63 protein-coding genes (1 of these 63 running past the window's edge) are annotated in these 56,528 nt (G+C 40.4%); 29 read left to right on the forward strand and 34 right to left on the reverse strand.

Features of this window, described 5'->3' with window-relative positions:
* The first annotated feature begins 344 nt into the window (after nt 1-344).
* Nucleotides 345-1,739 carry a signal recognition particle protein gene (gene ffh / locus HMPREF1128_RS01210; protein ID WP_007523426.1) on the forward strand — a complete coding sequence of 465 codons (1,395 nt, stop codon included), beginning with the start codon at nt 345-347 and terminating at the stop codon, nt 1,737-1,739.
* A 58-nt stretch (nt 1,740-1,797) separates the two neighbouring features.
* On the opposite strand, the gene HMPREF1128_RS01215 is transcribed toward ffh, so the two are convergent.
* A complete protein-coding gene (locus HMPREF1128_RS01215; RefSeq protein ID WP_035529948.1) occupies nt 1,798-2,733 on the reverse strand; it encodes a KpsF/GutQ family sugar-phosphate isomerase in 936 nt (311 codons plus the stop codon).
* A gap of 158 nt (nt 2,734-2,891) precedes the next feature.
* Between HMPREF1128_RS01215 and HMPREF1128_RS01220 the strand changes: the two genes are divergently transcribed.
* On the forward strand, nt 2,892-3,281 hold the full coding sequence (locus tag HMPREF1128_RS01220) for a pyrimidine dimer DNA glycosylase/endonuclease V (RefSeq protein WP_007523467.1): 390 nt from the start codon (nt 2,892-2,894) through the stop codon (nt 3,279-3,281).
* A 49-nt stretch (nt 3,282-3,330) separates the two neighbouring features.
* Here the strand turns inward: HMPREF1128_RS01220 and HMPREF1128_RS01225 are convergent, their stop codons facing one another.
* The 5 genes from HMPREF1128_RS01225 to ulaG form a co-directional block, all read right to left on the reverse strand.
* Nucleotides 3,331-3,891, reverse strand: coding sequence for a DUF5358 domain-containing protein (locus tag HMPREF1128_RS01225; protein WP_007523434.1), 561 nt, complete (start codon nt 3,889-3,891; stop codon nt 3,331-3,333).
* Nucleotides 3,892-4,014: 123 nt separating this feature from the next.
* The gene (gene araD / locus HMPREF1128_RS01230; RefSeq protein WP_007523432.1) at nt 4,015-4,734 is read right to left on the reverse strand and encodes an L-ribulose-5-phosphate 4-epimerase; all 720 of its coding nucleotides are present in this window, start codon (nt 4,732-4,734) and stop codon (nt 4,015-4,017) included.
* The gene (locus HMPREF1128_RS01235; RefSeq protein WP_007523523.1) at nt 4,731-5,591 is read right to left on the reverse strand and encodes an L-ribulose-5-phosphate 3-epimerase; all 861 of its coding nucleotides are present in this window, start codon (nt 5,589-5,591) and stop codon (nt 4,731-4,733) included. The genes araD and HMPREF1128_RS01235 overlap by 4 nt, the downstream gene beginning before the upstream one ends.
* 60 nt (nt 5,592-5,651) lie before the next feature.
* On the reverse strand, nt 5,652-6,398 hold the full coding sequence (gene ulaR / locus HMPREF1128_RS01240) for an HTH-type transcriptional regulator UlaR (protein ID WP_007523565.1): 747 nt from the start codon (nt 6,396-6,398) through the stop codon (nt 5,652-5,654).
* A 110-nt stretch (nt 6,399-6,508) separates the two neighbouring features.
* Complete coding sequence (ulaG, locus tag HMPREF1128_RS01245) at nt 6,509-7,600, reverse strand: L-ascorbate 6-phosphate lactonase (RefSeq protein WP_007523462.1); 1,092 nt, start codon at nt 7,598-7,600, stop codon at nt 6,509-6,511.
* 388 nt (nt 7,601-7,988) lie between these two features.
* On the opposite strand from ulaG, the gene HMPREF1128_RS01250 reads away from it, so the two are divergent.
* The 3 genes from HMPREF1128_RS01250 (at nt 7,989) to HMPREF1128_RS01260 (ending at nt 11,048) form a co-directional block, all read left to right on the forward strand.
* On the forward strand, nt 7,989-9,782 hold the full coding sequence (locus HMPREF1128_RS01250; RefSeq protein ID WP_007523470.1) for a PTS ascorbate-specific subunit IIBC: 1,794 nt from the start codon (nt 7,989-7,991) through the stop codon (nt 9,780-9,782).
* Between the two features lie 83 nt (nt 9,783-9,865).
* Nucleotides 9,866-10,333, forward strand: a complete 468-nt coding sequence (locus tag HMPREF1128_RS01255) for a PTS sugar transporter subunit IIA (RefSeq protein ID WP_007523443.1) — start codon at nt 9,866-9,868, stop codon at nt 10,331-10,333.
* Nucleotides 10,334-10,367: 34 nt separating this feature from the next.
* Nucleotides 10,368-11,048: a 3-keto-L-gulonate-6-phosphate decarboxylase UlaD gene (locus HMPREF1128_RS01260; RefSeq protein WP_007523499.1), complete on the forward strand. Its 681-nt coding sequence runs from the start codon at nt 10,368-10,370 to the stop codon at nt 11,046-11,048.
* A 97-nt stretch (nt 11,049-11,145) separates the two neighbouring features.
* Here the strand turns inward: HMPREF1128_RS01260 and glmS are convergent, their stop codons facing one another.
* The 7 genes from glmS to HMPREF1128_RS01295 all read right to left on the reverse strand — a co-directional run bounded on the left by glmS (nt 11,146) and on the right by HMPREF1128_RS01295 (nt 18,784).
* Nucleotides 11,146-12,966: a glutamine--fructose-6-phosphate transaminase (isomerizing) gene (glmS, locus tag HMPREF1128_RS01265; protein ID WP_007523571.1), complete on the reverse strand. Its 1,821-nt coding sequence runs from the start codon at nt 12,964-12,966 to the stop codon at nt 11,146-11,148.
* Between the two features lie 57 nt (nt 12,967-13,023).
* The gene (locus HMPREF1128_RS01270) at nt 13,024-13,785 is read right to left on the reverse strand and encodes a DeoR/GlpR family DNA-binding transcription regulator (protein ID WP_007523528.1); all 762 of its coding nucleotides are present in this window, start codon (nt 13,783-13,785) and stop codon (nt 13,024-13,026) included.
* Between the two features lie 123 nt (nt 13,786-13,908).
* Nucleotides 13,909-14,109, reverse strand: a complete 201-nt coding sequence (locus tag HMPREF1128_RS01275) for a glycine zipper 2TM domain-containing protein (protein ID WP_007523472.1) — start codon at nt 14,107-14,109, stop codon at nt 13,909-13,911.
* Nucleotides 14,110-14,270: 161 nt separating this feature from the next.
* Nucleotides 14,271-16,346, reverse strand: coding sequence for a UDP-glucose:protein N-beta-glucosyltransferase (locus HMPREF1128_RS01280; RefSeq protein WP_007523566.1), 2,076 nt, complete (start codon nt 16,344-16,346; stop codon nt 14,271-14,273).
* 27 nt (nt 16,347-16,373) lie between these two features.
* Nucleotides 16,374-17,708 (reverse strand): 30S ribosomal protein S12 methylthiotransferase RimO, encoded by a 1,335-nt coding sequence (gene rimO, locus HMPREF1128_RS01285; RefSeq protein WP_007523491.1) that lies wholly within the window; start codon nt 17,706-17,708, stop codon nt 16,374-16,376.
* 139 nt (nt 17,709-17,847) lie between these two features.
* Nucleotides 17,848-18,540 carry a 5'-methylthioadenosine/S-adenosylhomocysteine nucleosidase gene (gene mtnN, locus HMPREF1128_RS01290; RefSeq protein WP_007523511.1) on the reverse strand — a complete coding sequence of 231 codons (693 nt, stop codon included), beginning with the start codon at nt 18,538-18,540 and terminating at the stop codon, nt 17,848-17,850.
* A 31-nt stretch (nt 18,541-18,571) separates the two neighbouring features.
* Nucleotides 18,572-18,784 carry a SlyX family protein gene (locus tag HMPREF1128_RS01295; protein ID WP_007523453.1) on the reverse strand — a complete coding sequence of 71 codons (213 nt, stop codon included), beginning with the start codon at nt 18,782-18,784 and terminating at the stop codon, nt 18,572-18,574.
* A gap of 83 nt (nt 18,785-18,867) precedes the next feature.
* Between HMPREF1128_RS01295 and fkpA the strand changes: the two genes are divergently transcribed.
* The 9 genes from fkpA (at nt 18,868) to HMPREF1128_RS01340 (ending at nt 23,992) form a co-directional block, all read left to right on the forward strand.
* Complete coding sequence (fkpA, locus tag HMPREF1128_RS01300; RefSeq protein WP_007523518.1) at nt 18,868-19,587, forward strand: FKBP-type peptidyl-prolyl cis-trans isomerase; 720 nt, start codon at nt 18,868-18,870, stop codon at nt 19,585-19,587.
* Between the two features lie 73 nt (nt 19,588-19,660).
* A complete protein-coding gene (locus tag HMPREF1128_RS01305; protein ID WP_007523495.1) occupies nt 19,661-20,320 on the forward strand; it encodes a helix-turn-helix transcriptional regulator in 660 nt (219 codons plus the stop codon).
* Nucleotides 20,320-20,694 (forward strand): sulfurtransferase complex subunit TusD, encoded by a 375-nt coding sequence (gene tusD, locus HMPREF1128_RS01310; RefSeq protein ID WP_007523563.1) that lies wholly within the window; start codon nt 20,320-20,322, stop codon nt 20,692-20,694. The genes HMPREF1128_RS01305 and tusD overlap by 1 nt, the downstream gene beginning before the upstream one ends.
* A 1-nt stretch (nt 20,695) precedes the next feature.
* On the forward strand, nt 20,696-21,064 hold the full coding sequence (tusC, locus tag HMPREF1128_RS01315; protein WP_007523489.1) for a sulfurtransferase complex subunit TusC: 369 nt from the start codon (nt 20,696-20,698) through the stop codon (nt 21,062-21,064).
* 12 nt (nt 21,065-21,076) lie between these two features.
* Nucleotides 21,077-21,346: a DsrH/TusB family sulfur relay protein gene (locus HMPREF1128_RS01320; RefSeq protein ID WP_007523539.1), complete on the forward strand. Its 270-nt coding sequence runs from the start codon at nt 21,077-21,079 to the stop codon at nt 21,344-21,346.
* A 169-nt stretch (nt 21,347-21,515) separates the two neighbouring features.
* Nucleotides 21,516-22,226 (forward strand): hypothetical protein, encoded by a 711-nt coding sequence (locus tag HMPREF1128_RS01325; protein ID WP_007523456.1) that lies wholly within the window; start codon nt 21,516-21,518, stop codon nt 22,224-22,226.
* A gap of 250 nt (nt 22,227-22,476) precedes the next feature.
* Nucleotides 22,477-23,139 carry a hypothetical protein gene (locus HMPREF1128_RS01330; RefSeq protein WP_231287860.1) on the forward strand — a complete coding sequence of 221 codons (663 nt, stop codon included), beginning with the start codon at nt 22,477-22,479 and terminating at the stop codon, nt 23,137-23,139.
* Between the two features lie 37 nt (nt 23,140-23,176).
* On the forward strand, nt 23,177-23,512 hold the full coding sequence (locus tag HMPREF1128_RS01335) for a hypothetical protein (RefSeq protein ID WP_007523537.1): 336 nt from the start codon (nt 23,177-23,179) through the stop codon (nt 23,510-23,512).
* A gap of 75 nt (nt 23,513-23,587) precedes the next feature.
* Entirely contained in the window at nt 23,588-23,992 is a 405-nt protein-coding gene (locus HMPREF1128_RS01340; RefSeq protein WP_007523569.1) for a hypothetical protein, read from the forward strand.
* A gap of 114 nt (nt 23,993-24,106) precedes the next feature.
* Here HMPREF1128_RS01340 and lipA read toward each other — a convergent pair whose 3' ends face one another.
* The 17 genes from lipA to fmt all read right to left on the reverse strand — a co-directional run bounded on the left by lipA (nt 24,107) and on the right by fmt (nt 41,543).
* Nucleotides 24,107-25,081, reverse strand: coding sequence for a lipoyl synthase (lipA, locus tag HMPREF1128_RS01345; RefSeq protein WP_007523428.1), 975 nt, complete (start codon nt 25,079-25,081; stop codon nt 24,107-24,109).
* A 13-nt stretch (nt 25,082-25,094) separates the two neighbouring features.
* Nucleotides 25,095-25,763 (reverse strand): lipoyl(octanoyl) transferase LipB, encoded by a 669-nt coding sequence (lipB, locus tag HMPREF1128_RS01350; RefSeq protein ID WP_007523438.1) that lies wholly within the window; start codon nt 25,761-25,763, stop codon nt 25,095-25,097.
* Between the two features lie 104 nt (nt 25,764-25,867).
* On the reverse strand, nt 25,868-26,161 hold the full coding sequence (gene ybeD, locus HMPREF1128_RS01355) for a DUF493 family protein YbeD (protein ID WP_007523549.1): 294 nt from the start codon (nt 26,159-26,161) through the stop codon (nt 25,868-25,870).
* A 111-nt stretch (nt 26,162-26,272) separates the two neighbouring features.
* The gene (locus HMPREF1128_RS01360; protein WP_007523487.1) at nt 26,273-27,451 is read right to left on the reverse strand and encodes a D-alanyl-D-alanine carboxypeptidase family protein; all 1,179 of its coding nucleotides are present in this window, start codon (nt 27,449-27,451) and stop codon (nt 26,273-26,275) included.
* Between the two features lie 113 nt (nt 27,452-27,564).
* Entirely contained in the window at nt 27,565-28,104 is a 540-nt protein-coding gene (locus HMPREF1128_RS01365; protein WP_007523417.1) for a septal ring lytic transglycosylase RlpA family protein, read from the reverse strand.
* 147 nt (nt 28,105-28,251) lie between these two features.
* A complete protein-coding gene (gene rodA / locus HMPREF1128_RS01370) occupies nt 28,252-29,373 on the reverse strand; it encodes a rod shape-determining protein RodA (protein WP_007523531.1) in 1,122 nt (373 codons plus the stop codon).
* A 73-nt stretch (nt 29,374-29,446) separates the two neighbouring features.
* Nucleotides 29,447-31,333, reverse strand: coding sequence for a penicillin-binding protein 2 (mrdA, locus tag HMPREF1128_RS01375; RefSeq protein WP_007523501.1), 1,887 nt, complete (start codon nt 31,331-31,333; stop codon nt 29,447-29,449).
* Between the two features lie 82 nt (nt 31,334-31,415).
* Nucleotides 31,416-31,883, reverse strand: coding sequence for a 23S rRNA (pseudouridine(1915)-N(3))-methyltransferase RlmH (rlmH, locus tag HMPREF1128_RS10285; protein WP_007523450.1), 468 nt, complete (start codon nt 31,881-31,883; stop codon nt 31,416-31,418).
* 3 nt (nt 31,884-31,886) lie between these two features.
* On the reverse strand, nt 31,887-32,201 hold the full coding sequence (gene rsfS / locus HMPREF1128_RS10290) for a ribosome silencing factor (protein ID WP_007523568.1): 315 nt from the start codon (nt 32,199-32,201) through the stop codon (nt 31,887-31,889).
* A 191-nt stretch (nt 32,202-32,392) separates the two neighbouring features.
* Entirely contained in the window at nt 32,393-32,953 is a 561-nt protein-coding gene (locus HMPREF1128_RS01390; protein ID WP_007523447.1) for a DUF1287 domain-containing protein, read from the reverse strand.
* Nucleotides 32,950-35,568, reverse strand: a complete 2,619-nt coding sequence (gene mutS / locus HMPREF1128_RS01395; protein ID WP_007523509.1) for a DNA mismatch repair protein MutS — start codon at nt 35,566-35,568, stop codon at nt 32,950-32,952. Before mutS ends, HMPREF1128_RS01390 begins: the two co-directional genes overlap by 4 nt.
* Nucleotides 35,569-35,724: 156 nt before the next feature.
* Complete coding sequence (gene mscL, locus HMPREF1128_RS01400; RefSeq protein WP_007523482.1) at nt 35,725-36,117, reverse strand: large-conductance mechanosensitive channel protein MscL; 393 nt, start codon at nt 36,115-36,117, stop codon at nt 35,725-35,727.
* Between the two features lie 89 nt (nt 36,118-36,206).
* The gene (hemG, locus tag HMPREF1128_RS01405; protein WP_007523559.1) at nt 36,207-36,734 is read right to left on the reverse strand and encodes a menaquinone-dependent protoporphyrinogen IX dehydrogenase; all 528 of its coding nucleotides are present in this window, start codon (nt 36,732-36,734) and stop codon (nt 36,207-36,209) included.
* A 3-nt stretch (nt 36,735-36,737) separates the two neighbouring features.
* Nucleotides 36,738-38,216 carry a TrkH family potassium uptake protein gene (locus HMPREF1128_RS01410; protein WP_010676264.1) on the reverse strand — a complete coding sequence of 493 codons (1,479 nt, stop codon included), beginning with the start codon at nt 38,214-38,216 and terminating at the stop codon, nt 36,738-36,740.
* 80 nt (nt 38,217-38,296) lie between these two features.
* On the reverse strand, nt 38,297-39,112 hold the full coding sequence (locus HMPREF1128_RS01415) for an urease accessory protein UreD (protein ID WP_007523525.1): 816 nt from the start codon (nt 39,110-39,112) through the stop codon (nt 38,297-38,299).
* Entirely contained in the window at nt 39,105-40,574 is a 1,470-nt protein-coding gene (gene modF, locus HMPREF1128_RS01420) for a molybdate ABC transporter ATP-binding protein ModF (RefSeq protein WP_007523460.1), read from the reverse strand. The genes HMPREF1128_RS01415 and modF overlap by 8 nt, the downstream gene beginning before the upstream one ends.
* Nucleotides 40,575-40,589: 15 nt before the next feature.
* Entirely contained in the window at nt 40,590-41,543 is a 954-nt protein-coding gene (gene fmt / locus HMPREF1128_RS01425; RefSeq protein ID WP_007523420.1) for a methionyl-tRNA formyltransferase, read from the reverse strand.
* Between the two features lie 142 nt (nt 41,544-41,685).
* On the opposite strand from fmt, the gene HMPREF1128_RS01430 reads away from it, so the two are divergent.
* Nucleotides 41,686-42,294 carry a YigZ family protein gene (locus HMPREF1128_RS01430; protein ID WP_007523477.1) on the forward strand — a complete coding sequence of 203 codons (609 nt, stop codon included), beginning with the start codon at nt 41,686-41,688 and terminating at the stop codon, nt 42,292-42,294.
* A gap of 81 nt (nt 42,295-42,375) precedes the next feature.
* Here the strand turns inward: HMPREF1128_RS01430 and rsmG are convergent, their stop codons facing one another.
* Nucleotides 42,376-42,990 carry a 16S rRNA (guanine(527)-N(7))-methyltransferase RsmG gene (gene rsmG / locus HMPREF1128_RS01435; RefSeq protein WP_007523436.1) on the reverse strand — a complete coding sequence of 205 codons (615 nt, stop codon included), beginning with the start codon at nt 42,988-42,990 and terminating at the stop codon, nt 42,376-42,378.
* A 10-nt stretch (nt 42,991-43,000) separates the two neighbouring features.
* A complete protein-coding gene (mnmG, locus tag HMPREF1128_RS01440) occupies nt 43,001-44,893 on the reverse strand; it encodes a tRNA uridine-5-carboxymethylaminomethyl(34) synthesis enzyme MnmG (protein WP_007523424.1) in 1,893 nt (630 codons plus the stop codon).
* Nucleotides 44,894-45,320: 427 nt separating this feature from the next.
* On the opposite strand from mnmG, the gene HMPREF1128_RS01445 reads away from it, so the two are divergent.
* The 14 genes from HMPREF1128_RS01445 (at nt 45,321) to ureG (ending at nt 55,380) form a co-directional block, all read left to right on the forward strand.
* On the forward strand, nt 45,321-45,794 hold the full coding sequence (locus HMPREF1128_RS01445; protein ID WP_035529933.1) for a YchJ family protein: 474 nt from the start codon (nt 45,321-45,323) through the stop codon (nt 45,792-45,794).
* A 113-nt stretch (nt 45,795-45,907) separates the two neighbouring features.
* Nucleotides 45,908-46,687, forward strand: coding sequence for a transporter substrate-binding domain-containing protein (locus HMPREF1128_RS01450; RefSeq protein WP_007523454.1), 780 nt, complete (start codon nt 45,908-45,910; stop codon nt 46,685-46,687).
* A gap of 181 nt (nt 46,688-46,868) precedes the next feature.
* A complete protein-coding gene (locus HMPREF1128_RS01455) occupies nt 46,869-47,567 on the forward strand; it encodes a DUF4198 domain-containing protein (protein WP_007523557.1) in 699 nt (232 codons plus the stop codon).
* Between the two features lie 11 nt (nt 47,568-47,578).
* Nucleotides 47,579-48,073: a peptidase associated/transthyretin-like domain-containing protein gene (locus HMPREF1128_RS01460; RefSeq protein ID WP_007523522.1), complete on the forward strand. Its 495-nt coding sequence runs from the start codon at nt 47,579-47,581 to the stop codon at nt 48,071-48,073.
* Nucleotides 48,073-48,684, forward strand: a complete 612-nt coding sequence (gene cbiM, locus HMPREF1128_RS01465) for a cobalt transporter CbiM (RefSeq protein ID WP_007523441.1) — start codon at nt 48,073-48,075, stop codon at nt 48,682-48,684. The genes HMPREF1128_RS01460 and cbiM overlap by 1 nt, the downstream gene beginning before the upstream one ends.
* On the forward strand, nt 48,681-49,280 hold the full coding sequence (locus tag HMPREF1128_RS01470; RefSeq protein ID WP_007523481.1) for an energy-coupling factor transporter transmembrane component T family protein: 600 nt from the start codon (nt 48,681-48,683) through the stop codon (nt 49,278-49,280). The genes cbiM and HMPREF1128_RS01470 overlap by 4 nt, the downstream gene beginning before the upstream one ends.
* 1 nt (nt 49,281) lies before the next feature.
* A complete protein-coding gene (locus tag HMPREF1128_RS01475; RefSeq protein WP_007523561.1) occupies nt 49,282-49,905 on the forward strand; it encodes an energy-coupling factor ABC transporter ATP-binding protein in 624 nt (207 codons plus the stop codon).
* Between the two features lie 95 nt (nt 49,906-50,000).
* A complete protein-coding gene (gene ureA, locus HMPREF1128_RS01480; RefSeq protein ID WP_007523545.1) occupies nt 50,001-50,303 on the forward strand; it encodes an urease subunit gamma in 303 nt (100 codons plus the stop codon).
* Nucleotides 50,304-50,464: 161 nt separating this feature from the next.
* Nucleotides 50,465-50,770 carry an urease subunit beta gene (ureB, locus tag HMPREF1128_RS01485; protein ID WP_005629499.1) on the forward strand — a complete coding sequence of 102 codons (306 nt, stop codon included), beginning with the start codon at nt 50,465-50,467 and terminating at the stop codon, nt 50,768-50,770.
* A gap of 11 nt (nt 50,771-50,781) precedes the next feature.
* Nucleotides 50,782-52,500: an urease subunit alpha gene (gene ureC, locus HMPREF1128_RS01490; RefSeq protein ID WP_007523468.1), complete on the forward strand. Its 1,719-nt coding sequence runs from the start codon at nt 50,782-50,784 to the stop codon at nt 52,498-52,500.
* 37 nt (nt 52,501-52,537) lie between these two features.
* On the forward strand, nt 52,538-53,158 hold the full coding sequence (locus tag HMPREF1128_RS01495) for a glutathione S-transferase (protein WP_007523414.1): 621 nt from the start codon (nt 52,538-52,540) through the stop codon (nt 53,156-53,158).
* A gap of 253 nt (nt 53,159-53,411) precedes the next feature.
* Nucleotides 53,412-53,969, forward strand: a complete 558-nt coding sequence (ureE, locus tag HMPREF1128_RS01500; RefSeq protein ID WP_007523516.1) for an urease accessory protein UreE — start codon at nt 53,412-53,414, stop codon at nt 53,967-53,969.
* Nucleotides 53,954-54,661, forward strand: coding sequence for an urease accessory protein UreF (locus HMPREF1128_RS01505; RefSeq protein ID WP_007523578.1), 708 nt, complete (start codon nt 53,954-53,956; stop codon nt 54,659-54,661). The genes ureE and HMPREF1128_RS01505 overlap by 16 nt, the downstream gene beginning before the upstream one ends.
* 83 nt (nt 54,662-54,744) lie before the next feature.
* Entirely contained in the window at nt 54,745-55,380 is a 636-nt protein-coding gene (ureG, locus tag HMPREF1128_RS01510; RefSeq protein WP_007523484.1) for an urease accessory protein UreG, read from the forward strand.
* A gap of 42 nt (nt 55,381-55,422) precedes the next feature.
* Here ureG and HMPREF1128_RS01515 read toward each other — a convergent pair whose 3' ends face one another.
* Together HMPREF1128_RS01515 and HMPREF1128_RS01520 are read right to left on the reverse strand one after the other, a co-directional pair.
* Nucleotides 55,423-56,043, reverse strand: a complete 621-nt coding sequence (locus HMPREF1128_RS01515; protein WP_007523573.1) for a tellurite resistance TerB family protein — start codon at nt 56,041-56,043, stop codon at nt 55,423-55,425.
* A gap of 127 nt (nt 56,044-56,170) precedes the next feature.
* Nucleotides 56,171-56,528: the 3' portion of an amino acid ABC transporter ATP-binding protein gene (locus tag HMPREF1128_RS01520; RefSeq protein WP_007523440.1), read on the reverse strand. It continues 389 nt past the right edge of the window; only the last 358 of its 747 coding nucleotides appear in the window; the start codon falls outside the window, past its right edge; it ends in the stop codon at nt 56,171-56,173.

Raw genomic sequence — 56,528 nt, forward strand, 5'->3', positions numbered from 1 at the left:
CATATGTCGCAGGTTCGAGTCCCGCAGGAGGAGCCATATTGATAGCCCTGATGAAATTTTTCATCAGGGTTTTTCTTTTTATAAAATAAAAATTCTTATTCTTAAGCTTTTTTAAATAAATACTTTTATTCTTATGAGGAAAAGGAGTATTATTAAGCAAAATAATAACAACAATGATTCCTCAAATATCGTCAATTCTTTTGCGACATCGCGCCCACCGTGATGTCGCTTTTTTATCTGCTTGAAGAATTCCGCCAAAGCCCCCTGTTTTTCTGTATAATAACCGCATTCGACCGTCCTACAAGCGGTCATTATTTCCTTATTTTTTGCAAAAAGAGTGCACTATGTTTGAAAATCTCTCCGATAGACTATCTAAAACCTTACGAAACATTACCGGTAAAGGTCGTTTAACCGAAGATAATATTAAAGATACTTTGCGCGAAGTGCGGATGGCACTTTTAGAAGCTGATGTTGCTTTACCTGTGGTTCGTGAGTTCATCGCACAAGTAAAAGAGCGTGCGCTAGGCGAAGAAGTCAATAAAAGCCTAACGCCAGGTCAAGAGTTCTTACGTATTGTGCGCACCGAGCTTGAAAAAGCGATGGGTGAAGCAAATGAAGAATTAAACCTTGCAGCCCAACCGCCAGCAGTGATCTTAATGGCAGGTTTACAAGGTGCGGGTAAAACCACCTCTGTGGGTAAATTGGCAAAATTCTTAAAAGAACGTCATAAAAAGAAAGTATTAGTCGTTTCGGCTGACGTTTACCGCCCTGCTGCGATTAAACAGCTTCAAACCCTAGCGGAAGCATTAAAAGTTGATTTTTTTCCAACTGAAACTAGCCAAAAGCCCGTTGATATTGCAGAAGCTGCGCTTAAACACGCCAAACTTAACTTCTTTGATGTGTTAATTGTCGATACCGCAGGTCGTTTACATGTTGACGGCGAAATGATGGAAGAAATTCAGAACATTCATGCGGTTCTAAATCCAGTCGAAACGCTTTTCACTGTCGATGCAATGACAGGTCAAGATGCCGCCAATACTGCAAAAGCCTTTAACGAAGCATTACCATTAACTGGGGTAATTTTAACCAAAGTTGATGGGGATGCACGAGGTGGTGCAGCATTATCTATTCGTCAAATTACAGGGAAACCGATTAAATTCCTCGGGGTAGGTGAAAAAACTGATGCCTTAGAGCCATTCCATCCAGACCGTATTGCCTCTCGCATTTTAGGCATGGGCGATGTCATGTCATTGATTGAAGACTTACAGCGATCCGTTGACCAAGAAAAAGCGGAAAAGATGGCGCAGAAATTTAAAAAAGGTGATGAATTTACCTTAGAAGATTTCCGCGATCAGCTCATTGAAATGAAAAAAATGGGTGGCATGATGTCGATGTTAGATAAATTGCCTGGTGCGAAAAATTTACCAGAGCATGTAAAAAATCAAGTTGACGATAAAATGTTCATTAAAATGGAAGCCATCATCAATTCCATGACATTAAAAGAACGTGCAAACCCAGAAATTATCAAAGGTTCTCGCCGTCGTCGTATTGCTCAAGGCTCAGGCACACAAGTACAAGATGTCAATAAACTCCTCAAGCAATTCGATGAAATGCAACGTATGATGAAAAAAATGCGCAAAGGTGGCATGGCAAAAATGATGCGAGGTATGAAAGGCTTAATGGGCGGTGGTATGAATGCCCTTGGTGGGCTTGGTGGTATGTTCGGTGGACGCCGCTAATAACAACTGCTCTATCCATGAAAAACAGGACGCTTAGCGTCCTGTTTGTTTTTAAGTATTAGCTTGAAAATTCTAATAGCCCGGTTGGCTTACCTTGCTCATCAACAGCAATCAATGAGTGAATATGTTTTTCTTTCATTAAATCTTCTGCTTTTGCAAGGAACATGGTTTCACTCACCGTTTTCGGATTGCGGGTCATGATTTGTTCAGCTGTTTTGCTTAAACTATCACTACCAAACTGGGCTAATGCTCGGCGAATATCGCCATCTGTGATAATGCCAACTAATTGCTCATCTTGCATAATGACTGCCACGCCCATTCTGCCTTCATTCATTACCGATAAACAATCGCTAAAACTACTTTGTGGTTGCGCAATCGGTAATTTGCGATTCATCACATCTTGTACACGATTCAGTAATTTTCTACCTAAACTGCCACCTGGATGGAAACGAGCAAAATCCTCTGGTTTGAACTGTCTTGCCTCAATCAATGCGATAGCTAACGCATCGCCTAATGCCATCGTCACTAAAGTGGAAGTGGTTGGAGCTAAATTATTAGGGCAAGCTTCTCGATCTACTTCAATATTTAAAATGAGATCCGCATGACGACCTAGTGTAGAAAACGGATTTCCCGTCATCGCAATAATTTTGTTTCCAAAACTTTTCAAACTTGGAATCAGCTTATTCACATCATCCGTTTCACCACTATTAGAGATAAGAATAACCACATCAATCGGCTTGAGCATACCTAAATCGCCATGAAAGGCTTCGGTTGGATGCAAGAAAAAACTTGGCGTACCGGTAGAGGCAAGTGTCGCAACCATTTTTTTCCCAACCAAACCTGACTTACCAATCCCTGCAATGACGACACGTCCCTCACACTCGAGAATCATCTTCACCGCTTCATTAAATTCATCTGATAACCGTTGATTTAGCAAGTTAATCGCCTGTGCATAACGTGTTAAGGTAGCCTTCGCGCTGGTTAAATAATTCATAATCGTCACATAAAAAAGAAAGATTGGCTCCATTATCGCATTATCCTCAAGCATTATGCAAAATAATCGCTCGATGCTTTTGGTAAAAAATTGCAAAAATTTGACCGCTTGTATGATTGCTGTTACTTTTAACGCCCTTATTTTCTATTGGAATTATCATGACTCGAATCAATCTTGTCCCGCCGGCAGAACTTTGCGATCAGCACCTGCTTGCCGAACACCGCGAACTGACCCGTATTCCTAACGCAGTTGCTAAAGGAAAATTTAGTCTTAAAGGGCAACCTAGTGATTACAAGTTAGGCGAAGGGCATGTCCGTTTCTTTTTTAATAAACTCATGTTTTTAAAAAAGCGTTACGATCTTCTGCACGAAGAGTGCTTGGCTCGCGGTTTTCAAGTGCAATATTTTTGGTCTACTGAATTACCCGAACAAACAGACTTGTGGCTAGATTATCAACCTACTGAGAATGCGCTTAAACTCAATCGGGAAAGAATTGCTTTGCGAATGCCCGCCAAAGCGCGCTTTACGCCTCGAAAAGAAGCAATTTAGTGAAGATAAAAAAGGCGAACTGATTGTTCGCCCTTTTCCCAAAGATACATTACAGCAATAAGGCTGAACCCCATTTAATAATATCAAAGAAGAATTTATTCTCTCCCGTTGCCACACCATCGGTGTTTTTAGGCTCAGATTTCGTTTCTTCCACCATCCCGCTTTTGTATTGCCCTTTCACAACGGCTAAATCATCACGCGCCTTGGCACGCAATGTTTCACATTGTGCTTTTGTTAGTGATTCAACTTCTGCAGGTTGATCTTTGAATCGCTTAAATTGATATTGCGCATATCCCATTGATTTTTCATCATTTTGGATAATTTTCACATATTGCTCGCCGATAATTTCTTCTAACGGATAGAACAACACATATTGCGCATGAATATAAGCATCTTCTTTAGAGAAATGTTCTTTCTGAATACGCGTTAAATTCGGGTAAATACATTGTGCAGTTTGGTTGCTCATCGCCACCCATTTTTGAGCATCTGTATCCGATAATACATAATCCGCATTCGCAAATTCGCCAGGGAATGGCGTTTCTGGTGTGCTTAAACCACATGCTGTAAGACCTAACGCACAAGCAACTAATAAATATTTTTTCATTTTCATTTTCTTATTGTTTGTCAATGCTCGGCATTTTATCACTTCCCTATCACAATAAAAGCAACAAGCGGTCTAAATTTGCAAAAGTTTTGCAGATTCAGACCGCTTGTATTGCGATATTAGTTTAAATTACTGACCGTAATACGCATTAGCGCCGTGTTTACGTAAGTAATGTTTGTCGAGTAATTCTTGTTGCATCGAACCAATGTTCGGACGAATTTGATGACTGATGAAATTCATATATGCCACTTCTTCTAACACCACAGAATTATGCACGGCATCGAAGGCATCTTTACCCCAAGTAAATGGGCCATGAGAATGCACTAATACACCCGGCACTTGATCTGGGCTAATGCCGCGAGTACGGAAAGTTTCCACTACCACTTTGCCCGTTTCAAGTTCGTATTCTCCAGCAATTTCTTCAGGTGTCATACGACGAGTGCAAGGAATTGAACCGTAGAAGTAGTCACCTTGTGTCGTGCCTAGCGCTAAAATATCTTCGCCTGCTTGTGCCCAAGCTGTTGCATGGCGAGAGTGTGTATGCACCACTCCACCAATATTCGGGAATTGGCGATAAAACTCTAGGTGAGTTGGCGTATCAGAAGACGGTTTTTTGCTACCGTAAACACGGTTACCATTTAAATCCACCAGCACAATATCTTCTACGGTCATGGTGTCATAATCCACACCTGAAGGTTTGATCGCAACTAACCCTATTTCGCGGTCAATTTCACTCACATTTCCCCATGTAAAAGTGACTAGCTTATATTTTGGTAACTCTAAATTTGCTTTTAATACGCGCTCTCTTAATGCTTGAAGCGCTGGGGTTAATTCGGTTAATTGGCTCATAGTTCAAAGCCTCCTTCTTTCATTTTTTGTTCAATCCAACGGCGCGCATTGATGATTTCAGCAATTGGCTCTTCCGCCTTTTCTGTCCACATCTCAATTAAGAACGCCCCACGATAATTCAAAGCCGCCAAGGTGTTAAAGCAAGCGGGGAAATCTACACATCCATCACCAAACGGAACATCACGGAACTGACCTTTGCAAGTTTCTGTCACTTTGTAAGTATCTTTTAAGTGAATCGCAGAAATTTTATTGATGCCTAATTTTAGCTCTTCTGCCACGTTATCATTCCATGCAGAAAGGTTGCCTAAATCTGGGTAAACGGTAAACCATGGTGAGTCGATAATTTCATCCCATTTTTTCCAACGAGAAATTGAACTCATAAATTGAGTATCCATAATCTCAACGGCAATGGTTACTTGATTACTTGCCGCTAATTCGACTGCCCATTCAAGACCTTCTTGGAAACGTGCTAATGTGCCTTCATCTTGTTCTTCGTAATACACATCATAGCCTGCAAGTTGAATTGTACGAATACCAAGATCAACCGCTAATTGAATCGCTTTTTCCATAATTTCATAGGCTTTTTGACGAGTTGCCTCATCATGCGAACCAAATGGAAAACGGCGGTGGCCAGATAAACACATCGAAGGAATCGTTACGCCTGTATTGATGATCGCTTTTACTAATTCGATACGCTCTTCTTTGCTCCAGTCTAAACGAGCCAAGCGTTCATCAGTTTCATCAATGGAAATTTCCACAAAATCGAAACCACAAGTTTTTGCAATCGAAAGCCTATCTTGCCAAGAAATGTTCTTCGGCAAGGCTTTTTCGTAGATACCTAGTTTATGTTTTCTCATAACAACCTCTTTGGCTATGTTGGTTATGCTTTTAGTAAAAAATCTGCAAAATCCGACCGCTTACGCTAAAACCACTTCCAAGCCTTTTTCTCTTAATGCTTGGAGAATTTCAGGATTGGCCTCTTTGCCAGTAATTAAAATATCAATCTCATCTAACGAGCTAAATAACATGCCCACTTGTTTGCCTAATTTCGTGCTATCGACTAGCGCAATAAGCTTATCTGCTTTTTGTGCAAGTGGCTGTTCAGAGTTCGCAATGATCATGTCATTTTTATATAACCCAGCTGTGGTTAAGCCTTTTCCACTGGTAAACATGACATTCGCAAAATAGTTAATTTCATTTTGCGTATTTAATGAAAGCGTTACCCGTTTAGCCCGATTATATTGCCCACCCATAATCACTAAATTTTCATGACTATGTTGAATTAGATCGTTTGCAAGCGGTAAGAAATTCGTGATGATTTGCAAATTCCGACCACATAAACGGTTGCCTAACATTTGCATGGTTGAACCTGCGGTGAGAATGACGCTTTCACCATCATTACAATACTGGCTAGCAATCGTTGCAATGCGCTGTTTTTCGTTGGCATTATTGATAATTTTTTTCTTTGCCACACCGAAATTCACGCTTAAAGCTTCAGCCCCATTGCGGACTTTTCTTAATCTGCCCTGCTCATTTAATTTATTGATATCGCGACGCGCGGTTGCCGGCGAGATTTCTAATAAATCGATAATCTCTGTTGTTGAAAGTATTTTCTTTTCTTCTAACAACGAAAGTAAATTCTGATGTCGATACGTTTCGTTCATTGGTTATCCTTGTATATTGAGCATTAAATCAATGAACAAATCCACTCCTGCTAGAAAGAGGAGAGGGGGATTTCGTGATGTACCCATTCTGAATATCCCCCTAAGGTTAATTACAACATTGATTTAAATTGAATATTCGGCTCTTGTTCAAAGCAATCATCAAAACCACGTGGGTGATGATATTCGATTAAATCTTTATCGCGCGGATAAACATATTTACCGCCGACTTCCCAAATGAATGGGTGGAATTTGTATTGTAAACGGTCTTTACGCATACGCCATAAATCAATGATTTCTTGCGTACTTGCCATAAAGTTCGTCCAAATGTCGTGGTGCACTGGAATAATCACTTTAGCACGTAAACATTCTGCCATGCGAAGTAGGTCGATTGAAGTCATTTTATCGGCAATCCCTACTGGGTTTTCACCGTAGTTATTTAATGCCACATCGATATCGAACTCTTTACCATGTTTTGCAAATTGGATTGAGTAGTGTGAGTCTGCACCGTGATAAATAGTACCACCTGGTGTTTTGAAAACATAGTTTACTGCTTTGCGACCCATTTCTTCATCAGATGGGCATAACCCTTTTAATTCGCCACCTTGTTCTTCTGCACCTTCTACTGGTAAGGTCACTAAACAAGTGCGGTCGAATGAATCTAATGCGTGAATTTCAACGTCTTTAATTTTGACTACATCGCCAGGTTTTACAACAATAATACGCTCTTCTGGCACACCCCATTTTTTCCATAACTCAGCACAGTGCCAAGGGCCAACGAATTTTACATGATCTAATTTAGGGTTGTTGATAATTGCTGCCGCCACATTCACATCAATGTGATCGCTGTGATAGTGAGAAGCTAAAATGAAATCCACTTCGTTAATCGCAAATGGGTCTAATACCATTGGTTGCGCACGTAAGTTAGGTTGTAATTTACGAACACCCGCCATATTTGCCATTTGGTGACCGCGAACCATATCTTTTACTTTTTTAGTTGATTTACCACGGCTACACCATAAGTCCATACAAATGTTTGCACCTGCTGGGGTTTTAATCCACACACCTACGCAGCCTAACCACCACATTGCGAAGTTGCCTTCTGGCACAACTTCTTCTTCAATCTCTTCGTTTAACCACGTTCCCCATTCTGGGAAAGTTGAAAGAATCCAGCTCTCACGGGTGATTTCATTGACTTTAGCCATAATACTGCTCCTCATTTTAGTCAGCAAAGATAAATTATTTAATCACAAATAATCATAAATAATCATATTTTTTTGTAAAATGATTTTTCACAGTTTTGTGATCTAGATCTCATTTTTGAGTAAATTATACTCACGCAAGCGCTATTTTTCTTCATTTTAAGCAAAAAATTCACATATAAAAATAAATTTCAGTGCTTTTTGCAAAATTCTCTCAAAATCTGACCGCTTGAAAAATAAAATGTGATCAACCTCACAAATAATCAAAAATAATCTTTGTTATTCAAAAAATAGCGATTATTATTCAGCCGATACATTCAATTTATGAATGACATCCTAACTAAACAACATCTTGTTGATTAAACTTGATTACAAAATAAGAGGTACTCTTATGGAAATGCTCACCGATATCTTGGTCTTTTTTAAAGATCAGGTGTTAAATAAAGCGCCATTCTTACTTGGTATTGTTGCCTGCCTGGGCTACATTCTCTTAAAAAAAGATTCCACCACCATTATTAAAGGCACCATTAAAACCATCGTTGGTTTTATGATTGTACAGGCGGGTTCGGGTTTCTTAGTGACCAACTTTAAGCCGGTTATTGAAGGCTTATCTAAATTCCACAATCTTACTGGTGCGGTTATCGACCCTTATACCAGTATGCAAGCCACCATCCAAACCATGGCAGACAATTATGCGTGGGTAGGTTATTCAGTTATCGGTGCATTATTCTTAAATATCTTATTAGTTGTATTTAGAAGAATCACAGGGATTCGTACCATTATGCTGACTGGGCATATTATGTTCCAACAAGCAGGTTTAGTTGCGGTGTTCTACATGATTATTGGTGCATCAATGTGGGAAACAGTCATTTACACCTCAGTGTTAATGGCTCTTTATTGGGCAATTTCTTCTAACATTATGTATAAACCAACCCAAGCGGTTACTGGTGGTGCAGGTTTCTCTATCGGTCACCAACAACAAATTGCGTCTTGGATTGCAACAAAATTAGCACCAAAACTTGGTGATAAAAATGACTCTGTCGATCACATGAAATTGCCAAAATGGTTACATATTTTCCATGACAGCATTTCAGCCACTGCATTAGTGATGACCCTTTTCTTTGGTATCATCCTTCTTTCTTTCGGTTTAGATAACCTTCAACAAATGGCAGCTAAAACGCACTGGTCTATTTACATCTTAGAAATGGGCTTAAAATTTGCGGTTGCTATTCAAATTATCGTCACTGGCGTACGTATGTTCGTTGCGGAATTATCTGAAGCTTTCAAAGGGATTTCAGAACGCTTAATTCCTAACTCTGTACTAGCAATTGACTGTGCGGCAATTTATGCCTTCTCACCAAATGCGATGGTATTCGGTTTTATGTGGGGCGCAATTGGTCAATTCGTTGCAGTAGGTTTATTACTAGGCTTTAGCTCACCAATCCTTATCATTCCAGGCTTTATCCCAATGTTCTTCTCTAACGCAACTATCGGGGTATTTGCAAACCAATTCGGTGGTTGGAAAGCAGTAATGAAAATCTGTTTCGTGATGGGTATTATTGAAGTATTAGGCTCAGCATGGGTTATCCAAATGCTTGCAAGCCAAGGTACAACCTTCAACGGCTGGATGGGTATGGCTGACTGGGCGTTATTCTTCCCACCAATCTTACAAGGTATCATCAGCGTACCAGGATTCTTCTTCGTTATTGTGGCATTAGCGCTTGTATATATGTTCTTCGCATCTCGCCAATTACGTGCAGAAGAAGCAGAAGCAAAAGCGAAAGGTTTAACGCTTGAACAATTAGATGGCTACGGTTTAGAACAAGTACAAGAAGAGCCTGAACAAGCGGTCGAAAAAGCTGAAAATGTTGCAAATGAAGCTGCAGCAAACGTAAAAGCCGTGCGTATTTTAGCGGTGTGTGGTTCAGGTCAAGGTTCATCAATGATGATGAAAATGAAAATTAAACAATACCTTGATAAACGCGGTATTCCAAACGTAATGGACTCTTGTGCTGTGACCGACCATAAAGGTAAAGTGTCAAGTGTAGACATCATCGTATGCTCTAAACACTTACAAGAGGAAATCGTTCAAGAAGGTAATGTTTCTGTGCTAGGCGTACAAAACATGCTAAATCCAAACACCTTCGGTGAAGAACTCTTAGCACTCATTAAAAAATATCAATAAACGATTGTTTTGCTAAACAATCCCTCCAACATCATTTGGGCGGAAGCTATTCCGCCCTATCAAAATCAATATAGGACACCCAAATGTTAAAAGAATCACTTATCGAAAATAACTCAATCCTTCTCAACCAAAAAGTTTCCAACTGGAAAGAAGCCATTAAACTCGGTACAGATTTATTAATTAAGGCTGGTACTATTGAACCTCGTTATTATGATCATATTGTGGGCAACATTGAAAAAATGGGCCCATATATCATTCTAGCGCCAGGTTTAGCCATGCCTCACGCTCGTCCAGAAGAAGGCGTTATTAAAACCTCTTTTGCATTAGTGACGCTTAGCGAACCCGTTTATTTTGATGGCGAAGATGAAGGTGTTTCAGTGCTTATCACGCTAGCAGGCAGCGACTCCGATAAACATATGGAAGGGTTAATGGAAATCACCCAAACATTAGATGATGAAGAAAGCGACACAGGTGTAAACTTAGACAAAGTGCTTGCTTGTAAAATGCCTGAAGATGTTTATGCCATGATTGATGCTGCATTAAATGCATAGAACCTCCCTCTCATTTATTTAAAAGGAACAATATATGTCTAGACCACTTCTCCAAATTGCACTTGATTCATTAAGCCTTGAAAAAGCGGTTGCTGATGCTAAACAAGCAGAAAGCGTAGTTGATATCATCGAATGCGGCACCATTTTAGCGTGCGCAGAAGGCATGAAAGCCGTTTCAACTTTACGTGCACTTCACCCAAATCACATTATCGTGTGCGATTTAAAAACCACCGATGGTGGTGCAATTCTTGCCAAAATGGCATTTGAAGCCGGTGCAGACTGGTTAACTGTTTCTGCAGCTGCACACCCAGCAACGAAAGCGGCTTGTAAAAAAGTGGCTGATGACTTCAATGCCGCTCACCCAGAACTCAAAGTGAAAAAAGAGATTCAAATCGAAATCTACGGTAACTGGACTGTGGAAAAAGATGCACAAGAGTGGGTTGATTTAGGCGTAAAACAAGCTATTTACCACCGTTCACGTGATGCTGAATTAGCAGGAAAAGGCTGGACAGCAGACGACATTGAGTTAATGAAACAACTTTCTGCCAAAGGCCTAGAACTTTCTATTACTGGCGGTATTGTTCCAGAAGAAATCCACTTATTTAAAGAAGTGAAAAATGCCAAAGCTTTCATCGCAGGCCGCGCATTAGTTGGTGAAAAAGGCAAACAAACTGCCGAAGCAATTCGTGCTGAAATTGACAAATACTGGGCATAATCGCAAAGTCTAATAAAACACAAGCGGTCATTTTTCTTTGACAATTTGCAAATCGTCTTGGAAAAATGACCGCTTGTTTATTTAGGTATTAAATAGCTTATTCTACTGTTACAGATTTCGCTAAGTTACGCGGCTGATCCACGTCTGTGCCTTTAATAAGTGCTACATGATAAGAAAGGAGTTGTAATGGCACTGCGTAGAAAATTGGGGCAGTAACTTCATCGACTTTTGGGAACACCACGGTTTTATAGCCTAAACCAGCATCATGGTCAGCAAAGATAAATAATTGACCACCACGCGCTTTCACTTCTTCAATGTTAGATTTCACTTTTTCAAGTAAATCATTTTCTGGTGCCACCACAATGACCGGCATTTCGCTGTCGATCAATGCTAATGGGCCATGTTTAAGTTCACCAGCAGCATACGCTTCTGCATGAATGTAAGAGATCTCTTTTAATTTTAATGCGGATTCCATCGCAATTGGATAGAACTCGCCACGACCTAAGAATAGGCTGTGCTGTTTGTCAGCAAAGTCTTCAGAGAGTCTTTCAATCTCTTTTTCATGAGTTAATGCCATTTCAATTTGTGCAGGTAAGCGTTGTAATGCATGAACAATATCCGCTTCTTGCGCTTCACTCATATTGCCTTTTAAACGACCTAATGCCGCGGTTAAAAGCAATAAGCAAGTTAACTGTGTTGTGAAAGCTTTCGTTGATGCAACACCGACTTCTACCCCGGCTTTGGTCATGAATGCGAAATCTGATTCACGAACAAGTGATGATGTTGCCACGTTACAAATAGTCATTGCTGCCATAAAGCCCGCTTCTTTTGCTAAACGTAATGCAGCAAGTGTATCTGCCGTTTCGCCTGATTGTGAAATAGTCACCAATAAACTATTTGGACGAGTCACAAATTTACGATAACGGAATTCTGAGGCAATTTCGACATCACAAGCTACACCCGCTAAAGATTCTAACCAGTAGCGAGCCACCATACCTGCATTATATGAAGTACCACATGCTACAATTTGAATATGTTGTGCTTTCGATAAAATTTCTGCTGCATTCGGTGCAATTGAATCTAAACTGACTTTACCATCTTTGATGCGACCGTCTAAGGTGTTCATAATTGCAACTGGCTGTTCAAAAATCTCTTTTTGCATATAGTGACGATATTGGCCTTTATCTGCCGCATCTTGCTCAAAGTTACCTTCGTGAATTTCACGCTCAACTTTGTTGCCTTCACTATCATAAATATCAACTGTGGTGCGGGTAATTTCCGCAACATCGCCTTCTTCTAAATAAGCAAATTTACGGGTTACGCTTAATAGCGCCAGTGGGTCAGAAGCCAAGAAGTTTTCGCCAATACCATAACCAATCACTAATGGTGAACCTGAACGCGCCACGATTAAATGTTCTGGTTCTTCTTCATTTAATACCACTGTACCGTAAGCACCACGTAATTGTTTTACAGCTTTTCTTACTGCTTCTAATAAACTATTTGAAGTACGGAATTCCCATTCCACTAAATGAGCAATAACTTCGGTATCTGTTTGTGATTGGAAAACATAACCACGCGCTTGTAATTCACTACGCAATTCTTCGTAATTTTCAATAATACCGTTATGCACCACTGCAATTTTGCCTGAGCGATGCGGATGCGCGTTAATTTCTGATGGCTCACCATGTGTTGCCCAACGAGTGTGCGCAATCCCTGTACCACCTAATAATGGTTTAGCTTCAAGCGCTTCATCTAACGCTTTTACTTTACCTACGCGACGTAAGATTTGCATATGTTTATCTGCACCTAATACTGCCACACCTGCTGAGTCATAACCGCGGTATTCTAAACGATGTAAACCATCTACTAAAATTGCTGCTACATCACGTTGTGCTACCGCACCGACAATTCCACACATAATTTTTATTCCTAATTTGTTTGTTAATTTAAATTTTTATTTGCAAACTCGTTTCTTTTAATCTGCAATAATCACAGCCACGCCATTTTTCTCTATAGCAACTTTCGTTTCGAAACTTATTTGCTTATCCGTGATGACTTTGTCAATTTTTGTCCAATCGAGTTCCACATTTGGCATTTTACGTCCAATTTTTTGAGACTCAATTAACACAATCACTTCTCGACTAACTTCCGCCATCACCTGACTTAAGCCAACTAATTCATTAAAAGTTGTTGTGCCACGCTCTAAATCCAGACCGTCTGCACCAATAAACAGTTGGTCAAAATCATAAGCTCGCAAAGTATTTTCAGCGACTTTACCTTGAAAAGATTCAGAACGCACATCCCAAGTTCCGCCCGTCATCAATACGGTAGGCTCACACTCTAATGTCGTAAGCTCTGAAGCTAAAGAAAGCGAATTAGTCATAATAACCAATCCGCTCTGATTTAAACTCTTAACTAAAGCCCCTGTTGTACGACCGCTATCAATAATGATTCGATTATGATCACTGATGCAATCACGCGCGGCTTTAGCGATAGCAATTTTTTGTTGAGAAAGCTGTTCATTGCTTTCTTCTTCCATCAATTCAGAAGGAATTTTGATCGCCCCGCCATAACGACGCAATAAAAAACCGCTTTCTTCCAAGGCGGTTAAATCTTTTCGAATGGTGACTTCTGAAGTTTCAAACAAGAGCGCGAGTTGTTCGACCCCGACTTCACCTTGTTCTTGCACCATTGTTGCAATCATTTGACGGCGCTGTTGAGTATTTCTTTTCGACATACGCACATCTTTCGATTAAGTTTCGATTCAAAACTTTGCAAATTATAGCTAAATTTTGACCGCTTGCAAAGATTTGTTATGCGATCAAAAAAGCCGTCAATGACGGCTTTAAACAAATGATGATTATTTTACTTGGCTACCAATAACCCCGCCTAAGGCTGCACCAGCAAGTGTAGCGGTTGTTGAACCACCAATTACGTTACCAGCAACACCACCAACAGCTGCACCGATAGCAGTATTTTTTTGTGAGCGGCTCATTCCGCTACAAGCAGCTAAAGTAGTGGCTAAAGCGATTACACCAAATACTTTAAACATTGATTTCATGCTTTTCTCCTCAAAGAAATGGCTTTTATAAAGAATCATTTGAACAAGATTTACCTCTAAGACCAAGCTGTACATGAAATGGTTCCTTGCCCCCCTTCAATTGCCTATTTTTTAAACAAAAAACGCACTATAAGTTATAGTGCGCTTGATTCTGAAAACAGTTATTCTTTGTTTTTAGCTGTTTTTTTCAATTTTTTGGCTGCAGTCTTTAAAGGCGTTTCTTTTTTATCTGCAGTTTTCTTTGTTGAAGCTCTTTTAGCGGTGCTTTTCTTTGCAGCGGGTTTCTTTTCTTCCTCAACATCAATTTGCGTTTGTAACGTTAATGTAACACCCGCTTGTTCAGCCCATTGTTGTACGCGTTTAAGTAATTCACGTCCCATCGGGCGAGGATCGCCTGTAAATAGTTTTTGCAGGCCATTATTTTTAATAATATGGCGACGAAGTGCTAAACGCTCATCATGGTTTTCAGCCAAACGAATCGCGCATTCAACATATTCATCTGCCGTATTCGCAATCAACCATTCTGGTAAGCCAAGACGTTTAAATAAACCTTCATCAATATGTTCGTGCACCTCTGCACCTGTTTTACAGACGCCAACTAAACCTAGCGTAACCATATCAATAATGCCATTGGTATTACCAAATGGGAATGGATTAACCATCATATCGCAATTGCTTAATACACTTAAATATTGAGCATATGGTAGGTGTGGATGTGCAGTCGCATCTTCCCCTAAATATGATTTAATAAAACGCTCAACATATGGATGCGTTAAACCATGTGATTGTCCTAATGCAAAATGGAAATGCACTTTTACGTTAGCACGATCACGGATTGCTTTTAATGCCGTCAAGAAATGTGGATTTAACTTCATTGTTGTTGAAGCAATACCAATATTGACGACTTCCGGGTTTTTCCGTAATTTATAATCTACTTTTTCAGGGGCTTCTGATGATGGTACATAAGGAAGTGCATCTTTCGGTAAACGAATCAATTTTTCGCTAAAGCACTCTTCCGAGCCAACATAATCATCTTCTACAATAACATATTCAATGAAATCAGAGTGAGTCGTCGCTGGGTGACCTAATGCAATCACTTGTACTGGCGCTAAACGAGTATTGCTTGCAAAGATCGTTAATAAATCCATCCCAATACTTGGCATATAGAATACTGCTGCTTGATGTTCTTCACAGATTTGTCGAATAAACTCTAAACGCTCAAACATATTCTCGCCATCAACGAATCTAAAGTCATCAAAAACATCACGGCCTGCTTGGTCAACTGCATGATTGCCTAAACCAATAATATGGAAATGTTCACGCGCAGCAATCATTGAAGTTGAGTGTGTGCGGTAAATAGAATGTGAAGAATGGAAATGCTCTAATAAAACCACCATAACCGGCTTACCATTTACATAACCAATATTGTTAATTTCACGATCTTTAAAGCCACCAGCAATCAAATGACGACGCATTACCGTATTTAATGCTTTTTTTACCCAATGTTTATTGCTCGCCACATCATAACTACAATGCATATACACATCATGGCTAATTGCGCTTGGTAAATTATTGAGATTTTCAAACGTCGCGAGTTTTTCTGGGAACCACTGTAATAACGTACCACGCTTACTAAAGGCTTGCTGAGTAGCAATAAAGCGTGGAGACTGTAATGCAAAAGCAAGAGAACCTGTCACTTCTGGATTAAGTTGCCATAATGCTTCTAAATTCACATTGATATTAGATTCCGGTAAATAAAGTACACAGAATTTAATAATCGCATCTTGTGTATTGCTTAAACGAAAATCCGCTAAATTATATGGGTTTTCATTCTGGTTTAACGTTACCAGAATATGATCTGCATTAATATATGGGGAAGATGCAAAAATCATGGATAACCAACGCTGAAGCGTGAAGAAAGTTTGCGCACCTGACTCAGATAAGGATAAAGCAGGGTCTTTAAATAACTCGGTAATAGCATTTGCCATACGCGTTGCAAAATAAATATGCTTTTCCTTATTGAGCTCATCTACGTTTAATTGCTCAGGGAAATCACATTCAATATCATGAATCCCCCCAAAATTTGAGTCAATTTTGCGCAAGATATCTAATAACTCAACACAAGCAGCCTCATAATTTTTCTCACTAACTGCTTTTTCAAACGTCATTACACTTGGCACTTTTTGTGATGCCTTACCAAATTTTAAAGGTTTCGCTGATTGTTTCTGTTCTGACATTGTCTATTCCCTTTTCCTTAAATAAAACTAACAAGTTCCCCAAAGATCATATTCATCTGCTTGGTGAATTTTCACTGAAATGACATCTCCAACCTTAACAGCCATCTCTGAGAGATTATCAACATAAACTACACCATCAATTTCTGGTGCATCTGCCATTGAGCGGCCAATAATTCCTTCTTCATCAATTTCATCGACAATTACCGCTAAAGTTTTACCGATTTTTTGCTGTAATCGTGCACTAGAAATTTCTTGTTGAAGTTGCATAAAGCGATGGAAACGTTCCTCTTTTATCTCTTCTGGCACCTGGTCTGCCATCTCAGTTGCAGGCGCACCTTCTACCGGACTAAATTTAAAACACCCTACACGATCTAACTGCGCTTCTTTTAAGAAGTCCAATAACATTTGGAAATCTTCTTCTGTTTCTCCAGGGAAGCCTACGATAAAAGTTGAACGTAATGTTAATTCAGGGCAAATCTCACGCCATTTTTTAATGCGCTCTAAAACTCTCTCTACCGAGCCAGGGCGTTTCATTGCTTTTAAGATTTTTGGACTTGCGTGCTGAAGCGGAATATCCAAATAGGGCAGAATTTTTCCTTGCGCCATCAGTGGAATTAAATCATCAACGTGCGGATAAGGATAAACATAATGTAAACGAATCCAAATGCCTAAAGTGCCTAATTTTTCGCATAGTGTCATTAAATCATTTTTAATCGGCATCCCATTCCAGAACACCGTTTTACTGCCTGATTCTTTGCGTTTTAAGTCCATTGAATAGGCGGAAGTGTCTTGTGAAACCACTAAAAGCTCTTTAACACCTGCATCGACTAAACGTTTTGCTTCATCGAGTACTTGTACGATCGAACGGCTTTCTAAATCACCCCGCATTGATGGAATAATACAGAAGGTACAACGGTGATCGCAGCCTTCTGAAATTTTCAAATAAGCGTAATGTTTTGGTGTTAATTTTACGCCTTGTTTCGGCACCAAATTCACATAGGGATTATATTCTGGCTTAGGGACATATTTATGCACATGCGCCATCACGGCCTCATAACTGTGTGGGCCAGTAATTTCCAATACTTTAGGATGCACTTCACGAATTTGGTTTTCTTTTGCCCCTAGACAACCGGTTACAATTACTTTGCCATTAGCATCTAACGCCTCACCAATGGTTTCTAATGATTCTTGCACTGCACTATCAATAAAACCACAAGTATTCACAATAACTAAATCAGCATCCTCATAACTTGGGATGATGTTATACCCGTCTGCACGTAGCTCAGTTAAAATACGTTCAGAATCAACTAGGTTTTTCGGGCAACCTAGACTAATAAAACCAATATTTGGCGAAGCGGTCATAAAATATCTCGGAAATCACTTAAATAGAAAAGCGCCTCAGAAACTGAGGCTAAAAATAATGCCGAATTTTACAGAATTCGGCATCAATAAGCGATAACAAGCGGTTAATTTCATTTAAAGATTTGTAAATTTATCTGAATCAACCCAATTTATTTAACATACTCAACACAACTTCTGAAGATTGCTTCGCGGCTAACGGTAAAAATTCATCAAATGAGAGATGTGAAGTTTTATCTGCCACATCAGAAACTGCACGCACTACCACAAACGGCACATCAAAAGCATGGCAAACTTGGGCGATTGCTGCCGCTTCCATTTCTACTGCCACAATAGCAGGGAAGTTTGCGCGAATTTTTGAAATCGCTTCATTACCGTTAACGAATAAATCTCCACTCGCAATCAGGCCAGATTCTGCATGAAAGCCTAATTTTTCTGCTTCTTGCTGCGCTAACATCACTAATTGTTCATTGGGAATAAATGCCGCTGGATTGGCTGGAAGCTGACCAATTTCATAACCAAATGCGGTCACATCTACATCATGATGGCGAACTTCGGTTGAAATAACCAAATCACCCACATTTAAATTTGTGGCTAATCCGCCAGCAGACCCGGTGTTAATGACGACATCGGGTTTCGTCATTTCTAATAATAATGTTGTCCCAATCGCCGCAGCAACTTTCCCAATACCCGATTGTAATAATGCGACATCTTTGTTATTAATTTTGCCTTCATAAATCTTACAGCCAGCAATTTCTGTCACTTTAGGTTCCATCATCAGTTGGCTTAAAATTTCAACTTCTTGTGCCATTGCACCAATAATTCCAATTTTCATTATTTTATCCTCTTTTTTTGTTATTGTTTCTCTAATAATGTGGCGGAGGCGTTTCTTCTGCTTGTGAAGCAACATTACTTACCGCCAGCCCTTTAAACTTTTCAGCGAAATGACGCAACTGCACCTGCAATTTGTCTAATGCAAATTGTTGGTCAACTAAAGCTTGGTTTAATTCCTCAATAGTTTGTTCTTGAAAGGCAACTTTCATCTCTAATTCAGCAATTCTGCTTAATAATTCTTGCATTTTTTCATAAAAAGGTTGTCTTAAGCGAAAAGACACTTTACCCTATATCGAAGATGCTTAACAGTATTTTATAAGGAAACCCTATGTTAAAAACCAAACAAACTTTGACTGCGCTACTTTTAGGTACATTATTAAGTAGCGGCGCAATGGCGGCAGAAAAAGCTGACAAACAATTTATTGATGATTCATCTTACGCAGTAGGCGTATTGATGGGTAAAAATATTGAAGGTGTAATGGAATCACAAAAAGACGTTTTCACCTACAACCAAGACAAAATTTTAGATGGTGTAAAAGACACCTTGAAAAAAACCGGTAAATTAACCGATGAAGATTTGCAAAAACAATTAAAATCGCTAGATACTTACCTTTCAGCTCAAGAAGAAAAGATTTTAGCTGAAAAAAATAAAGGCACCATTGAAGCGGGCGATAAATTCCGCGCAGATTATGCCAAAAAAGATGGCGTGAAGAAAACTGCTAACGGTGTACTTTATAAAATCGAAAGCTTAGGCGAAGGCAGTTCTCCAACTTTAAGTGATACCGTAAAAGTACACTATAAAGGTACCCTTGTAGATGGTTCTGTTTTTGATAGTTCATACGATCGTGGTCAACCTATTGAGTTTAAATTAGATAACCTCATTCCAGCATGGAAAGAAGCGATTCCAATGTTGAAAAAAGGCGGAAAAATGCAAATCGTTGTGCCACCTGAACAAGGTTATGGCAGCCGCGCAGCTGGTAAAATTCCACCAAACTCAACCTTAGTGTTCGATATCGAATTATTAGATTTCCATAGCGACGCTAAATAATCACGAACTAGACTAACAAGCGGTCGATTTTTGCAAAGTTTTTGCAAATTCCGACCGCTTGCTTTTATCCAATATGACAAAATTTATTGCTTTTAGTGAAGAAGATCACGCTATCCTTGCCTCTTACTTTCCAATTGCAGACGGAATTGCCGCACTGCTTGGTGAGCAGTGCGAAGTTGTTTTGCACTCTTTAGAGTTTTTAGAAAACTCCGCAATTTATGTGGTAAATGGACAAAATAGTGACCGAAAAATAGGTTCCCCCTTAACTGATCACGCGCTACATTCACTGCATCATATGCGTACCGATAGCGTAAGCCAACCCTATTTTATTCGCACCGCTAACGGCGAGCCACTGATGAAATCCGTTACCATCGCAATTCGTAACAGCAAACAACACGTGATTGGTTTTTTATGTCTGAATATGAATTTAAATGTGCCAGCAGCTCAATTTCTTAGCGCATTTATGCCAAGTATTCATGAAGCAGAAACTAACACAAGTTTTGGTGGCTCAGTAGAAGAATTGGTCGCGCAAACCATTGAAAATAGTATTATTGAAGTGATGAACGATCGCCGTATCGCTAACCATAACAAAAACCGCCAAATTGTATTGTCACTATTTGAAAAAGGCATTTTCGACATTAAAGAAGCGATCAATCAAGTGGCTGAACGGTTAAACATTTCCCGCCATACGGTTTATCTCTACATACGACAAATCAAGCAAGGGGAAGAGTGATGGATTATGTTTTAGCCATAAAATCACCTATTAACAGCCAAGCTGCAACGCTTGCATTTCAGATGGCTGAAGCCTTGTTAGCCAAGGGGCATCAAATTCGGCAGGTGTTCTTTTTTCAAGAAGGCGTAAGCCACGGCAATGCTTTGGTTTCTCCCGCCAGCGATGAAATTAACTTGGTTGAACATTGGCAAAATTTAGCAAAATCACACCGCTTGTCTTTGCATCTTTGTATTGCGGCTGCCCAACGTCGAGGCGTAGTCGATGAAAAAACAAGCGCGAATAAAACTGCTAATCTTGCCGAAGGTTTTGTGCTTGCGGGTTTAGGTGAATTTTCCCAAGCAGTATTAACCGCTGAAAGACTACTGACTTTTTAATATGAAATATCAACTTGCATTTTTATTTACTCAACCTCCATTTGGTACAGCAACCAGCCGTGAAGGCTTAGACGCGCTGCTCGCTGCCAGTGCATTTTGTGATGAAGACGATATCCTCATTCTTTTTTTAGATGATGGTGTATTTAATTTGTTAGAAGGAGCCACTCCAGTGGGCATCTTGCAGAAAAACCATCTTGCCACATTCAAACTGCTCGAACTTTATGAATTAAATGAATGCTATGTCTGCCAAGAATCCGTCAAAGAACGCGGGCTAGAAAGCTCAACATTTTCACTTAAACATGCAAAACTTCAACCACGCGCTGAATTGATTGAAAAACTTAAAAGTGCCGCAAAAGTGCTGACTTTCTAGAGGGAAGAAACCATGCTTTATACTTTTTCCAAAGCCAATTACGATCTAGCTTGGCTAACCCAAACGCTCGCGCAATTTGATGAAAATGATATTGCATTATTATGGCAAGATGGGGTATTACAAGCGGTCAAAAATGCTGAATGTTTTGCAAATGTCCGCACTTATGTTTTAAGCGAAGATCTGCATGCTCGCGGATTAACAGACATGAACACACTCCCTGAAGTTGAACTTCATGAAGTAGTAACACTCACTGAGTACTATTCTCCTCAGATTGCGTTTTAATTAGAATTTACAAAATTTGACAAATTTCATTATTTTTACGCGGAACTTTCTTTTAATTATATTGTCACCCTTTGGTATAGGGTGAAGACAATCAGCATTTATCACCTATCTATAGACAACAGCTGTTGTTGACGTTTTTGACATTTCATACTATTTAGAAGGAGTTTCTATGAAAGCATTAAACAAACTAAGCATGATCGTGATCGCCTCTTCTGTTTTAGCCGGATGTGGTGATTCCGATAGCAAAGCAGAAAATGCAACGGCAACGGAAAGCCAAACACCTACAGCACAAGTTCAACAAGTTGAGAAAAAAGTTGAAAAAGCAGCTCCAGCCCTTTCCGAAAAACATGAAGCCGTATTAAAAGCTATCCCGCAACCTGAACCTAAATTAGAAGAACCTATCGCAATTTCAGACCAAAAATCTGCTACTGGCGCAAAAGACCTAAAAAAACTGAATGATTTCTTTGATAAAGAGCGCTCTGGCGAACTTAAAAAAGTCTCTAACAAATTACAATCTTTTGCTCGTCAACGTATTTCTGTAGATGATGAAGCTAAAAAAGCAGAATTCTTTGCGGCAGTTAAACAAGCTAAAGAACTTTTTGATAAATATGAGCAAGACATTGCTGCACTTAACATTCAAGACCCAGAAGTTAAGAGCTTAATCGAGCAGCATATTATCAATACTAAGTTAGTTAACAGTTTAATGATTGTTATTGGAGAAAATAGTGAGTTTCTAAATAATTTAGGAAAAGATAAAGCTGATAATGCGTTCGTCAAAGAATACAATGAAAGAAATCTTGCGTTACAAAAGAATTTCCGCGCAGCACAAAAAGTTTTTCTAGATGCGTATAACAAACTCAACCAAAAATACTCACAATAAGCGAAAAAAACGCGAGCTTGATTATCGTGATGCTCCTTTCTTTTCGATAGCTGTTCTAAAAAAGATCGGAAAAGATATCGCTATTAGGCTTCTAGTGAGTTTAATCATGCTCCTTTTATTCTCCGTTTGGCACTATTACAAAACGGAGAATAAAACAACTTTTAACATGACCTCACCTGTTGATAGTAAAACGCAAACAACATCAGCCAATGAATATATAGCTTAAAATTAACAATCATAGTAAGGAACAATGATGAACACCTTAAAAAAACTAGGAACAGTTGCACTTGCCTCTGTTTTTTTGACCGCTTGTGGCGATAAAGAAAACAATGCAAGTAATAAAACAACTGCATCTGCATCTTCAACTTCATCCATATCAAAATATGATGAAATTCTAAATGCACTTCCCGAAGTTGACCAAGCACTAGCGGCACCGATTGCTATCTCAGATAAAAAATCCCAAACAGCCACTAACGAATTAGATAAAGCCTTTTCGATTTTTGAAAGTCCAGAAGCTACTAAAATTGAAAGACTAGGATTTGAAATTAATAATTTAGGTAACCAAACCACCATTACGAAAAGCCAAGTAAAAGAAGTGGAAACCAAAATGTTGGAAGTTTCCGCTAAATTAGCGACGGCAACAGATAAATACAAACAACTGATTACTTCGCAAAACTTTCAAGACCCAGAAATCAAAGCGATTATGGATCGTACAGTTACAGTTTATGACACGCTTTATAAAATGATGAAAGTTATTGCAGAAAATCAAGAAACTATTCTAAATAGCAAATCAACAGATTTTGATAAAGAACTAGAATTAAGAATTGAGCGTATCTCAGAAAATATCGGGGCAGGAAATAAAGCCATTGAAGATGCGATTGTGAAAATCGCCGATAAATACGCTGTAAACTAATTTTTAAATTCAACTCAAAGAAAAAAGGAAGCTTACCATGAACAAATTTAATCCTGAACTACCTTGTCCTCATTGCAATGCACCAGTTAAAGGTACACTCATTAAAGGACTTGCAGGTGTTAAACAATGTCCATCTTGTCAGAAAAAAATTAAATATCACAAACCGGCTTTAGGTGCTGTATTTAAAGATATTTGGAAACAGCTTGCTATTTTCATGGTTTTATTTTGCCTATTAACTGTCGTTCTTTTTATGTTTGGCGTAAATATGTCAGATCATACGCCATATTTTGGCCCAATCCTTGGTGTTATTTTTGCCTATTTTGTGATTGTACCGGTACAGGTTAAACACTCTTACTTTGAAAAAGACGAGTAATCCAAACATTCGGCAATCTCATCGCATCGGTCAGATTGCCGAATATTTTTCAGCTTACCTCAACTAAAGATATTTATGAAACGCCCTATTTCTGTCACTATCGCAAGTATTCTTTATTTTATTCTGACCGCGCTAAGCTGCGTGACCTTTATAGGTTTTGCAATCTACACGCCTGATGAATTTCTCAGTAATTTATCGGAAGCTTATCCATTTTTACCGCCATTGCTTTCTGTCATCCTGTCAGTCATCCTTGTTGCATTACCTATTTTCATTGCCACCGGTGTACTCTCTGGGACCAAACTTTCACGCTGGTTAGCTGTTTTATATGCAGCGGCTTCTATTGGTTCAATGCTTTTATATATCGAATACTATGAGCAATCCAAAATTATTTTCCAATGGGTTCTACAAGCCGTATTATTACTCTTACTTTTTAATCCTCCAGCAAATCGTTATTTTGCCGCCCAAGACTCAAAGGAATAATTTAGCTTAAAATCAGTAAGCATAAACTCTTCCGCTCACAAAAGTATTATGTAACAAAAAGCCTGAGTATCAATGACTCAGGCTTTTTTACTTTGTGTTGCTAGTATAATCTCGCTATTTAACTAAGCCACCGCTAGCTTGCAAATCCGCATGGTAAGAAGAACGAACAAATGGACCACAAGCCGCGTGTTCAAAGCCCATTTTCTCAGCGGCTTCACGGAACATATCGAACTCTTCAGGTGGAACATAACGTTCTACTCTTAAGTGGTGACGACTTGGTTGTAAATATTGCCCGATAGTAAGCATTGTTACACCATGATCACGTAAATCTTGCATTACTTCTAATATTTCTTCATTGGTTTCCCCTAAACCGACCATTAAGCCTGATTTAGTTGGAATACCTGGAAATTCTTCTTTGAAGATTTTAAGCAGTTCTAACGACCACTTATAATCTGCACCAGGACGAACTTCACGATATAAACGTGGTACATTTTCTAAGTTGTGGTTAAACACATCAGGTGGATTTTCTTTTAAGATTGCCACTGCTTGTTCTACACGCCCACGGAAATCTGGCACCAAAATTTCTACTTTACAATTTGGGTTAAGCTTTTTAATTTCTCTAACGGTTGCAGAAAAATGTGCCGCACCACGATCGGGTAAATCATCACGGTCAACTGAAGTGATTACCACATATTTAAGTTTCATATCTTGTACTGTTTCAGCCACTTTACGCGGTTCATCTGGATCAAGTGGTAACGGTTTACCATGTGCTACATCACAGAATGGACAACGACGGGTACAAATCGCGCCCATAATCATGAATGTTGCAGTACCGTGATGAAAACATTCATGCAAGTTCGGACAAGATGCCTCTTCACAGACAGAATGTAATCCATGACGACGCATACCATTTTTAATGCTATCAATTTTGGCAGAATTTGCTGGAAGTTTGATTTTCATCCAGCTTGGTTTTTGAAGCAACTCTTGATCAGGGTCGATGTTGCGCACCTGAATAACAGAGGTTTTTGCAGCATCACGATATTTCACGCCCTTTTCCATTTTAAACGGCGCCATTTTTGCTGTGGTCATTAAATTCTTTATCCTACTCTTCGATTTTGTTAATAATTTGTTGGTTATTATAGCCTAAGCTCGCACAAAAGTGAGCAACCAATTTAGGGGAGACATCATCGCAAGTTAGATCGCTTTGCCCAATCAGCTCACTTAATTGGCACATTTCTAGCCCTGCATAGCCGCATGGATTGATTTGATGAAACGGCGATAAATCCATGTTGATATTCAACGCTAATCCATGGAAAGAACAGCCTTTACGGATGCGGAGCCCTAATGAACAAATTTTCCGCCCATCAACATAAACGCCAGGTGCATCAGCTTTTGGATAACTTTCAACTCCATAATCCGCCAAAGTTTTTACAACAGATTGTTCTAACGCGGTGACTAAATCTCGCACAGAAATCTCTTTACCTTGTGCTTTTAAACGTTTGATATCCAATAGCACATACATCACTTGCTGCCCTTCACCATGATAAGTAATCTGCCCACCACGATCGCTTTGCACTACTGGAATATTACTGCGCATAAGTAAATGCTCAGGCTTCCCGGCTGAACCTTGTGTAAATACGGCAGGATGTTGTACTAACCAGATTTCATCTAGCGTATTTTCATCACGTTCATCAGTAAAGCTTTGCATTTTATGCCAAATTTCTTCATAGGGTTGCGTCCCCAACTGGCGGATAATGAGTTTTGTATTCATAGGGATAGATAGGTTTGGAAGTGAAAATTGTATCTTACTTAAGATAATTTAAACTAAAAGGACGTGTGCAACACGTCCTTCATTACGCGGAAGAAATGGGTTGTTTATAACACCATTCTCACGCCTTCAATTTTGGCTAATTCTTCATATAAGGTTTCAATTTGCTCAATATTTTCTGCCAAAATGTCGATAGAAACTGAATTATATGTGCCTTTTGAACTACGTTGTTCACGAGGTAAATAATCACCTTTTACATGAACTTGAGCTACAGAGACAATATCTTCAACTAATCCCTCACGATGAACGCCCATTACTTTAAACGTAAAATCACACGGAAACTCTAATAAATCTCTTAATTTTTGTTGTGGTAAATCTTGTAGGTTAATATTTTTTTGCATTATTTCTCTCTCCTTCGCTTGATTGTATAAAGCGGTCGAATTTGCAATTTTTTTGCAAATCAGACCGCTTGCATAGCACCTATATAAGGGCAAAATTTAATTTAACAAGGTTTAGTCAAATAAGCCTTTGATGGTTAATGCAATCCAGTCCCATGCTTTACCGAAAATGCCAGCCTCTTCAACATTATCTAACACTTGTAAGTCGTTGCTAGCAATATCTTTACCATCTAATTGATAAATTACCTTACCAACCGTTTGTCCTTTAGTTAATGGCGCCTCAAGATTTCCACCTGTTAACTCATAACGCGCTTTTAATTCACCCGCTTTACCTTTAGGCACTGTAACAAAACTGTCGTTAACCGAACCTAGTTTCACTTTATTTGCATCACCGTAATAAACAGTTTCTTCTTTAACCGGCTGACCTGCTGCTAAAGATTTTACTGTTTCAAAGTTTGCAAATCCCCATTGTAATAGTTTTTTACTTTCTACTTCACGACCTTTGAAAGTTGGCACACCCATTACAACCGAAATTAAGCGCGTGTTAGAATTGGTTGCTGAAGCCACTAAATTATAACCTGCGTTATTAGTGTGGCCGGTTTTCATGCCATCTACGTTGATAGTTTTATCCCACAATAAACCGTTACGGTTCGGCTGTGGTTTTTTAATGTTATATTTAAACTCTTTTTCTGCGTAAATTTTATATTCTTCTGGTTGGTCACGAATAACATGTACACCAATAATCGCCATATCACGCGCTGAAGAATATTGGTTTGGATCATCTAAACCATGAACTGTCGTGAAATAAGTGTTTTTCAAGCCAAATTGTTGTGCAAATTTATTCATTTGTTCAATAAAGGCTTGCTGTGAGCCAGATGTATGTTCCGCTAACGCAACGGCAGCATCGTTACCTGAAACAATAATCAAACCTTTCATTAAATCAGACACAGAAACTTGGGTGTTTAAATCTAAAAACATCAATGAAGAACCTGGGAATTTTTGTGCCCAAGAATTTTCTGTCACAGTGACCATATCACTATTTTTAATTTTACCGGTTTTAAGTGCATCACCCACAACATAGCTAGTCATCATTTTAGTTAATGACGCCGGATATTGGCGTTGATCTGGATTTAAACTTGCCAACACGGCACCAGAGTTGTAATCCATCAAAATATAGGTTTGTGCATTTAATTGTGGTGCCGCAATACCGTAATCTGTATTGGTATCTGCTAACGTAAACGGGGAAAATACTAACGCGCAAAGGCTTAGTGACTTCATTAATGTTTTTTTCATTTCACATTCATCCAATGATTTAATTAAAATTCTTGATAAGACAAACTAATCAAGGGCTTGCCGAATCTTCGACAACCCCTTTTTTATTCAATTGCGTATCAACAAAAAGAGAATTAACTGTCTTCCAGTTCTCTTTTGTTTTTATTCAATACTGCTAATTTTACTTTAGCTGTACCAGTATGATGCATACCTAATTGGCGAGCCGCCGTTTTTGATAAATCAATCACTCGAGCATGAGAATAAGGCCCGCGATCATTTACGCGTACCACAACAGATTTACCATTACGCATATTCGTCACTTCGACCAAAGTGCCAAAAGGCAATGTTTTATGTGCGGCTGTCATTGCAGCGTTACTGAAACGTTCACCATTTGCAGTGCGACGCCCGTTGAATTCATCTGCGTAATAACTTGCCGTACCTGATTGAAAATGCTGGCTAGCCATTTGCTTATGTTTATTTTTTACAGATGTTTTCTTTTTTACTTTTTTTGCAAAAGTTTTTGAAGATTTGACCGCTTGTGCTTTTTTCTTTTTAGAAGCATCTAGCTTCTTCACAATTGGCGCTTTTGCGTGTTTGGTTGCTGCAACAGAATTCAATGATCCGAATGTTAAGAATCCAGCTAACAACAGGGTTACCATTTTACTTAATCGCATAAGTGTTCCTCATTTAGATATCGTACTGTGTAACGATGTGTATGCCCATTTAGAAACTAAATGGTTGGCTGTTTATCTTTTGATAGACAACTGCTCTTGTATGTGCTTTTTGATACCGCAAAAAAGCAAAAGTTCAGGACTTACGCCCTATTTATTATAAGGGTTGTTGCTATTGGCTCGTTTGCGATGTACATAAGCCGACATCACTAGACCAAAAGCCGCCATTAACGTCACATAAGACGTTCCCCCATAGCTAAACAGCGGTAAGGGTACACCAACTACGGGTAAAATACCACTAACCATTCCAATGTTTACAAAAACATAGACAAAAAATAACAATGCAGTTCCGCCTGAAAGCAAGCGCCCGAAGGCATTATCAAGCTTGGAACCAATCAATAAACCACGTCCGATAATGAACAAATAAATTGCTAATAAAATCAGCATACCAATCAGACCGTGCTCTTCACTTAATACCGCAAAGATAAAATCGGTATGAGGTTCAGGTAAAAATTCAAGTTGAGATTGCGTGCCCGCCATCCAGCCTTTGCCATACATACCACCTGAACCAATTGCAATTTTAGATTGAATAATATGATAACCCGCGCCTAAAGGGTCTTTCTCTGGGTCAAGCAAGGTCATAACGCGCGTTTTTTGATAATCGTGCATCAAAAAGAACCACATTATCGGAATAAAGCCGGCTAAAAAGACCACGCCTGCAGAAATCAACTTCCAACTAAGCCCGCCTAAAAATAGCACAAACAACCCTGCTGCACACACAAGGATTGATGTTCCTAAATCTGGTTGAGCCGCTACTAACAATGTAGGAAAAACAATAATGCCTAATGCAATAATGGTGTCTTTAAAGCTTGGTGGCAACGAACGATTTCCTAAGTAAGTTGCCACCATCAGTGGTACAGAAAGTTTGGCGATTTCAGAAGGCTGAAAGCGAATAAACCCCAGATTGAGCCAGCGTTGTGCCCCTTTACTAATTTCGCCCATCACATCCACTAAAATAAGCATCACAATACACACTAGGTATAAATAAGGCGCCACTTTCTGATAAAAACGTGGGGGAATCATAGCCATAAAGAACATTAAGCCTAGTCCTAATGTCACTTGCACAATACGGTTGGTGAACATTTTTTCACTGCCACCACTTGCACTATATAGCACGATTAAGCCGTAACCGGTCACAGCTAGCAAGCCGATAAGCAGCCAAACATCTAGCGAAAACACCTTCCAAAATAATTTTCTGATACCTTTACTCATGTGGCTGAGCCTCTTCTACAAGCGGTTGATTTTCTTCATTTTGTTGCAAATGTTGCTCTGGCAAAGCTTCTACCTATATTTTTAATGTTTTGCTTAATGCAAAATCCATCACCCTTTTCGCAACTGGGGCTGCATTTGCACCACCGCCCCCTGCATTTTCAAGAATCACGGCAACGGCCACTTTCGGCTCTTCAAAAGGGGCATAACTGATAAACCATGCATGGTCTTGCAACTCTTTTTTAATGGCATTTTTATTATATTTGCCACCTTTTAAGTTAAATACCTGTGCAGTACCACTCTTACCAGCCGCACGATAAAACGAACCCGCTGCTTTTTTACCGGTACCATTACCTGCATTGACTACATTATACATGCCTAATTTTGCCGCATTCCAGTAACGCTCAGGAACGCCTTTAATATCTTCATATAACAGCGGATCACGATAAGGCTCAGTTTTGTTACTGCTGATTACTTCCATCATTAAATGAGGCGTGTTCACGCGCCCATTGTTAATCAACACAGACAATGCTTTAGTTAACTGTAAAGGTGTCGCAATCCAATAGCCTTGACCGATACCAACCGGAATCGTATCGCCTTGTACCCATGCGCGTTTATATTTTTTAAATTTCCACTCTTTATTCGGATAAACCCCTGCAGACTCTTCATAAATATCAATGCCCGTTTTCTGCCCAAAACCAAATTTGGTCATCCATTCCGACATCTTATCAATCCCTGTATCGTAAGCGAGCTGGTAGAAATAAGTATCTGAAGATTCTACAATCGCTTTATTAAGATTGGTTGAACCATGCCCGCCACGTTTCCAGTCACGATAACGTTGTGTTGTACCAGGTAGAATCCAAAAACCAGGGTCAAAAATGGTTGTATTCGTTGTGATTTTGCCTTCAGCCAAGCCCATTACCGCATAAAACGGTTTTACGGTAGATGCAGGAGGATAAGTGCCTTGAGTGGCTCGGCTATAAAGCGGGTGAGCAGGGTCGTCTAATAAACGCTTGTAATCTTTGCCTGAAACGCCGCCTACAAACAGATTATTATCATAGCTTGGGTTAGTTACCATCGCTAATATACTGCTATCGCGAGGATCTAACACCACAACTGAACCTTTTTGAGGCCCTAATAGTTCTTGAATAAATTGTTGCAATTCCACATCAATCGTTAAGCGAATAGAACTGCCGGCAACCCCTGGCTGATCGCGTAATTTACGAATCACCTTGCCACGGTTGTTAATTTCAACCTCTTCAAAGCCCGTTTCACCATGCAATTGATCTTCATAATATTTTTCGATACCTAATTTTCCAATATCATGAGAACCTGCGTAATTACCGAATTTACCTTCCTCTTCAAGCTTTTTCTTATCTTTATCGTTAATTTTCGCAACATATCCCAGAATATGCGTTAGCGTTTCGCCGTATGGATAATTACGCTTGTAGTACGCTTGAACATCTAAACTTGGAAAGCGATACTGATTTACCGCAAACGTCGCCATTTGCTCTTCGGATAAGTTGCCTTTAAGCAAAATCGGCGTATAGCGAGAAGTGCGCTTTTTCTCTTTCCGATAAGCTTCAATTTCCTCATCAGTCAGCCCGACCACCGTTTTTAATTCTTGCAAGGTTTCTTCAAGATTTTCCGTTTTTTCTGGGACAATATAAAGACCAAAATAGGTAATATTCTCTGCCAGCACCTTACCATTACGGTCGTAAATTAACCCCCGTGTTGGAGGAACTGGTAGTAATTTAATACGGTTACCATTTGAGCGAGTTTGATAATCTTCAAAGTGTACCACCTGCAAATTATAAGCGTTGGCAATCAAAATACAGGTAAGCACTAGCACACCGAAAAAAGCGATAACCGCACGCCGCGCATACAGATTACTCTCTGCTTGCGCGTTTCGTACCGATTCTCTCGGTTTTGTTGAGGTAAATTTTCCTAGTTTCCCAAACATAATGCTCTCAAATTTGCAAAATGGTATTTAATATTCACCGCTTGTAGGTTAAATATATAAGTAAAAAGTAAAACCAAACACTTTATTCACGGTGATATGGATGATTCGTTGAAAGCGACCAAGCACGATATAAGCTTTCAGCCACAACAACCCGAACTAAAGGGTGAGGTAATGTCAACGCTGAAATTGACCAACTTTGTTCAGCAGCTGCTTTACATTCTGGCGAAAGCCCTTCTGGCCCACCAATCAACAAACAGACATCTCGTCCATCATTTTTCCAACCTTCTAGCTGCTGAGCCAATTGCACCGTTGTCCAAGGCTTGCCAGGAATATCTAGTGTGACAATTTTGCCTTTACCAGCAGCGGCAAGCATCGCTTTACCCTCTAGTTCTAAAATGCGCTTTATATCTGCATTTTTACCGCGCTTACCCGCTGGAATTTCAACCAACTCAAAGGGCATATCTTTCGGAAAACGGCGTTGATACTCTTCGAATCCTGTTTTCACCCAATCAGGCATTTTAGTCCCAACGGCAATCAGCTGAATTTTCATTCATTACGCCCAAAGTTTTTCTAATTGATACATCTGGCGAGCATCGGCTTGCAAGATATGTACAATCGCCTGACCGAAATCGACTACAATCCAATCAGCAACCGCTTTTCCTTCATCACCAAACACTTCAAATCCAGCTTGTTTTGCTTCTGTCGCTAAACGTTCTGCTGTTGAAGCCACATGGCGCACTGAAGTTCCTGTTGCAATAATCATGGCATCTGTAATGCTTGATTTACCACGAACATCAATGGCAAGAATATCTTGCGCTTTTAAATCATCTAAAGTTTTCGTTAAAAATTCGACTAAGTTTTGTTCCATTATCAATTCCGATTATGTCTATTTAGCATGTTTTTGGGAAAAGCACTTGCTCCTGTATTATCCCAAAACCATGTTAAAGAACACCTTTAACAAAAAGGCGATAAAGTGGGAAATTCTACCATAATTTCAAGGGGATAAAAAAATAAGCGGTCGAATTTTGCAAAACTTTTACATAATTCGACCGCTTGTTCCTAATAACGAAAATGCCCAACAATCGGGTATTTGAATAACATATCTTCCTCACGGGTTCCGCGCCCTATATTATGAATCACTAACGGCACACCTTCGGCATTGGTTTTATCCGATAAAATGCCAATATGCGGCAACGCTTTAGGTGAAAGACGCCAAGTGACTATATCACCCGCTTTAAAACTTGCTTTATCTGTCAATGAAAGCGTTTTTCCATGTCGCTGGAAGAAAGTTTCAAGATTAGGTACTCTGCGATGGTCAATATTACGATCTGTACTTTTCAGTCCCCAGATTTTTGGATATTTTGCCCAAGCTTGTTTCATATCTTGGTGAACTAGCTGTTGTAAATCTTTATTTTGCCCACGATAAGCTCGAATCACAACATCTGTACAAACACCAGTTTGCGGTGGTACATCCCCCATTGGATAATCAATTTGCCGATAATTTGGATCATAACCTAAGGTTACGCCAATTTGCTGGCGCGCATCACTGATTAACTTGGCAAACTCAGTCGCGCTTGCTGGATTTATCAGGAATGCCACTACAATGAGAAATTTTTTCATTTTGATTTCAATATTTTTTTAAGTTGATACAAAGCTTCAAGCGCTTGGCGCGGAGTCAGCTCATCTGGTTCTATTTCTGCTAACGCCTTTTCAAGTGGACTTTCTTCAGGCAATTTGACTTCTGCAAGCGGTGAAATTTCTGCTGAGTTTTGCGAAATTGGTTCTGCAAATAATAAATCTGCCTGAGGGCTATCATTAACATTACGCGTTTGCGCTGAAAGTTCTTCCAAATGCGCTAAACGCTGTTTTGCCATCGTAATGACAGGTTTAGGCACGCCTGCAAGTGCAGCGACCGCTAATCCATAACTTTTACTCGCAGCCCCTTCTTGTACGCTATGCATGAAGACAATGGTATCGTTATGCTCACGTGCATCCAAATGCACATTTGCCACACCTTTTAATTGGCTTGGAAGGCTTGTTAATTCAAAATAATGCGTTGCAAATAACGTTAATGACTGCGTTTTCTTCGCTAACCATTCTGCACACGCCCAGGCTAATGAAAGCCCATCATACGTTGAAGTGCCACGGCCAATTTCATCAATCAACACTAAACTTTGCGCAGTTGCCTGATGCAGAATATTCGCCATTTCGGTCATTTCCACCATAAAGGTCGAACGGCCAGAAGCTAAATCATCACTTGCACCAATTCGGGTAAAAATCCGATCTAACATGCCAATTTCAGCCGATTCAGCCGGCACAAAACTACCGATATAAGCCATTAAGCAAATCAATGCAATTTGGCGCATATACGTACTTTTCCCGCCCATATTCGGCCCTGTGACTATCAGAAGATGGCGCTGCGCATTCAAATACACTGGGTTAGCAATAAAAGGATCAGAAATCATCTGTTCTACTACAGGATGGCGACCGCCCTTAATTTGCACACCACGTTGTGGGCTAAACATTGGGCGCACATAATTCAAGGTTTGCGCGCGTTCTGCTAAATTCGTGAGCACATCCAACTCAGCCAACACCATTGCCGCTAGCTGTAATTCAGCTAAATGCGGCATAATGGCATCAAACAGTGCATCATAAAGTTGTTTTTCTAGTGCTAATGAAGCCCCTTTTGCTTTCAGGACTTTATCTTCATACGTTTTTAGCTCAGGAATAATATAACGTTCAGCATTTTTCAGCGTTTGACGACGAACATAGTGAATCGGTGCTTTATGCGCTTGTCCTTGGCTAATCTGAATGTAATAACCATGCACGGCATTGAAACCAATTTTTAGCGTATCAATCCCCGTAGACTCCCGTTCACGAATTTCTAATTGTTCTAAATATTGGGTTGCTCCTGCCGAAAGCTGGCGCCATTCATCTAGTTCGGCATGATAACCTTCAGCGATCACACCGCCATCGCGAATCAGTTGAGGTGGGTTATCAATAATTGCTCGCTCAAGCAACGATTGCAACTCACTAAAATCGGCTAACTGTGCCATCGTTTGTACTAAACAAGCGGTCTGATTTTGGGCATAATTTACCAAAATTGGAATTTGCGCCAATGCCGTACGCAAACGCGTTAAATCACGCGGTCGAGCAGAACGTAATGCTACTCGAGCTAAAATTCGCTCCATATCCCCAACCTGTTGTAAGCAAGGTTGCAACGACTCAATAAGCCCACTTTCTTGTAATGTTGCAATAACATCTTGGCGTTTTTGTAGTTTATTTAAGTCACGAATAGGCTGATGAATCCAACGTTTCAGTAAACGGCTGCCCATTGGCGTCACGCATTTGTCTAATACTGCCGCCAAAGTAGCTTCTGTTCCACCGGCTAGATTTTGAGTCAGTTCTAGATTTCGGCGAGTTGCAGCATCTAATAAAACTGTTTCACTATTTTGCTGTAACTGAATACTTTGCACATGAGGCAACGCGGTTCGTTGCGTTTCTTGAGCATAATGCAATACACAACCAGCCGCACATAATCCAACTTCCGCTTGCTCAACCCCAAATCCTTCCAAACTTTGCGTACCAAATTGTCGGTTAAGCAAGGTTTTCGCTGTGACTAACTCAAACTCCCAAACGGGACGACGGCGCAACCCTTTATAATTATTAAGAATTTGTGAGTGTGCAAAATCTTCGGGATAAAGAATTTCAGCCGGCATTAAACGCTGTAATTCCGCGCTGACTGCTTCTTTACTCGGCAATTCAGTCATTAAAAAACGCCCAGAAGTCATATCTAAAGTCGCCAGTGCAAATACGCCTTTTTGCTCATAAATGGCTGCAACTAAGTTATCCTGACGCTCTGGCAGCAAGGCTTCATCACTTACTGTTCCTGGTGTCACAATCCGAACGACTTTACGCTCAACCGGGCCTTTTGCAGCAGCTGGATCGCCAATTTGCTCACAAATTGCCACGCTTTCGCCTAGTGCGACTAATTTTGCTAAATAACCTTCCACGGCATGATAAGGAACACCCGCCATCGGAATAGGCTCACCAGCAGATGCTCCACGCTTAGTTAACGAAATGTCTAATAATACGGCTGCTCTTTTCGCATCGTCATAAAACAATTCATAAAAATCGCCCATTCGGTAGAATAATAAAATATCCGGATGTTGCGCTTTTAATTGTAAATATTGCTGCATCATTGGGGTATGATTAGAAAGGTCTGCTTGGCTCATAATTTGTGGAATGTGGTCATAAAAGGAAAACGCATTTTAACAAATTCTGTGGGTAAATGCAGTTTAGATAAAAGTAGGTTTCATATTCCATTCACTTTCAGATAACAAAAAAAGCGAACCATTTTTCAATGATTCGCTTTTCTTATTCAGCCTTGATTATTTTTTTAATAAATCACGGATTTCAGTTAATAATTTTTCTTCAGCTGTTGGCTCTGGCGCTGCTTCTGGCGCTGGTGCTTTTTTCAGTGAGTTAATGATTTTTACCATACCGAATACAGCAATTGCGATAATTAAGAAATCAAATACGTTTTGGATAAATGCACCGTATTTTAACATTACTGCTTCAGCGCCTTCTTTTGCAGGCGCAATTTCAAAAGCTAAATCTTTAAAATCAACACCGCCGATGATCCAACCAATTGGTGGCATAATAACATCGCTTACTAATGAAGAAACAATTTTACCGAATGCACCACCGATGATCACACCGACAGCCATGTCAACTACGTTACCTTTTACCGCAAATTCACGGAATTCTTTTAAAAGACTCATGTTTTATCCTTATTAAATAATTTAAAAATTCCCCACAAGCCGAGGAAGTGCGCGAATTATACGTGAGTTGTTAACTTTTTGTAGCGACTTTAATTTAATTTACTCAATCTTTGCGCAAAGCGCTCGACTTGCGCCCAATCGGTATATTCATATTCCCGTGTAATGTCCGTTTCGCCTTTAGTTAATTTCATGATAAAGCGAATCATGGTGCGGTCGAACCAACTATAACGAGGATAAAATAGCGCACCGGCAATCACTTCCACATGCGTTGGTCGCCATAAAATTTTTTGCAAAAATTTACGAATGTATGTATTTGATTCTGGAGTTTGTCGATTGGGTTTACGCGCCGTCAAATTTACCCCATAAAAAGCGGTCGTTTTTTGATTCAATATTGCAAAATGCTGAGCAATGAATTGATAAACCAGTGGATTAAAATGTCCATAACGAACAGAAGCACCAATCACAATTTGATCAAATGCGGCAAGTTGCTCATCCGTCATATTTGCATGTTCTCGCAATGAACGAAGCTCCGTTTCATGCGTAATATGTTGCGCCAAACGCTCTGCGATCAACTTCGTTTGTCCATCCGTTGTAAAATATAAAATTAAAGTTTTCATTCGTTAATCTTTCCAAAATACAGGGCTTAAAATCACTAACAGGGTAAACACTTCCAAACGTCCGCATACCATGGCTAATACTAATACCCATTTGGCAGAATCCGGAACTTGAGCAAAGCCTCCGCTCACATTACCTAATGCTGTGCCTAAGTTATTTAAGCAAGCCAATACCGCATTAAACGCATCAAAAATGCTCATTCCGCATGCAATGGCTGCAAACCAGCAAAGTACAAAGACAAAGAAGTAAGCCGCGAAGAATGCCCAAATTCCCTCTTCAATGCGATCAGAGAAAATATGTTTACCAAGCTTTATCGGTTTAACTGAATTGGGGTGAACAAATCGGTGAATTTCACGGTTAGCTTGTAAATACAGTAATAACACGCGAATTACTTTTAAACCACCACCCGTTGAACCTGCACAGCCACCAATAAAAGAAGCTAACACTAATAAGAGTGGCAAAAAAGAAGGCCATGCACTGAAATCACTTGTCGAAAAACCAGCAGTAGTTGAAATCGAAACAGACTCAAACATTGCTTGTTCTACTGTAAGCGAAAAACCACCATAGTAGTTATACAACATCAACACCGCAACACATACGACAAATAGTGTCACCTGAATAAACACAAATGAGCGGAACTCATAATCTTGCCAATAAAGCTGCCCGATGACGCCCACTTTTTGTTCAATTTTGCGATCGCTTAACCGACTAAACAAGGCATAGTGCAAGCCGAAGTTAATGGACGAAATTAGCAAAAAACAAACCGCAATATAGTTAATCGCTGAACTTTCAAAATAGCCAATACTCGCATCGTGGGTAGAAAATCCGCCAATCGAAATGGTCGAGAAACTATGAGAAATGGCATCAAAAGGGCTCATACCGGCAAGCCAAAATGCCACAGCACATAAGAACGTCAGTAAAAAATAGATTTGCCAAAGCATTTTGGCGGTTTCAGCAATTCTCGGGCGCATTTTTTCATCTTTAAGCGGCCCTGGCATTTCGGCTCGGTAGAGTTTACCCAAGCCGATCATTGGGAGAATTGCAATAGCTAAAACGATGATCCCCATTCCGCCTAACCATTGTAAAAATTGGCGGTAAAACAGAATGGATTTCGGCAATTCATCTAAGCCGGTAATGACTGTTCCGCCTGTCGTTGTTAAGCCAGAGAACGATTCAAATACGGATTCAGAAAAATTGAGATCAGGGTGTTCAAGTAAAATGAAAGGTACCGCCCCTAAACCACCTAATACAATCCAGAACAAAACGACAATTAAAAAGCCTTCGCGAGCGCGAAGCTCTTTATGATGCGCACGACAACTCCACCATAAAAAGGCACCCACTAAAAAATTCAACAAAAAGGCGCGTAAAAATTCTTGGCCTCCGCCATCGCCATAAATTAATGCCACTAATGCCGGCAATAGCATGGTCACAGAAAAGCTCATGACCAACACGCCAACGATACGGACAATTGTAAAAAACTGCACAATAACCTCATTTTTATTTGATAGCGGCATTATAAAGCAACAAGCGGTAAAATTTTCAAAAAATCTTACCGCTTGTTTGGCTAGTTCGCTTTGAGTTGTTCACCGATTTGCTTAAATAACTGCTCAATCGTATCGGCTCTATGCCCAAGCACCCGCACAATCAGCCCGCCCTCATGTAATTGGGAAACACCAGCTAATAGAGTTTCATCCTCAACCAGCTGCGTTTGAAGGCGCTGAACACACTGTTTAATCTCTTGAGCATTTTGCGTGAGATTCAGATAAATCAAAGAACCTTGGTGACTAAAATCTTCCATTTGGCTTAATGCTGTCAGTGGCATATTAGCGGGGTGCCACTGAATACAATCTCGCACAAGCGGTCGAATTTTGCCATCATTTTGCAAAAGCTGAACATTTAAATGAGAAGAAAACGCGCGAAAAGCAAAGCGCTCGTTATTTGCCACGCGGCCAATCGCCACAATCTCGCCATAAATTAACACACAATCTGCCCGTAACTGTACCTCGATTGCCTGCTTAAATGCAGCATCACGATGCAAGACAAGTGGGTGAGGCAAATAGAATAAGCGGCTCCCTTCAGCTAATTCAATCTGTGTCTGTTGCTCTGCAAATTCACCTTCATTCATCGCTTGCACACGCGTGAATGCCTGCGTTCCCAGAGAAAGCGAGGTATTTTTCTCCAGCGTAAGACGAATATCTAATTTATCGCCGCCCAACAAACCGGGAGAGGAAGACATTTGCATCGCGTTCAAGCCGTTTTGCCACGCATCTTGATAAGCCGGCACCGTCATCACTTTAAAAGGCGGGGTAGCAAAATACTCATCTAACTGAGTTTTACCATTAGTTGAACATTTAGTAGAAAGGGTTAGCGTGCTATTCATGAAAATTTTCGCCTTGTTCTTTAAAAGAGGATTGTTGATAACGATAGCCCTGTTCGGTTGGAATAAACTCAAACAGATGCGTTAGCCCTTTAGGCGCATCTTCAGCTTGGTGTGACACAAACAACAACTGCGTTTGGCTCTTGCTAATTAACTGTTCGATAAATTGTTTTACAATGGTGCGATTAGCGCCATCCAAACCATGTAAAGGTTCGTCCAAAATTAAAATAGGCGGATGTTTTACCATGGCTCGTGCAATGAGTAACAGGCGTTGCTGACCCCAAGATAACGATCTAAACGGCTTATCCGCCATATTCGAAAGCCCTAAACACGCAAGCCATTCCAAAGCTTTTAAGCGCACGCTACTAGGCAGTTGTTGATATACCCCAATAGAATCAAAAAAGCCAGAAGCCACTACGGCTAACGCTGAACAATTTACGCGATAATCCATATGTAATTGGCTGCTTACATACCCTAGATTTTGCTTAATCTCCCAAATGGTTTCGCCACTGCCGCGTTTTCGTCCAAACAAATAAACCTCATTTGAAAAACCTTGTGGATGATCGCCGGTAATCAACGACAACAATGTCGACTTGCCCGCCCCATTTTCGCCTTTAATCCACCAATGTTGATGCGGTTTTACCGTCCAACTTAAGTTATTTAAAATCAATTTATCGCCATATTTAACCGTCACATTACGCAATTCAAACGGATTACCATCAAGCACAATCGGTGGAGTAATGCTTTCTGGAAGTGTGGCGTAAGCCTGAGATTCTGCAAATTGTCGCTGAAAATAGACCGCTTGTTGCTCCACCCATGCTTTTTCGCCTTGCAGGGAAAGCGAAAGCTGATCTAATAAAGCAATATGTGAAACTGCCTCGGGCAAATCTGAAAGACGATTGGTAATCAAGACAATTGTGGTTTCCGCTGCAAGTTCGTTTAACAATGTTTTCCAAGCCGCGACAGACTGCACATCAAGCCCTTCAAAGGGTTCATCTAAAATCAGCAAGTCTGGCTGGCTGACTAACATTTGACAAAACAACACCTTACGGCTTTCACCCGTTGAAAGCTGCATAAACGGACGTTCTAATAATGCCTCAATTTGCAAAATTTCCGCATATTTCGCACACAATTGGACACTATCGCAACCATTTAGGATAATTTGCCGTGCAGTTAAGCCAAAATCGTCTGGCGAAACACTATCGTTATTCCGATCTTGGAAAATTTTGGCAAGAATACGTTGCTGTTGCTCAAATGAAAACAAAGCGATACGTTGGAAGTTGGATTCTACACTTCCTTCAATACAAGTAAGCTCGCTACTTAATGCCAAACCTAACGCACTTTTACCTGAACCATTTTCACCAATTACCGCCCAAAACTGTTTGGGTTCAATAATTAGCGATTCAATCGTGAGTTTTTGTGATTGCTTCAAGGCAAACTGTGCTTGCGCAATAGCTAACGTCATCAGATATCCTTTCCATTAAACCAGAGTTTCGCCGACTTTAAACCAGTCTGCGCGCCCATTGAGAAAATCTTGAACGCTCATCGGTTTCTTGCCCGATGGTTGTAACTGAGTAATATTTAACACACCTTCAGCCGTTGCAATTTCAATCCCATTTTTACTCACATTAAGCACCGTTCCCGCTGTTTTTTCTTGATGAGGTAACACTTGTGCTTGGTAAATTTTTACCCGCTCTTCAACCCCATTCACATTGACTGTTAAATAAGCAATAGGCGCGGGATTAAAAGCACGAATATTACGCTCAAGTTGTGTTGCCGAAAGCGTCCAGTCTAATTTAGCTTCTTCTTTGGTCAGTTTTTCCGCGTAATTTGCCAAAGACTCATCTTGTTTTTCTGGTTTGAATTGTTGGGTAGCTAAACCATTTAAGACCTCAAGCAATACAGGAGGCGCTAATTCAGCCAACTTGGCATAAAGCGAAGCAGATGTTTCAGTTGGCAGAATAGGCGTAGTCACTTTATGGAGCATATCGCCAGTATCTAATCCCACATCCATCTGCATAATTGTCACGCCGGTTTGTTGATCTCCTGCCCAAATTGCACGTTGAATAGGAGCCGCACCTCGCCAATGAGGCAAAATCGAGCCATGCACATTTAAACAACCATATTTAGGTGCTTCTAATACAGCTTGTGGCAAAATCAAACCATAAGCCACCACCACCATCACATCGGCATTTAAGGCTTTTAGCTCTGCTTGCGCTTCTTCTTTACGTAAAGATTTCGGTTGATAAACTGGAATTTGGTGTTGTTCAGCCAGTTGTTTAACTGGGCTGGCTTGTAATTTTTTACCGCGACCTGCTGGCTTATCAGGTTGAGTGTAAACCGCAATCACGTGATGTTCTGAGTCTAATAAAGCTTGTAAATGTTGTGCCGCAAAATCTGGTGTGCCGGCAAAAATAATATTGAGTGTTGACATAATGGTTCCATTTTCAAAGCAAGAATAGCCAAAATTTTAGCTGATTAGGGCAAAAAAGACCATGTTTGGCGCAACAAGCGGTCGGATTTTGCTATTTTTTTGCTAAAATCACATAATGATAACTGAATAACTGCTAACGCCTATGGAATACTTTATCCCCAAATCAGACGTACTTTTTGAAGAAGAGATCAAAAAAAGTCGCTTTCTGACTTATTTACGCCATACGGAAAACATGGCACAAGCCAAAGCTTTTTGGCAAGAAATGAAGGCGCTTCATCCTCATGCTCGACATTGGTGTTGGGCGACTGTAGCAGGGCATCCAACTGATTCACAACAATATGGGTTTTCTGACGATGGCGAGCCAGCAGGCACCGCAGGTAAACCCATGCTCAATTATTTACTGGGTTCAGGTTTAGGAGAAATTACCGCGGTCGTCGTGCGTTATTATGGCGGGATTTTACTAGGCACAGGCGGACTCGTTAAGGCTTACGGTGGCGGGGTACAACAAGCCTTATTAGCAGTTAAAAAACAAAGAAAAGTATTACGTTCAACTTATTACTTAAGATGCAATTATGAACAATTTAATACAGTCTCACATCTATTAAGCCACTTTGATGTTGAGATGATAGACCAGCAATTTACTGACCAAATAAAACTCACCTTAGCGCTTCATCCAGCAGAGATTGAAACCATCCAAGCGCAACTCACTCAACGCTTTTCGGGGAGTTTACAGCTTGAAAAAGAAAAATAGCAACACTTGAAACTAAAAATTCATACTTAATACTTTAATTATAAAAAACGCCAAGAAGTAGTTAACTTCCTGGCGTTTTTATTATGCTTTTTTCAATACCACTAAATGGCGTTCACCAACTAATTCAGGTACCTGTAGTGGAATCACCTTTTCCACACAAACCGCACGCGTAATAGCACTGGCTTCAGCCTCATCATAAACACCTTTTAGTGCATAAAATCGCCCCGTATCATTTGGCAAGTGATAACACCAATTAACCATATCTTCAAGAGACGCAAAGGCACGGCTTAACACCCCATCAAATTGCGCTGCTTGATATTCCTCAACACGACTCTGCACAGGCGTGACATTACTAATCCCTAACTCGCGTAGCGCATTTTTGATGAACGTAATCCGTTTACCCAAGCTATCTAACAGTACAAACTGTTTTTCCGGGTTAATAATCGCTAATGGAATACCCGGAAGCCCAGGACCAGTCCCCACATCAATAAAAGATTGACCTTCTAGATGTTCACTAACCACCAAACTATCCATAATATGCTTAACTAACATCTCTTGCGGATCACGAACCGATGTTAAGTTATATGCCTTATTCCATTTATCTAAAAGGCGAACAAAATCCAGCAGCTGTTGCTGCTGTTTTTCTGTTAATTGCAAATTTGCTTGATTTAGCAAGCGGTCTAATTTTGCTTTCATTCTACCAACCTTAAAGTTCGCCGCGTTTAAGCATCCCTTGTTTTTTCAAACTGACCAATAAAATAGAAATCGCAGCTGGTGTAATCCCTGAAATTCGGCTAGCCTGCCCGATAGAAACTGGGCGATGTTGCATTAGTTTGGCGCGAACTTCGTTGGATAAGCTATCAACTTTGTCATAATCAAACTCAGCAGGAATTAGGGTATTTTCATGGCGTTTATGGCGCTCAATTTCATTTAATTGATGTTCAATATAGCCTTGATATTTAATCATGATTTCAACTTGTTCAGCGGCCTGTTTATCGGCTAAGGCTGGCGAAAATGGCTCAATTTGAGTCAGTTTTTCATAAGACATCTCAGGACGACGAATTAAATCTTCGCCACTCGCTTCACGCGCTAATGGGCTATTTAACATGGCATTCAACTCGGTTAAATTTGCCATCTGCAAATGTGCCCAGATTTGTTGTAAACGTGTACGCTCTTTCTCAATATTTTCCATTTTTTCATTGAAACGACGCCAACGCGCTTCATCAATTAGTCCAAATTGATGAGCAATCGGCGTTAAACGAATATCTGCATTATCTTCACGTAGTAACAAACGGTATTCCGCACGAGAGGTAAAGACGCGGTAAGGTTCTTTCGTTCCTAACGTGCAAAGGTCATCGACCAATACACCGGTATAAGCCTGATCACGGCTTGGGAACCAAGGTTCTTTTCCTTGAACTTGTAAAGCTGCGTTAATGCCAGCCAATAAGCCTTGTGCAGCCGCTTCCTCATATCCTGTTGTGCCGTTAATTTGGCCTGCAAAGAATAATCCTGCAATCCCTTTGGTTTCCAGCGTCGGTTTTAAATCACGAGGGTCGAAATAGTCATATTCAATCGCATAGCCTGGCTTGATAATGCGTGCATTTTCTAAACCTTTCATTGAGTGGACGATGCCCATTTGAACATCAAACGGCAAACTGGTTGAAATACCGTTTGGATAAACTTCAATCGTTGAAAGCCCTTCAGGTTCCAGATAGATCTGATGTCCATTACGATCACCAAAACGCATGACTTTATCTTCGATCGATGGACAATAACGCGGACCGATCCCCTCGATAATTCCAGTATACATCGGGCTACGATCTAAATTCGCGCGAATAATGTCATGGGTTTGGGTATTTGTGTGCGTGATATAGCAAGGAATTTGGCGTGGGTGGTCTTCCACTTTTCCCATAAATGACATCACTGGCAGCTCTGCATCACCATGTTGTTGAGCAAGAATAGAAAAATCAATTGTGCGCGCATCTAAGCGAGGTGGCGTTCCTGTTTTTAGGCGATCAACACGTAAATTCAGATCACGTAATCTTTCTGCTAATACGGTCGCAGCAGGATCGCCTGCGCGTCCACCAGTATAATTATCTAACCCGATATGAATTTTTCCTGCCAAGAAAGTGCCTGCCGTTAAAATGACGGTTTTCGCTTTAAAAATTAAGCCCATTTTGGTTACCGCACCACAAGCGCGGTGATTTTCAACTAAAATATCAACGACTTCTTGCTGGAAAATATCTAAATTAGGTTGGTTTTCTAATGTAGTGCGAACCGCTTGACGATAAAGTACACGATCGGCTTGAGCGCGAGTTGCCCGAACCGCAGGCCCTTTTGAGCTGTTTAATGTACGAAATTGGATCCCAGCCACATCGGTCGCTTTCGCCATTACACCACCCATTGCATCGATCTCTTTAACAAGGTGTCCTTTACCGATCCCGCCAATTGCCGGATTACAAGACATTTGGCCGAGCGTATCAACGTTATGTGTTAATAATAGCGTTTTTAATCCCATACGTGCTGGCGCTAATGCAGCTTCCGTACCGGCATGGCCGCCACCGACAACAATGACGTCATATTGTTCTTGATAAATCATATAGCCTTCTTTTTCTTCAATCTAATAAGAGGCGCATTTTACCTTAAAATGATGCAATCTGGAAAAGGCATTTTTATTAGAGTTAAGATCTAAATTTTAGATCGCGCTATAAATAGAATAGATCTATTTAAAGATCTTTATTATGATCATTATTAGCAGATCATTTTTTTGCGGATAACCTTAAAATATAAAATAAGATCAATAGTTTAATTACGAAATAAAGTTGAGTTCAGGTTGATTATCTTATCGGAATAGGTTGTGGATAAAATAGTAAGTTATCCACAGCTAAAAATCTGTGGAAAGTTATTGAGAGAAAACGCTCAGCTTTTCTGTAAACTTTTCACAAAGTTATCCACATGGGGTTTGTCACGCTTTTTTATTGTTTGCTGATTTTTTATTCCATTAAGTAAAATTTGAGAGAAAGAATATGATTAAATCAATGTGTCCTTGCCAATCTGGTCAACGTTATTCGGATTGCTGCGCTCCTTATCATCAGCACACTGCACAAGCAGAAAGTGCAGATGTGTTAATGCGTTCACGCTATAGTGCTTATACGTTGTGTCATATTGGCTATATTGTGGAAACGGCAGTTCCGGCCCAACAGGCGTTATTAGATCAACACGCGATGCAAAATTGGGCAGAAGAAACAAATTGGCAAGGGCTTGAAATTCTACGTCACCAGCCATTCATCACGCCCAAACATAGTTTGGTACATTTCAAAGCATTTTTTCAAACGGAAACGGGCATTGACGCGCATGAAGAACACTCTCTTTTTGTGTTAATTGAAAATCGCTGGTACTTTGTTGATCCGACTGTGCTATTACCGAATCAAAAGCAGCCATGTATTTGTGGTTCAGGGAAAAAATTTAAACATTGTTGTGGCGCTTGGTTAGTTCGTTAACGGAAGAACCAAACATTTCATTTAAATATATAACCTTTAGTTATTTGCACGAGCGCAAGTTCCCTTCTACATTAGCAACCAATTTTGACAGGTTTCATAAAAGGATAGTATTTATGTTCAAGAAAATTTCAGCATTAACATTAGTTGCGGCAACGTTAGCCACCTCTTCATTTGCGATGGCAAAAGAGAGCTTAATTGAGAGAATCAATCAAAAAGGTGTCATTACAGTTGGCACAGAAGGCACGTACGCGCCATTCACTTATCATGATGAAAGCGGTAAGTTGACCGGCTATGATGTTGAAGTAACACGTGCAGTCGCAGAAAAATTAGGCGTTAAAGTCGAATTTAAAGAAACCAACTGGGATTCAATGTTGGCGGGGCTAAAAGCTGAACGTTTTGACTTAGTAGCAAATCAAGTGGCATTAACCACTCCAGAGCGCCAAGCTACTTTTGATAAATCAGAAGCTTATAACTGGTCTGGCGCTGTGCTTGCAGCACCTAAAGAATCAAAAATTACTGCACCAGAACAGGTAAAAGGTTTAAGAGCGGCGCAATCTCTAACTTCAAACTATGGTGAATTAGCGAAGAAATATGAAGCAGTGCTTGTTCCAGTTGATGGGCTAGCACAAAGTATTAAAGTGATTGAAACTAAACGCGCGGATGTCACTTTTAATGATTCATTAGCTGTATTGGATTATTTAAAGAAAAATCCAAAAGCAGATTTAGCGATTGTATGGCAATCAGCTGACAAAGTTGGAGCAGGTTTAGTGGCAAACAAAGGTAACCAAGAAGCTTTAGCGAAAATTGATGCAGCAATTGTTGAATTGCAAAAAGATGGAACATTGAAAAAATTAGGCGAGCAATTTTTCGGTCAAGATGTTAGCGTAAAATAGTTTTTGCTCGTTAAGCTTCATTGACAAGCGGTTGAGTTTGCAGAATGTTTTGCAAATTTAACCGCTTGTTTGTTTTTTGTTATTCAAAATCCGCTTCACTTTAAAATTAGTGATTTTAATTTTAAAGAGTAGATATTTTAAGTTAAAATTCGCGCCACGTTAGGTGATTTGGAGAATCCTTATGAAAACACTTAAATTATCCTTATTTTTAACCACACTTTGTGCAACATTTTCCGCTCAAGCCCACAATGTTTGGTTTGAACCAACCGCAAATCAACAGTATGTGCTGAAATTCGGACATGAAACCCCAGAATTTTACCCTGAAGCGAAAGTCAAGCGCGTTCGTTATATTGATGAAAAAGGGATGGTTCACGATACGCAGTTTGCTTTCCAAACTAAAGAAGGTAATAAAGGCGAAGCAGTTGTTGGTGATAAAGGTGCAGTCATTTATTACGCGCTTTTCAATAATGGTGTCTGGTCAAAATTACCGAGCGGTAAATACGTCGAGAAAACCAAACGTGAAGTTCCTGAAGCGGAACTTTCTATCAACCCCATTAAACTGGGTAAATCAATTGTGAAATGGGATGATAATGCAACCAAGTATCACAATATGACCTATGAATTAGTGCCACAAAGCAAACCAGAAGCAGGTAAGCCGTTAGAGATTTTAGTATTGAAAAATGGCAAACCAGTTGAAGGAATTAAAGTGGGTTTAGGCGAAGATAAACCGTTTGAACTATCCAATGCGCAAGGCATCGCTAAATTCACACCAACTAAAGGTTTTAATAAAGTGTGGGCGGAGTTTGAAGAGAAGGTTACAGATAATCCGGATTATACCGATCGTTCATATGAATATATGCTGACCTTTGATGTGAATTAAGGCGCATTTGGATGAAATTTTCTCCCAAAATCTTGCAACAAGCGGTCATTTTAGGCTTGTTTTTTACCAATTCGGCGATGGCACATAGTCTGCATTTATTTGCAGACTATGATGGTAATGCCATTTCTGGTAAAGCCTATTATTCCGATCAAACTCCTGCCGCTGAAACCTATGTTGAAGTGATAAAAACGGGGGAAACTACTCCGACTGTTTATGGTAAAACAGATGCTTCAGGGCATTTTAGCTTGCCCCTGAATCAAACCGGCACTTTTACGGTTGTGGTGGAAGGGATTGAGGGGCATCGTATTGAGGCGGTCGTGCAAGCTAAAGCGGTTGCCACAAATACCTCTGCTTCAGTGAGTGCTGCGGAAATCACTTTGTTACGAGAAGAAATTGACCAGCTTAAAAATAAAATCTATTGGCGAGATGTGTTAGGAAGCATTGGTTATATTCTTGGTTTCTTCGGTTTTTGGGCGCTGTTAAAAAACAAACGAGGCCGCGACTAATGCACTTATCTGAAGGCGTATTGCATAGCAGTACCTTGTTAATTGGTGCTGTTGGAGCGGTGCTAGGTTTAGCGATTGGCTTGAAAAAAATGACTGGTGATAAGCTTGCGCTTACCGCGTTGTTTTCAGCAGCATTTTTTGTCGCGAGCACCATTCATATTCCGGTTGGAATTGGCAGTGTGCATCTCATCTTAAATGGCATTGCTGGCTTATTTCTAGGCTGGCGAGTATTTCCTGCCTTTCTGATAGCATTAACTTTGCAAGCCTTAATGTTTTCATTTGGCGGCTTGGCGGTATTGGGCGTCAATCTGTGTATTATGGCACTACCTGCGGTGGTGGTCAGACTCTGTGTATTCCCGTGGCTAAAAGCAAATTTTTGTCGCCAGCGGCTCATCGTGAGTGGCATTTTATCTGGGGTAATTGGTGTTGGTGGTGCCGCACTACTGGCCTCATGCGTATTAGCTTTTGATGGCAGCAATCAATATCACGACTTAATTAGTTTATTGCTAGTTTCTCATTTACCTGTATTCGTTGTTGATAGTTTAATTAGTGTTGGCGTATTGCTCACGCTAGCTAAAATGTTACCTTCCGCTTTTGAGAATGCCGAATGAAAACGCTGTTTTCCCCTCATTATCGGCTAATTTATGCCTTTTTATTTAGCATTGCGATTAGCGCCATTCAATCGGTAAATCTCCTGTTAATTTTGACCGCTTGTATGGCTGTTTGCGTGGTGTTTTTGCATAGCCATCAGCCAAAACATTTACTGAAACGTTGGCTTAAACTCAATCTATTTAGTTTACTGATTTGGCTCACATTAAGCTGGAAAATTGAACCGAATGGGATTGTGCTTAATCCGTTAGGTATCACACAAGCAACGCTGATTAGCCTGAGGATGAACCTCATTGTGCTTTCAATTTGGTTGTTACTCCATCACATTACTGACACGCTTTTAGTACAAGCCATTGCCAAACTGCCTTTGCCGAAGAAATTGATTCATCTGTTTGTTTTGAGCATTCGTTACATCAGTTTATTAGGCGAATTAAATGACAAAATGGAGATGGCTATGAAAGCCCGTGGCTTCCAACCTCACTGCAACCGTTTTACGTTAAAAGTGTATGCGCAGCGCGTGGCATTGTTGTTAATTCATGCAATGGTCAAAGCAGAAAAAGCCGAACAAGCGATGAAAGCGAGAGGGTTTAACATTTAATATGATTTTACAAACCGAAAATTTAACCATTGTTCGCAATCAACAAGCGGTCATTTCTGACTTAAATTTTACGTTAGCCGATACCGAAAAAGTGGTCTTACAAGGCGAAATCGGGAGCGGTAAATCTTCTTTCTTATTAGCATTATTGGGTTTTGTGCCGTTAGCTTTAGGTAGCCTTTATTGGTTTGGGCAAAAATGCCAAAAAGAGGCTGATTTTGTGCCAATTCGTGGGCATCAAGTGGGGATTTGCTTTCAAAATGCAGAAGATCAGCTTTTCGGCCCTACCGTGCTAGAGGATGTGGCGTTTGGTTGTTTAAACCAAGGCAAAAGCGAGCAAGAAGCCTTTGATATTGCCCTGATACAACTTGAAAAATTAGGCATCACGCATCTTAAAGATCGTCCAGTCAATTTGCTTTCTGGGGGAGAAAAAAACTTTACCGCATTAGCGGGCGTGCTAGCCATGCAACCGCAAGTGTTGTTATTAGATGAGCCAACCAATGGGCTAGATGCAAAAAATAAAGCAAAATTAACCGCTTTATTAAAGAACTTACCACAGCCCATGATTATTGCTACGCACGATCTCGCATTTAGCGAAAATTTAGCCGATAGAATCGTGCGTTTCTAAGCTATTTCAATGGTGTTGGAGCTTATCCTAAGCCATAGATAAATCACGCCGAAAGGCGTAAAATTTGACAAAACAATCACATAAAGAAGGTTTATATGCATTTAACATCAAGAGAACAAGAGAAATTGATGCTCTTTTTAGCTGGTGAGCTGGCGGCAAAACGCAAAGCGCGTGGCGTAAAATTAAACTATCCTGAGGCAATCGCGTACATTGCAAGTCATTTGCAAGAAGCGGCGAGAGATGGCATGAGTGTGGCTGAAGTCATGCAATATGGAGCAACCCTGCTCACCGTTGAAGATGTGATGGAAGGCATCGCTGAGATGGTACACGAAGTTCAAATTGAAGCAACGTTCCCAGATGGCACGAAGCTTGTTACCGTGCACAATCCGATTAGATAAAAGAAAATTTCCCTTTTTAGCAAAGAGGGAAAGGGGGGATTGGGCAGAAGAAAATTCGACTTTGTGCGTAAAGTTATAACGCAAAAAAAATCTCCCCCAGCCCCTCTTTTTCAAAGAGGGGAGCTTTCATAAAAATTTTAAAATAGAAGGATTTAAATAAAATGATCCCAGGTGAATATCAATTAGCTGAAGGTGATATTATTGCCAATGTTGGCAGAAAAACCGTCACAATCGAAGTAACTAATTCAGGCGACCGCCCAATCCAAGTCGGCTCCCATTACCATTTCTTTGAAACCAATAACGCCCTTAAATTTGACCGCACTTTAGCGCGCGGAATGCGCTTAAATGTTCCTTCTGGCAATGCCGTACGTTTTGAACCAGGTGAAGTAAAATCGGTAGAATTAGTCGCTTTTGGAGGTTCGCAAACCATTTACGGCTTCCATAATCAAATTGATGGCAAATTATAAGGTAGGGCAAAATGGCATTAACAATTTCAAGAGCACAATATGTAGCAACTTATGGCCCAACCGTTGGCGATAAAGTCCGTTTAGGCGATACCAATTTATGGGCAACCATTGAACAAGATTTATTAACCAAAGGTGATGAATGTAAATTTGGTGGCGGTAAAAGTGTGCGTGATGGCATGGCGCAAAGTGGTACGGCAACTCGCGACAATCCGAATGTATTAGATTTTGTGATTACCAATGTGATGATCATTGATGCTAAATTAGGCATTATCAAAGCCGATATTGGTATTCGCGATGGGCGTATTGTCGGTATTGGACAAGCAGGTAACCCTGACACCATGGATAATGTCACGCCAAACATGATTATCGGTGCAAGCACGGAAGTACATAATGGCGCACATTTAATTGCGACCGCTGGTGGTATTGATACCCACATTCACTTTATTTGTCCGCAACAAGCACAACATGCGATTGAAAGTGGGGTTACGACTTTAATTGGTGGCGGAACAGGCCCTGCTGATGGTACACACGCAACCACTTGTACACCTGGTGCATGGTATATGGAACGTATGTTCCAAGCGGCAGAAGCTTTACCAGTCAACGTAGGATTTTTTGGTAAAGGCAACTGCTCAACTTTAGATCCGCTACGCGAACAAATTGAAGCAGGCGCATTAGGCTTAAAAATCCACGAAGACTGGGGCGCAACGCCTGCAGTAATTGATTCTGCCTTAAAAGTGGCAGATGAAATGGATATTCAAGTGGCAATTCACACTGACACGCTAAATGAAAGTGGATTCTTAGAAGATACCATCAAAGCAATTAATGGACGTGTGATTCATACCTTCCACACGGAAGGTGCAGGTGGCGGTCATGCTCCAGATATCATTAAAGCAGCGATGTATCCAAACGTATTACCTGCTTCAACCAACCCGACTCGTCCGTTTACGAAAAACACCATTGATGAGCATTTAGATATGTTAATGGTTTGCCATCACTTAGATAAACGCGTGCCGGAAGACGTAGCTTTTGCCGATAGCCGTATTCGTCCTGAAACTATTGCAGCAGAAGATATTTTGCATGATATGGGCGTCTTCTCGATTATGAGTTCTGACTCTCAAGCAATGGGACGTATTGGCGAAGTCGTTATTCGTACATGGCAAACTGCAGATAAAATGAAAATGCAACGTGGTGAGCTAGGTAATGACGGAAACGATAACTTTCGCATTAAACGCTACATTGCGAAATACACCATCAATCCTGCGATTGCACACGGTATTGCGGATCATATTGGTTCATTAGAAGTGGGCAAAATTGCAGATATCGTGTTATGGAAACCGATGTTCTTTGGGGTAAAACCTGAAGTAGTAATTAAAAAAGGCTTTATTAGCTACGCAAAAATGGGCGATCCAAATGCCTCTATTCCAACACCGCAACCTGTATTCTACCGTCCAATGTACGGTGCACAAGGCTTGGCAACAGCACAAACAGCGGTATTCTTTGTTTCGCAAGCCGCTGAAAAAGCCGATATTCGTGCGAAATTCGGTTTACACAAAGAAACCATTGCCGTGAAAGGCTGCCGCAGCGTGGGTAAAAAAGATCTCGTTCACAACAATGCAACACCTGAAATCACGGTGGATCCAGAGCGCTATGAGGTGCGTGTAGATGGTGAACTAATTACCTGTGAACTTGTGGATACGGTGCCATTAGGACAACGATATTTTATGTTCTAAGCAGAAAAGAGCGGTAAAATTTTGAGGAGAATTTACAATGAAACTTTGGTACTCCACCACCAGCCCGTATGTACGTAAAGTGCTGGTAACGTTGAAATATCAACAACTCTTAGACAAAACAGAACTGATTAAAATTGGTTCATCATTTAATGCAAGCTCTCCGCATAATCAGGCAAATCCCCTAGGACGAGTGCCAGCGTTAGAACGTAATTGTGGTAATTGGCTTTATGGCAGTTTGCTCATTTGCGAATATCTCGATCAAAAAGGCAAGGTAGAGCCTAAACTCATTCCAGAAAGCGGCAAACCACGCTGGGCAGCGTTAGCGTTGCATAATTTAGCCGATGGCATTATGGAAAATACCGTGCCGATGATGGCTGAAAAAATGCTTCGCCCTGAAAGTGAATGGTGGACAGCTCGTCATCAACAACTAACTGAGCGCAATCGTCAAAGTTTTGCAAGACTTGAGCTAGATTTAAAACCGTTTGGCACGGAATTAAACATTGGTACGTTAATGGCTGTTGCAGTCATTGATTGGTTCTTGTTTAGAGCAGAAAAAATTGGATTAGATCTTGCAAAAGAATTTCCAAATTTAACCGCTTGGGCGGCAGAGATGAATGAAAAATATGAGGTTTTAAGCGAGACAAAGCCAACTTTGTAACCATTTTTTTGCGTTACGAAATTGGTCTAAATAACCTAATTTCTCTGTTTTTCCTTCTGCCAAATCTCCCCTACCCCTCTTTGCTAAAGAGGGGAAAGAACGAGCGAGATTTTATATCATTGTTCTACTTTGATATGGCAAATATAAATTAGTCAGATGACAGCAAATTTATAAAGAAAATCCCCTCTTTAGCAAAGAGGGGTGGGGGAGATTTGGCTGCCTCAATTAACGAAGAAATTAAACAATATAAAATATGAAAATCCTCAACCCCATTCTGCCTATTATGGATACCATTTTAGGTGACTTAACTAGCCTCCAAACTGAAGGCAAAATTACACATCAAGTCATTGAACGCGTAGCATTGCAGTGGTATGAAAGCGAGCGCAATATTCTGCGTAAAACCACAAATACTGGACGTGAAGTGGCATTTCGCCTACTCAAAGAAGGGCAACGTTTAAAACACGATGATGTGGTGTTTATCAGCGATGAATTAGTGATTGCGATTGAAATTTTACCGAGTGAAGTGATTGTGCTATCGCCGAAAACCTTGCCAGAAATGGCTCGAGCTTGTTATGAAATAGGCAATAAACATTCTCCGCTGTTTTTAGATGGTGATGAAGTGACATTACCTTACGATAAGCCGATGTTCGAATGGTTACAAGCCGCGGGATTTCATCCGCAAAAAGCTGAACGCCGTTTAAGCCAAGCGTTAAGAGCGAACTCCGCACAAGGGCACGGGCATTCGCATAGTCATTCGCACGATCATCATGGCTATCACCATCATGGAGACGGCAATTGGCACCAACATTAAACCGAAGCCTGGCAGATTTAGGCGCATTGTTGCACTTAGTTGACCCGACTTTGCCAATCGGGGGATTTAACCATTCAAACGGTTTAGAAACTTTTGTTCAACAAGGTGTTGTTTCAACGAAACCAAGCTTAGAAGAATATGTGCAAACACAGCTTTTGCAAAACTGGGTGTATAACGATGGCGCTTATCTTTCGCTCGCATTTGAAGCCATGGCTACCAATGATTTTGACCGTTTGTGCGAATTAGACCATTCGCTATCTGCGACCAAAATTGCGCGAGAAAGTCGCGAAGGCAGTTTTAAACTCGGCGTGCGGTTATTAAAAATTTTTATCCGCTATGAACAACACCCGATGTTGAGCCAATTTCAGCAAGCGATTCAGAATAAAACCGTGCAAGGTTATTTCCCGATTGTGTTTGCGATGGTAGCGCAAGCGATGGGGCTCAGCAAAGCGGATACCCTGTATGCGTTTTACTACAATGCGGCAGTTGGTACCATTACCAATGGCGTGAAACTCATTCCGCTCAGCCAAATGGATGGGCAAGATATTCTGTTTGATTTGCGTAGTGCACTCTTGCAAGCTGTCGAATTAAGCCTTGCCCCCGACGAAGAATGGCTAGGTGCAGCAACGCTCGCAAATGACATCCGTTCCATGCAGCACGAAGTGCTTTATACGCGACTTTATATGTCGTAAGAGCGGTCATTTTTTATTGAATTTTTACTTATCGTTGAGAATATAAAAAGCGCCTCTACGATAATCAACACAAAAGGAACATTATGCGTAACTACATTAAAATTGGCGTAGCAGGCCCTGTTGGCGCAGGCAAAACGGCGTTAATTGAAAAACTGACTCGTGAAATAGCAAGCCGCTATAGCGTAGCGGTGATCACTAACGATATTTATACCCAAGAAGATGCGGAATTTTTAACGAAAAACAGCCTACTTCCGCCAGAGCGTATTATGGGCGTGGAAACGGGCGGTTGCCCCCATACGGCAATTCGTGAAGATGCGTCAATGAACTTAGAAGCAGTCGATGAAATGGTTGCACGTTTTCCCGATGTAGAAATCGTCTTTATCGAATCTGGTGGTGATAACTTATCTGCAACCTTTAGCCCAGATTTGGCGGATGTGACTATTTTCGTGATTGACGTCGCACAAGGTGAAAAAATCCCGCGTAAAGGTGGGCCAGGTATTACTCGTTCAGATTTATTAGTGATTAACAAAACTGATCTCGCCCCATTCGTTGGTGCTGATTTAAGTATCATGGAACGTGATGCGCGTCGTATGCGTAACGGCCAACCGTTTATCTTTACCAACTTAATGAAAAAAGAAAATCTAGATGGCGTGATTGGTTGGATTGAAAAATACGCATTATTGAAAAATGTGGAAGAGCCGAAAACGTTAATTCGTTAGTTAGTAGAAAAAAAAGGAGAGGTTAACCTCTCCTTTAATTTTTTATAAACCTGCTTGCGCTTCAAGTTGCTCAACTAGCGCTTCATCTAAATGTAAGGCTTCTGCAAGATTTGCCAAGAAGATAATTTCTTTGCGACTTAATTCTTTGCACACAACGCGAGCAGCTAAATAAACTTGCGCTGCGATTGCCGGATTATTTTCCACTTTTGCCCCAATTTGTGCAGCACTTAATGGATTAGCCATCGCTTGATTTAGCCATTGTTGCACTTCTACATCGTCGCCTGCTTCTTGAAGAATGGCTTGGCGTTCTTCTTCCGTAATTTCACCATCAGCAGCAGCGGCTGAAATCATAGCTTGTAAAATAATATTTGCCTGATCGGTCAGCTGAAATGCACTTTCATTTAATGCCTCTTGTGCAGGCTGATTCTGGGCTTGGTATTTTTGATAAGCTTGGTAAGCAAGGCTACCTAATGCTGCCAGTGATCCTAATTTAGCTAAACCTGCACCTCCTTTTCTGCCTAAAAACATAGAAAGCAACCCAAGTGCCGCCGCGCCACCACCTACTTTAGTGATTTTATCTTGCGTACTATTGCCGTTTTTAGTGTCGTTGAAGGTTTCTTTTGCTACGTTAAGCACCTGATTTAAAATGTTGTTAAAGTCCATATCAGTTTCCTTTTTATCGTGGGATAGTAAACATGAGTAGCTAAAATGGGGGTGAAGTTCCCTGTTCAAAAGACAAGCGGTCTAAATTTGCAAAACTTTTACAAAATTAGACCGCTTGTTTATAGGGTTACGCTCGAATTTGTTGCAAGAAGCGTTTAGTCCGCTCGTGTTGTGGATGATTAAAGAGCTGGTCTGGCGAACCTTGTTCCACAATCACGCCACCATCCATCACAATCACAATGTCTGCAACATCTAATGCGAATTTGATCTCGTGTGTTACCACCACCATTGTCCAACCATCATTAGCAAGTGCTTTCATGGTATTGAGCACATCTTGCACCAATTCAGGGTCAAGTGCGGAAGTAGGTTCATCAAAAAGCATTAAAGCAGGTTGAATAGCCAATGCACGCGCAATGCCCACACGTTGTTGCTGCCCGCCCGAAAGCTGAAATGGGTATAGATTCACTTTATCAGATAACCCCACT

The sequence above is a fragment of the Haemophilus sputorum HK 2154 genome, from assembly GCF_000287615.1.
GTDB lineage: Bacteria > Pseudomonadota > Gammaproteobacteria > Enterobacterales > Pasteurellaceae > Haemophilus_A > Haemophilus_A sputorum.

Bases quoted from the DNA above. Each gene is read 5' to 3' on its own strand.
- ffh (WP_007523426.1), top strand. From the start codon at position 345: ATGTTTGAAAATCTCTCCGATAGACTATCTAAAACCTTACGAAACATT.
- HMPREF1128_RS01215 (WP_035529948.1), bottom strand. From the start codon at position 2,733: ATGAATTATTTAACCAGCGCGAAGGCTACCTTAACACGTTATGCACAG.
- HMPREF1128_RS01220 (WP_007523467.1), top strand. From the start codon at position 2,892: ATGACTCGAATCAATCTTGTCCCGCCGGCAGAACTTTGCGATCAGCAC.
- HMPREF1128_RS01225 (WP_007523434.1), bottom strand. From the start codon at position 3,891: ATGAAAATGAAAAAATATTTATTAGTTGCTTGTGCGTTAGGTCTTACA.
- araD (WP_007523432.1), bottom strand. From the start codon at position 4,734: ATGAGCCAATTAACCGAATTAACCCCAGCGCTTCAAGCATTAAGAGAG.
- HMPREF1128_RS01235 (WP_007523523.1), bottom strand. From the start codon at position 5,591: ATGAGAAAACATAAACTAGGTATCTACGAAAAAGCCTTGCCGAAGAAC.
- ulaR (WP_007523565.1), bottom strand. From the start codon at position 6,398: ATGAACGAAACGTATCGACATCAGAATTTACTTTCGTTGTTAGAAGAA.
- ulaG (WP_007523462.1), bottom strand. From the start codon at position 7,600: ATGGCTAAAGTCAATGAAATCACCCGTGAGAGCTGGATTCTTTCAACT.
- HMPREF1128_RS01250 (WP_007523470.1), top strand. From the start codon at position 7,989: ATGGAAATGCTCACCGATATCTTGGTCTTTTTTAAAGATCAGGTGTTA.
- HMPREF1128_RS01255 (WP_007523443.1), top strand. From the start codon at position 9,866: ATGTTAAAAGAATCACTTATCGAAAATAACTCAATCCTTCTCAACCAA.
- HMPREF1128_RS01260 (WP_007523499.1), top strand. From the start codon at position 10,368: ATGTCTAGACCACTTCTCCAAATTGCACTTGATTCATTAAGCCTTGAA.
- glmS (WP_007523571.1), bottom strand. From the start codon at position 12,966: ATGTGTGGAATTGTCGGTGCGGTAGCACAACGTGATGTAGCAGCAATT.
- HMPREF1128_RS01270 (WP_007523528.1), bottom strand. From the start codon at position 13,785: ATGTCGAAAAGAAATACTCAACAGCGCCGTCAAATGATTGCAACAATG.
- HMPREF1128_RS01275 (WP_007523472.1), bottom strand. From the start codon at position 14,109: ATGAAATCAATGTTTAAAGTATTTGGTGTAATCGCTTTAGCCACTACT.
- HMPREF1128_RS01280 (WP_007523566.1), bottom strand. From the start codon at position 16,346: ATGTCAGAACAGAAACAATCAGCGAAACCTTTAAAATTTGGTAAGGCA.
- rimO (WP_007523491.1), bottom strand. From the start codon at position 17,708: ATGACCGCTTCGCCAAATATTGGTTTTATTAGTCTAGGTTGCCCGAAA.
- mtnN (WP_007523511.1), bottom strand. From the start codon at position 18,540: ATGAAAATTGGAATTATTGGTGCAATGGCACAAGAAGTTGAAATTTTA.
- HMPREF1128_RS01295 (WP_007523453.1), bottom strand. From the start codon at position 18,784: ATGCAAGAATTATTAAGCAGAATTGCTGAATTAGAGATGAAAGTTGCC.
- fkpA (WP_007523518.1), top strand. From the start codon at position 18,868: ATGTTAAAAACCAAACAAACTTTGACTGCGCTACTTTTAGGTACATTA.
- HMPREF1128_RS01305 (WP_007523495.1), top strand. From the start codon at position 19,661: ATGACAAAATTTATTGCTTTTAGTGAAGAAGATCACGCTATCCTTGCC.
- tusD (WP_007523563.1), top strand. From the start codon at position 20,320: ATGGATTATGTTTTAGCCATAAAATCACCTATTAACAGCCAAGCTGCA.
- tusC (WP_007523489.1), top strand. From the start codon at position 20,696: ATGAAATATCAACTTGCATTTTTATTTACTCAACCTCCATTTGGTACA.
- HMPREF1128_RS01320 (WP_007523539.1), top strand. From the start codon at position 21,077: ATGCTTTATACTTTTTCCAAAGCCAATTACGATCTAGCTTGGCTAACC.
- HMPREF1128_RS01325 (WP_007523456.1), top strand. From the start codon at position 21,516: ATGAAAGCATTAAACAAACTAAGCATGATCGTGATCGCCTCTTCTGTT.
- HMPREF1128_RS01330 (WP_231287860.1), top strand. From the start codon at position 22,477: ATGATGAACACCTTAAAAAAACTAGGAACAGTTGCACTTGCCTCTGTT.
- HMPREF1128_RS01335 (WP_007523537.1), top strand. From the start codon at position 23,177: ATGAACAAATTTAATCCTGAACTACCTTGTCCTCATTGCAATGCACCA.
- HMPREF1128_RS01340 (WP_007523569.1), top strand. From the start codon at position 23,588: ATGAAACGCCCTATTTCTGTCACTATCGCAAGTATTCTTTATTTTATT.
- lipA (WP_007523428.1), bottom strand. From the start codon at position 25,081: ATGACCACAGCAAAAATGGCGCCGTTTAAAATGGAAAAGGGCGTGAAA.
- lipB (WP_007523438.1), bottom strand. From the start codon at position 25,763: ATGAATACAAAACTCATTATCCGCCAGTTGGGGACGCAACCCTATGAA.
- ybeD (WP_007523549.1), bottom strand. From the start codon at position 26,161: ATGCAAAAAAATATTAACCTACAAGATTTACCACAACAAAAATTAAGA.
- HMPREF1128_RS01360 (WP_007523487.1), bottom strand. From the start codon at position 27,451: ATGAAAAAAACATTAATGAAGTCACTAAGCCTTTGCGCGTTAGTATTT.
- HMPREF1128_RS01365 (WP_007523417.1), bottom strand. From the start codon at position 28,104: ATGCGATTAAGTAAAATGGTAACCCTGTTGTTAGCTGGATTCTTAACA.
- rodA (WP_007523531.1), bottom strand. From the start codon at position 29,373: ATGAGTAAAGGTATCAGAAAATTATTTTGGAAGGTGTTTTCGCTAGAT.
- mrdA (WP_007523501.1), bottom strand. From the start codon at position 31,333: ATGTTTGGGAAACTAGGAAAATTTACCTCAACAAAACCGAGAGAATCG.
- rlmH (WP_007523450.1), bottom strand. From the start codon at position 31,883: ATGAAAATTCAGCTGATTGCCGTTGGGACTAAAATGCCTGATTGGGTG.
- rsfS (WP_007523568.1), bottom strand. From the start codon at position 32,201: ATGGAACAAAACTTAGTCGAATTTTTAACGAAAACTTTAGATGATTTA.
- HMPREF1128_RS01390 (WP_007523447.1), bottom strand. From the start codon at position 32,953: ATGAAAAAATTTCTCATTGTAGTGGCATTCCTGATAAATCCAGCAAGC.
- mutS (WP_007523509.1), bottom strand. From the start codon at position 35,568: ATGAGCCAAGCAGACCTTTCTAATCATACCCCAATGATGCAGCAATAT.
- mscL (WP_007523482.1), bottom strand. From the start codon at position 36,117: ATGAGTCTTTTAAAAGAATTCCGTGAATTTGCGGTAAAAGGTAACGTA.
- hemG (WP_007523559.1), bottom strand. From the start codon at position 36,734: ATGAAAACTTTAATTTTATATTTTACAACGGATGGACAAACGAAGTTG.
- HMPREF1128_RS01415 (WP_007523525.1), bottom strand. From the start codon at position 39,112: ATGAATAGCACGCTAACCCTTTCTACTAAATGTTCAACTAATGGTAAA.
- modF (WP_007523460.1), bottom strand. From the start codon at position 40,574: ATGACGTTAGCTATTGCGCAAGCACAGTTTGCCTTGAAGCAATCACAA.
- fmt (WP_007523420.1), bottom strand. From the start codon at position 41,543: ATGTCAACACTCAATATTATTTTTGCCGGCACACCAGATTTTGCGGCA.
- HMPREF1128_RS01430 (WP_007523477.1), top strand. From the start codon at position 41,686: ATGGAATACTTTATCCCCAAATCAGACGTACTTTTTGAAGAAGAGATC.
- rsmG (WP_007523436.1), bottom strand. From the start codon at position 42,990: ATGAAAGCAAAATTAGACCGCTTGCTAAATCAAGCAAATTTGCAATTA.
- mnmG (WP_007523424.1), bottom strand. From the start codon at position 44,893: ATGATTTATCAAGAACAATATGACGTCATTGTTGTCGGTGGCGGCCAT.
- HMPREF1128_RS01445 (WP_035529933.1), top strand. From the start codon at position 45,321: ATGATTAAATCAATGTGTCCTTGCCAATCTGGTCAACGTTATTCGGAT.
- HMPREF1128_RS01450 (WP_007523454.1), top strand. From the start codon at position 45,908: ATGTTCAAGAAAATTTCAGCATTAACATTAGTTGCGGCAACGTTAGCC.
- HMPREF1128_RS01455 (WP_007523557.1), top strand. From the start codon at position 46,869: ATGAAAACACTTAAATTATCCTTATTTTTAACCACACTTTGTGCAACA.
- HMPREF1128_RS01460 (WP_007523522.1), top strand. From the start codon at position 47,579: ATGAAATTTTCTCCCAAAATCTTGCAACAAGCGGTCATTTTAGGCTTG.
- cbiM (WP_007523441.1), top strand. From the start codon at position 48,073: ATGCACTTATCTGAAGGCGTATTGCATAGCAGTACCTTGTTAATTGGT.
- HMPREF1128_RS01470 (WP_007523481.1), top strand. From the start codon at position 48,681: ATGAAAACGCTGTTTTCCCCTCATTATCGGCTAATTTATGCCTTTTTA.
- HMPREF1128_RS01475 (WP_007523561.1), top strand. From the start codon at position 49,282: ATGATTTTACAAACCGAAAATTTAACCATTGTTCGCAATCAACAAGCG.
- ureA (WP_007523545.1), top strand. From the start codon at position 50,001: ATGCATTTAACATCAAGAGAACAAGAGAAATTGATGCTCTTTTTAGCT.
- ureB (WP_005629499.1), top strand. From the start codon at position 50,465: ATGATCCCAGGTGAATATCAATTAGCTGAAGGTGATATTATTGCCAAT.
- ureC (WP_007523468.1), top strand. From the start codon at position 50,782: ATGGCATTAACAATTTCAAGAGCACAATATGTAGCAACTTATGGCCCA.
- HMPREF1128_RS01495 (WP_007523414.1), top strand. From the start codon at position 52,538: ATGAAACTTTGGTACTCCACCACCAGCCCGTATGTACGTAAAGTGCTG.
- ureE (WP_007523516.1), top strand. From the start codon at position 53,412: ATGAAAATCCTCAACCCCATTCTGCCTATTATGGATACCATTTTAGGT.
- ureG (WP_007523484.1), top strand. From the start codon at position 54,745: ATGCGTAACTACATTAAAATTGGCGTAGCAGGCCCTGTTGGCGCAGGC.
- HMPREF1128_RS01515 (WP_007523573.1), bottom strand. From the start codon at position 56,043: ATGGACTTTAACAACATTTTAAATCAGGTGCTTAACGTAGCAAAAGAA.